Source organism: Streptomyces sp. NPDC002671, from assembly GCF_053592475.1.
The window spans coordinates 582,989-639,726 of the sequence record NZ_JBSFVU010000001.1; the positions used below are offsets into that span (position 1 = coordinate 582,989).

A 56,738-nucleotide genomic window follows, 5' to 3' on the forward strand; every position below is an offset into this window, starting at 1 on the left:
GCCGGAGCCGACGGAGGCGAGGGGCTCGGCCCAGGACGCGCGCGAAGGCGCGGCGGCGGAGCCGGAAGCCGCCGCCGACGCGGCCGAGGGTGCCGGGATTCCCAGGCAGCAGTCCGCCGAGGAGGCCGCCGACCGCGAGACCGGCGAGAGCGCCCGCACGTAACTGTCCCGCGAGGGAAGGTGGACCATGGGTCTGTTGGAGAATGTGAAGGCCAAGCTCGCCCCTGCCAAGGACAAGGTGTCGGACCTCGCACGGCAGCACGGGGACAAGGTCCAGCACGGCATCGACAAGGCCGCGCATGCCGTCGACGAGCGGACCAAGCACAGGTACAGCGACAAGATCCAGGCGGGCACGGGCAAGGCCAAGGAGGCCATGGACCGCCTGGCACACAAGGAGGGCGAGGGCCCCGAGGGCGGCGACCCGGCGACCCCGATGCACCCGGAAGGCCCGCCGCCTCCGGCTTCCTGATCATCCTGGGCTGCTGAAGAAAGACACCGGTGCCATCGGCGACACCGGCGACTTCGTTGACCGGCGGACGGCCGCGGAGCGGTTGGGCTCCCGGCCGTCCGCCGACGCCGTCCCGCCTGCCCAGGAGCTACCGGGCGGCTACGACCACGTGGCGACGAGATAGCCCACGCCGTACGGGGCGTCGTCGTACAGGAGGGCACCGCCGAGGCCGGCGCCCTCGGCCGCGCCCGCGAGGATCTGCCAGGGGGCCCGGCCCGCGGCCTTCAGTTCGTACGCCAGCTCGGCGTCCAGCGCCTGGACGGCCGCCACGTCCGCCGCGCCCAGGGCACGCGCCACCTCCGCGTCGAAGGGGGCGGCCCGCTCGTCCAGGTAGCCCGGCGCCTTGAGCGTGCGGCGCGCGCTGGCGTCGCCCATCACCAGCAACGCCACCCGGTCCGCCTGGGCGGCGATGTCCCGCCCTGCTTCGGCGCACCGCTCGGGGGCCAGCGTTTCCCCGACGCCGAGTCCCTCGACCGGGGCGTCCGCCCAGCCGGTCCGCTGCAGCAGCCAGGCGGCGACGGCCAGCGACGTCGGCAGCTCGCGCTCGGGGACGGTGTCCGTGGCGGGTCCCAGCGTGACGTCCAGGTCGACGCCGAAGCCCCGGAAGTGTCCCTGGGCGCCCTGCGGGTACGGTCCGCGCCGGCTCTGCTCGGCGGTCCCGACGACCACGAGCTTGTCGGGGCGGGCGGCGGCGAGCACGCCGAGGGTGTCCACGCACGCCGCGCGCGCGGCGTCCATCTCGGGTGCGGCACCCGCGGCGACCTCGGGAACGAGTAGCGGCGGGCAGGGGCAGACAGCGGCGGCGACAAGCATGATCGGCAGGGTAACGCCGTACGACGACCTGGCGTCACCCCACGCCGAGTGCCACGCGACTCCGAGCGCCACGGCAGGCCGGGCGGACGGCGCCGCAGGCAGCGGCTAGTCGCAGCCGCAGGCGCTCGCGGCGGCCGGCAGCGGCTCCGGGACGCCGATCTTCGGCAGCCCGAGCATGACCCCCGCCGGCTTGGCCGCCGCGGCGGCCTGACGCTTCTCCCAGGCGTCCCCCGCGCGCGTGCGGCGCACGTCGAGGACGGCGCCCTCGGCAAGGAGGTGGTGCGGGGCGGCGTACGTCACCTCGACGGTGACCACGTCACCGGGGCGGACCTCCTGCTCCGGCTTGGTGAAGTGGACGAGCCGGTTGTCGGCGGCGCGCCCGGACAGCCGGTGCGTGGCGCCGTCCTTGCGGCCCTCGCCCTCGGCGACCATCAGCTCCAGCGTGCGGCCGACCTGCTTCTTGTTCTCCTCCCAGGAGATCTCCTCCTGGAGGGCGACGAGCCGCTCGTAGCGCGCCTGGACGACCTCCTTGGGGATCTGGTTCTCCATGGTGGCGGCGGGCGTGCCGGGCCGCTTGGAGTACTGGAAGGTGAACGCCTGTGTGAACCGCGCCTCGCGAACCACGTGCAGCGTCTGCTCGAAGTCCTCCTCGGTCTCGCCCGGGAAGCCCACGATGATGTCGGTGGTGATCGCGGCGTGCGGGATGGCGGCGCGCACCTTCTCGATGATCCCGAGGTAACGCTCCTGCCGGTACGAGCGGCGCATCGCCTTCAGGACGGTGTCCGAGCCGGACTGGAGCGGCATGTGCAGCTGCGGCATGACGTTCGGCGTCTCGGCCATGGCGGCGATGACGTCGTCGGTGAAGTCGCGCGGGTGCGGGGAGGTGAACCTGACCCGCTCCAGGCCCTCGATGTGCCCGCAGGCGCGCAGCAGCTTGCTGAAGGCCTCGCGGTCGCCGATGTCGGAGCCGTAGGCGTTGACGTTCTGCCCGAGCAGCGTGATCTCGCTGACGCCTTCCGCGACGAGCGCCTCCACCTCGGCGAGGATGTCCCCGGGGCGGCGGTCCTTCTCCTTGCCGCGCAGCGCCGGGACGATGCAGAAGGTGCAGGTGTTGTTGCAGCCGACGGAGATCGACACCCACGCCGCGTACGCGCTTTCGCGCCGCGTCGGCAGCGTGGAGGGGAACGCCTCCAGCGACTCGGCGATCTCGACCTGAGCCTCTTCCTGCACCCGCGCGCGCTCAAGCAGGACCGGCAGCTTGCCGATGTTGTGCGTACCGAAGACTACGTCCACCCAGGGCGCCTTCTTCACGATGGTGTCGCGGTCCTTCTGCGCGAGACAGCCGCCGACCGCGATCTGCATCCCGGGCCGCGAGGCCTTCTTCGGCGCGAGCCGGCCGAGGTTGCCGTACAGCCGGTTGTCGGCGTTCTCCCGCACGGCGCAGGTGTTGAAGACGACGACGTCCGCGTCCCCGTCCGACCCCTCGGGCGCCCGCACGTAACCGGCCTCTTCCAGCAGCCCGGCCAATCGCTCGGAATCGTGAACGTTCATCTGGCACCCGTAGGTGCGGATCTCGTAACTCTTGGATCCCTGAACGTCCACGGTGGAGCTCCGGTCGAGGCTGCTAGTCATGGCTCAAGGGTAGACCGTCCGGGGGACGCTCCCGCCGCACCGACCGGTCAGCCCGCCTTGCCCGGGTGCCGCTCCGCCCACGCTCCCGCTTCGCCCCGGAGGTAGGAGGGGACGCACCAGCGGGGCCGGTTGAACCACGCCACCGAGAGCTGAAGCGCGACACCGGCCAGGAAGACGGGCGATCAGCAACACCGCCACGACGAGCGCCGTGGAGGGACCTTCGTTCCACAACCGCCGGGCACGCCACAACAGGCGCTGCCGCCCCAGAAGACCAGAAGAAAGATCCCCACGACTGTCCCCCGCACTCCTCCGCGCCGCGGACCCGGACGCCGATCGGCTCGTCCCCTTTCGCAAGGGTCACAGGGCGCACACTGTAAACAGAAGGCCATGCGGCATCAGCTGCACGTGGAGGTGAGTTTCATGAGCACCCTCGAAGTACACGTCGACGTCGGCGTTCCGATCGATACGGCCTGGGAGACCCTTCACCGGGTGGAGAACTATCCGCGCTTCGTGGACGGCGTGCGGGGCGCGCGTACGGAGACAGGGGGCCGAGCACATCTGGAGGTCGAGGCACTTGGCGGAGCCCGGGAGGTCGAGGCCGAGGTCTCCGACCGCCGCGGCGAGCGCGTGATGGAGTGGCTCACCACGAGCGCCCCCGAGCTGACGGGCTCCTTCTCGGTACAGCCGATCGACCGGGATCACACCCGGATCCAGGCACGGCTGGAGTACGACCCCGACACCGTCCGGGAGACTTTCGGCGGGCCCAAGGGGTTCGCCCAGACGAACGCGATCGAACGGCTCGTCCGCAGCGATCTGGAGCACTTCAAGGAGTACGTGGAACGAGGCTGACCGGGTCAGGCTTCGATCACGGCATCGCAGTCCGGGCACACCACGGATGCGTGTTCCGCGGGGTACCAGAGCGCTCCAGGCTGTTCGGAGGGCTGCCAGCGGGCCGTCTCCATGGCGAAGGTGTCCTTGCCGCAGAGGGTCCGCGGTCCGGCAGCGGTGCGCGACCCCGGGGCCGCGGGTGCCGCGTGCACCTTGCGGACGCGCCGTTCCCGTCCGCCTGGTGTCCCCGGGGAGGTGCGCGTCGCCACCGGCTTGTCGAGTTCGTAGACGACGATCTCGCTCATGTCTCCACCGTAGGCGGTCGCGAGGCGCTCCCGGTGTGGTGAGGTGACCTGCTCGTGAACTCCGTGGCCAGGGCGCCCGAGGATCTCCTGCGAGCCCTCGCAGCCGCCGGGATCCGGGACGAGCGGCTGCTCGAAGCCGTGCGCGCGACTCCCCGGGCCGCCTTCGTCCCGGCCGGTCAGGAGGCTGCCGCCTACCGGGACGTACCCGTGGCGATCGGGCAGGGACAGGTCACCACGCAGCCCTCGCTGTCCGTCCTGATGATTGAGAGCCTCGGTCTGGGCGGGGGCGAGCACGTCCTGGAGATCGGTACGGGGCTCGGCTTCCAGACCGCCCTGCTCGCCCGGCTGGCCGCCGACGTGGTCAGCATCGAGCTGCGGCCGGGCATCGCCCGCCAGGCGCGGGTGAACCTCGCGCGTCAGGGCGTACGGAACGTGGAGCTGCGGGTCGGCGACGGCAGCGGTGGCGTGCCGGACCGCGCTCCGTACGACGCGGTCCTCGTGTCGGCCGCCTTCCTGGAGGTGCCCGCGCCGCTGGTCGCGCAGGTACGGCTACGGGGCCGCCTCGTGCAGCCGATCGGGCCGGGCGGGCGCGAGCAGGTGGTGCTCTTCGAGCGCACCGCGGCGGGGCTGGAGCGCTTGCGGGTGGTGACGGGAGCCTGTTTCGTGCGGCTCCAGGGGCGGTACGGCTTCCCGCCGGATGACGTGGATGACCTTTGACCGGCGGCTCGCTTACGCGTCCGCGACGCTTACGACGGCCAGCGTGATGTTGTCCGGGCCGCCCGCGGCGATGGCGGCCTTCCACAGTTCGAAGGCCGCCCGGCGGTCGTCCTGCTCCCGCATCACGTCGTCGAGCACGTCCGTCGGCAGCGGATCGGTCAGACCGTCGGTGCAGATGAGGTAGCGGTCGCCGGGAGACAGGGACTCGACCGTCACATGGGGCTGGACGGCCCGGTACGCGCGGCTGCCGCCCAGGCACTGGGTGACGAGGGACGTGGTGCGCCGCCCGGGTTCGAGCGGGGGGCTGTCGTCGACGCTCATCTGGCGCAGCCCGTCACGGGGGGCGGCGAAGACCCGGCTGTCGCCCACGTTGAACACCAGTAGCGAGTCGAGCCGCACGACCACGCCGGCGACGGTCGTCCCCATGCCGGCAAGCCCGCTTTCCTCGCCTCCGACGGCCGCGTACACGGCGTGGTTGCACGCGTTCAACGCGCCTCGTACGGCGTCCTCGCCGCCCAGGGCAGGACCGAGCGCCGCCATCCGCCGTACGACCAGGGCGCTGGCCACATCGCCCCCGGGCTGCCCGCCGAGCCCGTCGGCGACGGCGACGACGAGGGGCGTCCCGAGCGGGAAGACCAGGGTCTGCGGGCTCTCGGTCACCGTGGCGCACAGGGTCCACGGCCCGACCACGAGGCTGTCCTCGTTCCGTTCACGGAGCAGCCCAGGATGACTCAGCGCGCTCACCGCCACGTACCGCATGGAACGCCACCGCCTGTGTGAGAGCCCTTCAGCTCCTGCCGGCCCCGGGTTCAAGGGTAGGCAGTCGGCCCACGGAGGGCCTCGTGAGCTCCCCAGTGCGGTACGGCTTCACCTGTCTCTGCCGCCATTCGCCCGGTCCGGACGCGACCCGCTCGCTGTCCACGCCTCCGCCTTGTGCTGCGGCCCCGGGGCGGCACCGGCCGTCTGTCTCCCTCCCAGCCAGGCGAGGAAGGCGAGGACGAACAGTCCCTCGGCGATCAGGGAAAGAGGGCCGTAGGGCGGCTCCCAGCCGGGTTCGTAGTAGCCGTCCGGCAGGCCGACGGTGCGCGACAGCAGAAAACCGATGATCATGCCGAGGCTGACGAAAGCTCCGGTCGTCCATGCGAGCGTGGGACGTCTCCGGATCACCAGTGCCACCGCCACGGCGAGCATGACGGCGCTGCCGAGGGTGAACAGGACGCCGATGTAGAGCTTCTCCTTGAGGTGATCAGGGACGAGGAGTCCGTGCACCACCACGTTGGCGAGGGCACAGCACGCCCCCAGTCCTCTCAGGGCGACTTCGCTGGTGGAGACGGAGTTCATGGTGACTCCAGTCGTTCATGTGGCTCGTGCGCGCAGGAGGCGTGTGGAACGAGTGAGCTGCCGAGGCTGCCGGGGGCCGGAGGTGTTGCCTTCTGTGAAGTCATACGGAAACGGCGCCCGACGGGATTGCCCTTGCTCGAAGAGACGGTGGGTACTGCTCTGCCGGGCGGGGCGTGCGGGGCCCGTGATGCAATAAGGCGCGACGGAGCAGATCTCGGGGTGGAGTACGCGTGTTGAGCAACGGTGGGCCGGATGCGGGGAGTTTCCAGCCGCTGGAGGACGGCGATCCGAAGGTCGTCGGTGCTTACGTGCTGGTGGCGCGGCTCGGGTCCGGCGGCATGGGGCGGGTATATCTCTCGCACACGCCCGGCGGCCGGGCCGTCGCGGTCAAGGTGATCCGGCCGGAGCTGGCCGAGAACGCCGAGTTCCGCAGGCGGTTCCGGGCCGAGGTGGCCGCGGCCGGCCGGGTGCACGGGCTGTACACGGCACCGGTCGTGGACAGTGACACCGAGGGGTCCGTGCCGTGGTGTGCGACTGCTTATGTTCCGGGGCCGTCCCTCGCCGAAGCCGTGGCCGATCACGGGGCACTGCCCGTCGACACCGTGCTGCGGCTGATCGCCGGTGTCGCCGAGGCCCTGCAGGCGGTGCACCGCGCGGGCATCGTGCACCGGGACCTCAAGCCGTCGAACGTACTGCTCGCCGCCGACGGCCCGCGCGTCATCGACTTCGGTGTCGCGCGGGCCGCGGACGCCACGGCGGTGACACAGAGCGGCATGGCCGTCGGCACGGTCGCCTACATGGCGCCGGAGCAGGTGCTCGGCGGGGAGGCCGCTCCCTCGGCCGACGTGTTCGCGCTGGGGCAGACCGCCGTCTTCGCGGCGACGGGCCGTGCCGCCTTCGGGGACGGGGATCCGCACGCGGTGCTCTACCGAGTGGTGCACTCGGAGCCCGACCTCGGCCATGTGCCGGAGGAGGTACGGGAGTTGGTGGCGCGCTGTTTGCGCAAGAGCGCCGCCGAGCGGCCTTCCGTCGAGGAGGTCATCCGCTCCGTCCAGACGATCCAGGCACAGCGCGGTGCCGAGGCGCTGGTCACCTCCGGCGCGTGGCTGCCGGGCGAGCTGGCCGCGGGGATAGCGGCCCGGACCCAGGGCGCCGATCAGGCCCGGGCCCGCGCGGCCCTGGGCACGGATGCCTCCGGCGGCACGGGCGGTCACGGCAACGGCGGCACGGGCGGTAGGGGCGGTACGGGCGGTACGGCCAGTTACGGCGATGGGGGTGCAGACGGTTACGCGGCTGCCGGTTCCGGCGGGTACGGCGGGTACGGCGGGCACACGCCTGCCGGTTCAGGCGGCCACACCCCTGCCGATCCCGGCGCCTTCGGGCCCCCTGCCCCCTACTCCCCCGCCTCGCCCTACTCCCCCGCCTCGCCGCCCCACACCCCGCAGTCCCATGCCGCGCTCCCCGGCCCCTTCGTCATCGGGCAGGGGGCCGCACCAGGCCCGTACGCGCCGCCCGGCTGGCCTCAGCAGCAGGAGCCGGCCGCCGCGCAGACCTCCCCCATGACCACCGGCGGCAAGCGCGGCGCCAGGGTCTGGATGCTGTCGGGGGCCGCCGTCGTGCTCGTCGCCTGCGGGGCCGTCACCGCGCTGCTGCTCGCTCCGGGGAACGACGACAAGGGCGGCGACCGGGCACAGGCCGTGGCCGCATCGCGGTCGGCCACAGCCGCCACGGCATCGACGTCGGCGTCGCCGTCCGGCTCGCCGTCGGCTCGGACCTCGAAGAGCCCGAAATCCGCCAAGTCCTCCGTACCGCCGAGTACTTCCGGGCCAGCGACGCCCACGCGGGCCGCGACCTCGGCTCCTCCGACCGCCGCGTCCAGCAAGCCCGCGGCTCCGAAGGCCCCGGCCCCGGTGACGTACGCCGGGATCCGGATGACCAAGAGCCATGACCTGTACCTGGCGGACACCCCGGTGCGGTCCAAGGCGGACACCGGGACCTCCGACGAGGATCTGACCTACGCCGTCTACTCCGCGGGCGCGGTCCTCGCCCCCGGCACCACCTCCGGCAGTTCCCTCGCCGTGCTGCCGACGGGCCGGCAGGGAAGCCTGGACGTGTGCAAGTCGACGACCGGCTACAGGAGTTACGTCTGGGTCAAGGACCTCGCCGTCGGCCAGCAGATGTGCGTCATCAGCGGGACGGGGCACGTGGGGCTGGTGACGTACCGGGGCTCGTCCGGGACGACGTACGCCACCTTGGACGTGAAGGTGTGGCGCGACGCGGCCTAGGCGAGGCTAGGCGAGGCCGCCGGCCGCCGAGGCGGGGCGCGCGGGGGTACACGTCTGCCCAGGACTGGGTACGCGGGTGACGATGACTCCGAGGGCTCTTTCGAAGAAGTTGATCGCGATGACGTCCGAGACCGTTCTCGTGCCCGCCGACGGCGCCGACCTCCCCGGTGATCTCGTGCTGCCGGAGCGGGCGCGGGCCGTGGTGCTGTTCGCGCACGGCAGTGGAAGCTCCCGGCACAGCCCGCGCAACCGGGCGGTCGCCGCCGAGCTGCGCCGGGCCGGGCTGGGCACCCTGCTGATCGACCTGCTCACCGAGGCGGAGGAGCGCCGGGACATGCTGACCGCCGAGCTCCGCTTCGACATTCCGCTGCTGGGGCGCCGGCTCGTGGCCGCTCTGGACTGGCTCGGCGCCCGGCCCGGCACCCGTGCCCTGCCCGTCGTGCTCTTCGGCGCCAGCACCGGCGCCGCCGCTGCGCTGGTCGCCGCCGCCGCGCACCCGGACCGCGTCCTGACCGTCGTCTCCCGTGGCGGACGGCCCGATCTGGCGGGCGACGCGCTCCCCGCCGTACGCGCACCGGTCCTGCTGATCGTCGGCGGCCGGGACGAACACGTGCTCCGGCTCAACGAGGAGGCCGCCCGGCGGATGCGGGCCCCGAGCACCCTGCGGGTGATCCCGGGAGCCACGCATCTGTTCGAGGAACCCGGCGCGCTGGAGCGGGTCGCCGAGACGGCCCGGGAGTGGTGCGAGGAGCATCTGCGCCCGGTGACGGCGTGACAGCGGCCCACACACGCCCCCACCCGGCCCCGCTGCCGACCCCGCCCCCGCTGCCTACCCTGAGGGTGTGGCTCGTTCCAACGACGAGGTCGCCGCGCTCTTCGCCGAGTACGCGGACCTGATCTCGATCACCGGAGGGGACGCGTTCCGGGCGCGCGTCTACGAGAAGGCCGCGCGGGCGGTGGGCGGCTATCACGCCGACGTGTCCACGCTCGATGCCAAGGGTCTCCAGGAGATCCCCAATGTCGGCAAGTCGATCGCCGAGAAGATCGTCGAGTACTTCCGCACCGGCAGCGTGTCCGCGGTCGAGGAACTGCGGGCCAGGATCCCCGCGGGCGTCCGGCGGCTGACGGCCATCCCCACCCTCGGCCCGAAGAAGGCCTGCCTCCTGTACGAGGAGCTGGGCATCTCCTCGGTCGAGGAGCTGGCCGAGGCCATCCACGAGGAGCGGCTGCGCGACCTGAAGGGCTTCGGCCCCAAGACCGAGGAGAACATCCTCCACGGCATCGAACTCCTGCGGTCCTCCGGCGACCGCGTACTGATCGACGTCGCCATGGACCTCGCCGCCGACATCGTCGCCGAGCTGTCCGGCGTCACCGGCTGCCGGAAGTGCACGTACGCCGGCTCGCTGCGCCGGGGCCGCGAGACCATCGGCGACATCGACGTCCTCGTGGCCGCGGCGAAGTCGGCGCCGCTCATGCAGGCCTTCACCGAGCTGCCGTACGCCGCGGAGGTCATCGCGCACGGCGAGAAGAAGACCTCGGTCCGCACCGACAAGGGTCTCAACGTCGACCTGCGCGTCGTGCCACCGGACTCCTGGGGCGCGGCGCTGCAGTACTTCACCGGCTCCAAGGCGCACAACATCCGCACCCGGGAACTGGCCGTGCACCAGAAGCTCAAGCTGTCCGAGTACGGGCTCTTCGACACCGAGACCGGCGAGAAGATCGTCTCCGCGACGGAGGAGGAGGTCTACGCCCGGCTCGGCCTGCCCTGGATCCCGCCGGCGCTGCGCGAGGACCGCGGGGAGATCGAGGCGGGGCTGAACGACGAGCTGCCCGTCCTGGTCGAGGAGAGCGACATCCGGGGTGACCTGCACACCCACACCGACCTCACCGACGGGCTCGCCCCGCTGGAGGAGATGGTCGCCGCGGCGGCCGAGCGCGGCTACGCCTACTACGCGGTGACCGACCACGGCCCGAACCTGTACATGCAGCGGATGACCGACGAACGGATGCTGGCCCAGCGCGAGGAGGTGCACGCGCTCGACGGCGCCTACGGCAAGCGCGGCCGGCGCAGCCGGGGCGGCGGCATGCGGCTGCTGCACGGCGCGGAGCTGAACATCGACCCCGACGGGGAGGTGGACTGGCCGGAGGAGTTCCTGGCCGGCTTCGACCTGTGCGTCGCCTCGGTGCACTCGCACTTCAACCAGGGGCGCGAGGCGCTGACCCGGCGGCTCGTGCGGGCCTGCGAGAACCCGTACGTCAACATCATCGGCCACCCCACCGCCCGGCTCATCGGCAAGCGGCCGGGCATCGACGCCGACCTCGACGAGGTCTTCGCCGCGTGCGCGCGCACCGGCACCGCCCTGGAGATCAACGCCGCTCCGGAACGGCTCGACCTGCGCGACGAGGACATCCTGCGGGCCCGGCGGCACGGCGTGAAGTTCGCGATCGACAGCGACGCGCACGCCACCCCCCATCTGGCGAACATGCGCTACGGCGTGGGTACGGCCCAGCGCGGCTGGCTCACCAAGGACGACGTGATCAACACCTGGCCGGAGGCACGGCTGCGCCGGTTCCTGCACAAGCGCCGGTGAACCGGCCTCACGTATGCCCGGGCACACGAGGGGTACTCCGGGACCATGGCCGGCATCGAACTCAGAAGCGCAGCATTCCGTGACCAGAACATGATCCCGCGCCGCCACGCCAGGGACGCGGGCAACGTCTCTCCGCCGCTGACCTGGTCCGGGGTACCGGACGACACGGCGGAACTGGTCCTGTTGTGCGAGGACCCCGACGCCCCGTCGGGAACCTTCGTGCACTGGCTGGTCACCGGCATCGACCCGCACACCGAGCACCTGGACGCGGGCAAGGCACCCTCGGGCAGCCAGCCCCATCGCAACGGCTTTGGTGAGCGGGGCTATGGCGGCCCGCAGCCGCCCGTCGGCGACAACGCGCACCACTACGTCTTCCGCCTGTACGCCCTCCCCTCACCCGTCTCCCTCCCGGACCGGGCCACCGCCGCCGAGGCGCACGCCGTGCTCGACGGGGAGCAACTGGCCAGCGGCACGATCGTCGGGCTCTACGAGCGCTGACCGGGCGCCGGCCCACGGCTGACCGGGGCGGAAAACTGGATGGAAGCCCGCGGCCGGGTGTGCGTAGGGTCGCGGGATGAGTACACGTACCTTCCGCATCACCGTCCGCGGCGCCTTCGACGGGCTCAGCGACGCCCAGCGGGCCGAACTGCTGGCCGACGCCGCCGAGCACGACGTGCTCCGCGCCGCCTACACGCCCGAGGGGCACCTCAGCTACGACATCGCCGCCCGACCGGCCTTCGTCTTCCGTTTCTCGGACACCGGGGAGGAAGAGGAGGACATCCTCGAGGCGACCGAGCGGGCCGAGGAGGCGGCGACGGCGTGGCTGACCGGGCGCGGCTACGGCTTCAAGAACCTCCGGTCCACCGCGGAGGACCTCTCCCAGGCTCCTCTGGGGAAGCGCCAGCGGCGTGCCGCTCGTTCCACCGGGGCATAAACTTGAGTAGTCAAGGAGCTGGCAATTGAGTGGCGCTCGAGAGAGGGCGAGGAGGGGGCTATGAGTGAGGCTCTGGACGCGGCCATGCGGCTCGTCCGCGCCCAGGCGGCGCTCGTCCGGCGCTTCGACGCGCGGCTGAGCGGCCTGCACGGGGTGAGCCTGGCCGACTTCACGATGCTGCTGAGGCTTGGGCAGGCCCCCGGCGGGCGGATGCGCCGGGTGGACCTGGCCGAGGCGCTGGGGCTGACGGCGTCGGGGGTCACCCGCGGACTCGCCCCGCTGGAGCGCATCGGGCTGGTGACGCGCGAGTCGGACGCCCGGGACGCGCGCGTGGCCTACGCCTCGCTGACCGGGACCGGCCGACGGCTCCTGACGGAGATGCTGGCCACGGCCGAGGAGACAGCCGCCGAGCTCTTCGCCGCCCCGCACTGGGCCGAGGAGGACATCAGCCGACTCGCCGGTCTACTGACCCGGCTGGGCGGCACCGGCCTCTAGAGCCGGAGCGTGGCCGCTAGCCGCGCGGTCCGGAAGCGTCCGGCTGCGCCGCCGGTATCCAGCCCTGGCGGCGCAGCACGGCCGACACGTCCGGCGCCCGGTAGTGCTCGCCCTTGAGGACCTTGCCGTCGGCGCGCCGGGCGACCTGCCCGTCCGGACCGAGCTTGCTCATGTTGGCGCGGTGGATCTCGCCGATCACCTGGTCTAGGTCGATCCCGTGCACCAGAGCCGTGCCGTACGCCACGTAGACCACGTCCGCCAGTTCGTGCGCCAGCCGGTCCAGCGGTCCCTCGACCGCGACCTCGGCCACCTCCGCGGCCTCCTCGGCGAGCAGCTCCCCGCGGTGCGCGGCCAGTTCGGGGGACACCTCGGTCGGCGTGCTGCGGGCGTCGAGGCCGAAGGCGAGGTGGAATTCGTGGACGAGGTCGGCGGGAGAGTGGCTCATACGGCGACTCTAGCGGCCGGCACCGACAGCGCCCGGAGTTGTCCACAGGGCCCGGACCGCAGGGTCCCGAAGTAGCCCCAGAGTGGTCCCGAAGCGGCCCCGGAGTGGCCCCGGAGTGGCCCCGGCCCTGGTCAGGCCCGCGCACGGCCTGGCAGGATCGCCCGCATGCCCAAAGCGTTCCCCCGTATCAGCAGGCGCCAGGCGCTCCAGAGCGCGACCGTCGGCGTCGTGGCCCTCGGGCTGCTGCTGTGGTGGCTGCTGCCGCTGGGCGAGAAACCGCCGAGCGGGACGATCGTCTTCAGCACCGGCACGCCCCGCGGCGTCTACCAGGAGTACGGGGAGCGGCTGCGCACCGAGCTGGGCAAGGACATGCCCGGTCTGCGGGTGAAGCTGCTCAACAGCGCGGGTTCGCAGGAGAACGTGGAGCGGGTGGCGACCGGGAAGGCCGACTTCACGGTCGCGGCGGCCGACGCCGTGGAGACGTACCAGCTGCGGCACGGCAGCGGTGCCGGCCGGCTGCGCGGTGTGGCCCGGCTCTACGACGACTACGTGCAGCTCGTCGTACCGCGCGACTCGGACGTCCAGAACGTCGCCGACCTGCGGCACAAGCGGGTGGCCATCGGGCTGCCCGACTCCGGGGTGCGGCTGATCGCCAACCGGGTGCTGAAGTCCGCGGGCATCGATCCGCACAAGGACATCACCCCGCTGGCGGAGGGCATCGACACCGGGCCGGCCAAGCTGCGGCAGCGGAAGATCGACGCCTTCTTCTGGTCGGGCGGCCTGCCCACGAAGGGGCTGGTCGAGCTGGCGCGGACGTCCGCCATCAGGTTCGTACCGATCGACGGGGACCTCGTCACCAGGCTGCACGCCGAGGGGGAGGCCGCGCGCTACTACCGGGCCACCAACATGCCCGAGTCGGCCTATCCGTCCGTACAGCAGGGCACTGCCGTGCCGACGATCGCCGTGGCCAACCTGCTGATGACCCGCAAGGACATGGATCCGCGGCTGACCGAATGGCTGACCCGCACGGTGATCAAGAGCCGTGACGGGATCGGCGCGCACGTCCACTCCGCCCAGCTGGTCGACCTGCGCACCGCGATCTACACCGACCCCCTGGTCCTGCACGAGGGCGCCCGGCGCTACTACCGCTCGGTGAAGCCCTGAGTGCTGCTGCCCTAGTCCGTCTCCGCGTACCGGGGCACCGTGACGGTCACCCGGAGCCCGCGGGGCTCGTGGTGGGCGTAGCCGATCGAGCCGCCGCCCGCGGCGAGCAGGGTGTGGGTGATGGACAGGCCCAGGCCCGAGCCCTTGACGTTCTGGTGGCGTCCGCTGCGCCAGAAACGGTCGCCCACCCGCGCGAGTTCCTCGTCGGTGAGGCCGGGGCCGGTGTCGGTGACCACGACCGTGGAGGTGTCGCCGTCGGAGGAGACGGCGACCTCGACGGTGCCGCCCTCCGGGGTGAACTTCACGGCGTTGTCGATGACGGCGTCCAGCGCGCTGGACAGGGTGATCGGGTCGGCCCAGGCGGTGGTGGGCGGGCAGTCGCCGGTGAGCCGGACTCCCTTGGCCTCGGCGGCCGGTGACCAGGCGGCCACCCGCTCGTCGGCGAGGGCTCCGACGTCGGTCAGGCCGAGGTCCGCCTCGGCGTGCTCGGCGAGCGCCAGGTCGAGCAGGTCGTCCAGGACCTGCGCGAGGCGCTTGCCCTCGGTGCGGACCGAGGCGATCTCCTCGTTGCCCTCGGGGAGTTCGAGGGCGAGCAGTTCGATGCGCAGCAGCAGCGCCGAGAGCGGGTTGCGCAGCTGGTGCGAGGCGTCGGCGACGAAGGCGCGCTGCTGCTCCAGCACGTCCTCGACGTTGTCCGCCATCTCGTTGAACGACCGGGCCAGGCGTCTGAGTTCCGGCGGCCCGCTGCCGACCGCGACCCGGGACTTCAGGCGTCCGGTGGCGATGTCGTGGGTGGTGGCGTCCAGGATCCGTACGGGCTTGAGCACCCAGCCGGTCAGCCGCAGCGCGGCGCCGACGGCGAGCAGCATGGCGGCGATCTCGCCGGCGCCGATCAGCAGCCAGCCGCGCAGGATCTGCGAACGCATCTGCCCGGTGGGCGAGTCGGTGACCACGACGGCCACGACGTCCCCGTCCCGGATCACCGGCGAGGCCACGATGAGCCGGCTGCGCTGCCAGGGCCACACCTGCCGGGGGTCGTGGCTGCGCCGGCTCAGCAGGGCCTCGCCGAAGGCTTCCCGCACCTCCCCGGTCGGCGGTACGAACCAGTCGACGGGTGCGTTGGCCATCGCCGAACCGTTGCGGTAGAAGACGCCCGCGCGGATGCCGTAGACGCCGTAGTAGCTGTCCAGTTCGCGGCGAAGCGTCTCCTGGCGCTCGTCCGGGGAGGTACGGCGGGAGCCGCTGGGTCCGTCGGTGACGAACTGGGCGAGCGCGGCGAACCGCGCGGTGTCGTCGATCCGGTCGACGACGACCTTCTGCTGCTGGGCGGCGGCCACGCTGACGGCGAGCGGGACGCCGAGGGCGAGGAGTACGGCCGCCATCAGGATGATGAGCAGCGGCAGGAGCCGTGTGCGCACCCGTCCCCGCTAGGCGGCCGGGGCGACGAGCCGGTAGCCCACGCCGCGTACGGTCTCGATCAGCGCGGGCATGCGCAGCTTGGCGCGCAGGGAGGCGACGTGCACCTCCAGGGTGCGTCCGGTGCCCTCCCAACTGGTGCGCCACACCTCGCTGATGATCTGCTCGCGGCGGAAGACCACTCCCGGGCGCTGGGCGAGCAGCGCGAGCAGGTCGAACTCCTTACGGGTCAGTTGGATGACCGAACCCTCTACGGTGACCTGCCGGGTGGGCAGTTCGATGTGTACGGGGCCGAGGTGCAGGGCGCTCTCGCCGGGCGCCCCGGAGTCCTCGGGGGCGGTGCGCCGGCTGACCGCGTGGATCCGGGCGAGCAGTTCCCCGGTGTCGTACGGCTTCACCACGTAGTCGTCGGCGCCCAGGTTGAGCCCATGGATGCGGGAGCGGACGTCGGAGCGGGCGGTGACCATGATCACCGGGGTGCTGGTGCGCTTGCGGATCTTGCCGCAGACCTCGTAGCCGTCCTGGTCGGGCAGGCCGAGGTCGAGCAGGACCACGCCGAAGCCGGGCCCCTCGGGGACGAGCGCCCGCAGGGCCTCCTCGCCGCTGCGCGCGTGCGTCACCTCGAATCCGTGCCGCGCGAGCACCGCGGACAGGGCGGCGGCGACATGGTTGTCATCCTCGACGAGCAGCAGCCTCATCGCGTCTCCCTCCAGTTCAGTGGTCGTACGGTCTCGGTTTCCGCTCGCCTTGTAGATCGCGTGCACGCGCGCGTGCACCATGGCAGTGACGCCGATGGACAAGGACGGCGTCAAGAGGCTTCCGGTTGCCCGTGGCTTCCGTTACCCGGCCGATACGCACACAGGTCACACTGCTACGTCACGTGTCCGATTGCTATCGGATCGTGATGCTCAGATCTCCCTCAGATGTGATGACGCAGGTCATCGGGGGTCACTACTGTCCACCGAAACCGAGGAGGACGGAGCCGAGAGCGATGACCGAAGTATCGGTGGCCAAGGTGGATATGGCCGCGACCGACGAACTGGTCGTCCTGAAGAGCGTCAACAAGCACTACGGCGCGTTGCACGTACTCCAGGACATCGACCTGACGATCGCCCGCGGCGAGGTCGTCGTGGTCATCGGGCCCTCCGGGTCCGGAAAGTCGACCCTGTGCCGCACCATCAACCGCCTGGAGACCATCGACTCGGGCACCATCACGATCGACGGCAAGCCCCTGCCCCAGGAGGGCAAGGAGCTGGCGCGGCTGCGCGCCGACGTCGGGATGGTCTTCCAGTCCTTCAATCTCTTCGCGCACAAGACCGTGCTCGACAACGTGATCCTGGGCCAGGTCAAGGTCCGCAAGGCGGACAAGAAGCAGGCCGAGGCTAAGGCCCGCGCCCTGCTCGACCGCGTCGGCGTGGGCAGCCAGGCCGACAAGTACCCCGCGCAGCTGTCCGGCGGCCAGCAGCAGCGCGTCGCCATCGCCCGGGCGCTGGCGATGGGCCCGAAGGTCATGCTCTTCGACGAGCCGACCTCCGCCCTCGACCCCGAGATGATCAACGAGGTCCTCGAGGTCATGCAGCAGCTCGCCCGTGAGGGCATGACGATGATCGTCGTCACCCACGAGATGGGTTTCGCACGATCGGCTGCAAACCGTGTGGTCTTCATGGCGGACGGCCGCATCGTCGAACAGGCTGCGCCCGACCAGTTCTTCAGCAACCCGCGCAGCGACCGGGCCAAGGACTTCCTGTCCAAGATCCTGCACCACTGACGGCGCAGGGCACCGGCGCCCGCACACAACTTGGGTCAGCCGTCCGTCACGGACCGCCGTTCTCACCACTCGAAGGATGTTCACCATGAAGCTCCGCAAGGTCACCGCCGCCTCGGCCGTCGTCGTCGCCCTCACGGTGGGCGCCACCGCGTGTGGCGGCGGCAAGTCCGACAACGACTCGGGCGGCGGCAAGAAGATCAAGGTCGGTATCAAGTACGACCAGCCGGGTCTCGGCCTGAAGACGCCCGACGGTTCCTACTCGGGCTTCGACGTGGACGTCGCCACCTATGTCGCGGGCAAGCTCGGCTACAAGCCGGACCAGATCCAGTTCGTGGAGACCAAGAGCGCCGACCGCGAGAACGCGCTGCAGCGCGGTGACGTGAAGTTCATCGCGGCCACGTACTCGATCACCCCGGAGCGGCAGCAGAAGGTCGACTTCGCCGGCCCCTACCTGCTGGCCCACCAGGACCTGCTGGTCAAGAAGGACTCGAAGATCAGCAAGGGCACGGACCTCAACGGCCAGAAGCTGTGTTCCGTGGTCGGCTCCACCTCGGCGCAGAACCTCCACAAGACGATCGCCCCGAAGGCCAACCTGCGCGAGTACAGCACCTACTCGGAGTGCATCGCCGGCCTGCAGAGCGGCGCGGTGGCAGCGGTGACCACCGACGACTCGATCCTCGCGGGCTTCGCCGCGCAGGACAAGTACAAGGGCCAGTTCAAGCTCGCCGGTCTGAAGCTGAGCAACGAGAACTACGGCGTCGGCGTCAAGAAGGGCGACACCGCCACCGTCAACAAGATCAACAAGGCGCTGGAGCAGATGGTGAGCGACGGCTCCTGGCAGAAGGCCGTCGAGAAGAACTTCGGCCCCGCCAACTACAAGAACGAGCCCGCGCCGAAGATCGGCCAGATCGTCAAGTAACGCGGAACTCCGCCGGCGCTCACTCCGGCGGGTGACGCAGGGTTCCCCAAGGCGCGCCGCCACCGCTTTCCCGGCGGCGCGCCCGGCCCTTCTCGTACGCCACACACCCGGAAGCGCGGGAAATCGTGTTCGACTTTCTTCAAGGTTATGACGTCCTAGGGGCGTTCTGGATGACGGTGAAACTCACCGCCCTCTCCGCCGTCGGCTCCCTGGTCTGGGGCACCCTGCTGGCCGCGATGCGGGTCAGCCCGGTCCCGCTCATGCGCGGGTTCGGCACCGTCTATGTGAACATCGTCCGCAACATCCCGCTGACGATCATCATCCTGTTCTCCTCGCTCGGCCTCGCCGACGTCTTCGGCGTGACGATGGGCACCTCCGACTTCAAGGCCCAGGGCTTCCGCCTGGCGGTCCTCGGTCTCATCGCCTACACGGCCGCCTTCGTCTGCGAGGCGATTCGTTCCGGCATCAACACCGTGCCGCTCGGGCAGGCCGAGGCCGCCCGCGCGATCGGGCTGAACTTCAGTCAGACGTTGCGCCTGATCGTGCTGCCCCAGGCCTTCCGCGCGGTCATCGGCCCGCTGGCCAACGTCCTGATCGCGCTGACCAAGAACACCACGGTCGCCGCCGCCATCGGCGTCGCCGAGGCCGCGGCCCTGATGAAGACGATGATCGAGAACGAGGCCCAGACGCTGGCCATCGGCGCGGTCTTCGCCCTCGGCTTCGTGGTCCTGACCCTGCCCACCGGCCTGCTCCTGGGCTGGCTCGCCAAGCGACTGGCGGTGAAGCGATGACTTCCGTCCTCTACGACACCCCGGGCCCGCGCGCCAAACGGCGCAACGTCCTCATCTCCGTCGTCTTCTTCGCCGCTCTCGGCGCGCTGGCCTGGTGGCTCTGGCGCACCCTGGATCACAAGCAGCAGCTGCGGTGGGCCTTGTGGCAGCCGTTCACCACGTCCCAGGCCTGGACGACCTACCTTCTCCCGGGACTTGCCAACACCCTGAAGGCCGCGGCGCTGTCCATGGTCATCGCCCTGCCGCTCGGTGCCGTCTTCGGCATCGCGCGCCTGTCCGACCACCGCTGGGTGCGGATCGTGGCCGGTGTGGTCGTCGAGTTCTTCCGGGCGATCCCGGTGCTGCTGCTGATGCTGTTCGCCAACGAGTACTACAGCCGCTACACCCAGGTCACCAGCGACGACCGGCCGCTCTACGCGGTGGTCACCGGCCTGGTGCTCTACAACGCCTCGGTGCTCGCCGAGGTCGTCCGGGCCGGCATCCTGGCCCTGCCCAGGGGCCAGACGGAGGCGGCGTACGCGATCGGCCTGCGCAAGGGTCAGACGATGACGAGCATCCTGCTGCCCCAGGCGGTCACCGCCATGCTGCCGGCGATCGTCAGCCAGCTGGTGGTCATCGTGAAGGACACCGCCCTGGGCGGCGTGATGATCGGCTTCACCGAGCTGCTCAACCAGCGTGGAACGTTCGCGGCCAACTACGCCAACGTCTTCGCCAGTTTCGTCGGCGTGGCCGCCATCTACATCGTGCTCAACTTCATCCTGACTTCCTTCGCGAGCTGGCTGGAGGGCCGGCTGCGGCGCAGCAAGCGCAGCACGGGTGCGGTGCTCGGCGCCGAGGACATGGAGGAGCTCAACCCCGCGGCGGTGGGCGGCACCTTCGGGACCGGAGCCGGCGGCGGCATGATCTGACAAGCAGTCAAGTCACCTGTGAGGCAACTGGGGCAGTGGCATGATCGCCACTGCCCCTGGTCACTTGACGCAAACTCCGCCAATGGGTTGCATACGTTCTGTGATCGTGCACCCCGCTCCACCTTCCTGTTCACCCAAGCCCGTCAGGGCACCGCTGCGGGCAGGGGGCGCCGCGCCGTGGACCCGGTGATCATCGTCGGTGCGGGGCCCGTCGGGCTCACGCTCGCCCTGGCGCTGGCCCGCCAGGAGGTGCCGTCCGTCGTCCTCGACGAGGGCCCCGGCAAGGACGAGCCACGCCCGGCGCGCACTGTCGTGCTGCGCGAGGACATGGCGGATCTGCTGACGCGGCTGACCGGGGTGGACCTCGGCGAGCAGGGCGTCCGTTGGGCCGGATGGCGGTCGCTGCGGCGCAGGCAGGTGATGAGCGAGATCGCCTTCGAGGAGGCCGAGCCCGCCCCTCTGCACTTCGCCCAACACGTCGTCACGGGCGCCCTGCGTACGGCCATCGTGGGCGAGCCGCTGGTCAAGGTCGCCGTGGAGAGCCGTCTCGACTCGATCGAGCAGGAGCGTTCCGGCGTCACCGCGCGCACGCGCGGCCCCAAGGGAACCTGGTGGCGCGGCAGCTACCTGGTCGGCTGCGACGGCCCCCGCTCGACCGTGCGCAAGCTCCAGGACATCCGCTTCCCGGGCCGCACGGCGGTGGAGCGACACGCCGTCGCCACGCTGCGCGTGGAACTTCCGTGGGAAGGCCAGGCGTTGCTCCATCGGATGCCGCCGTGGCGGTCGTCCGGGCCCTCGGCCGGGGAGGTGACCGCCCGCCCCCTCCCGGACGGCGTGTGGCGCCTGGACTGGCTGCTGCCGCCGGGCAAGGACCTGGTCACGCCCGACAGCCTGGTGGCCCGGATCCGCGAGACCCTCGCGGGCTGGACGGACAGCGTGTCTCCGGCGTACGACCTGCTCGACACCGGAGTCCACACGGTGCACCACCGGCTGGCCCGCCGGTGGCGCGTGGGCCGGGTCTTCCTCGCCGGGGACGCGGCCCACCTGCTCGGCGCGCTCGGCACCCAAGGGCTCGACGAGGGCCTCAGGGATGCCGACAACCTCGCCTGGAAGCTGGCCCCGGCCTGGCACCATGGCCCGCACGAGGCGCTGCTGGACAGCTATCAGACCGAGCGGCGCGCCGTCGTCGCCGCCCGGCTGCGCGCCGCCGACCAGGCGCTGCCGGTGCTGCGCGGTGGCGGCGGGCTGCGCCACTACGTCCCGGGCGCGGCCCGGGGCCATGACACGCTCCTCGTGGACGGCCACCTGGGGCGCGGCCCGCTGGGCGCGCCGGGGACGTACGCCGACTCGCCGCTCGCACCCCGGCATCTGGAGGGGGAGATCCCGGTCGACACCCCGCCGGGCTCGGTCGTCACCGATGTGCGGGTCACGGCGGAGGACGGCTCCTTCGTCCGGCTGCGCGACCGGCTCGGCCGCGGTGCGCTGCTGGTCGTGCTGATCGCGCCGGGTACGGGCGTGTGGGACCGCAAGCACTGGGTGTCCGCCGGGGTGATGCCTCGGCTCGCGGCGGCGGTGACGGCGCTGCCGCACCCCGCCGAGCTGCTGGTCGCCGAGGAGTACCCGGGTGCGCCGGCGCACAGCGTGCTGCTCGTACGCCCTGACGGTCACCTGGTCACGGCGCTCAGCGGCGTCCGCCCGGCAGACCTGTACGCGGCGGCCGAGGCCACGCTGGGCGGCACGGCGAACGAGGAGACGGCGGCGGAGACCGCGGAGGCGGGCTCCAGCGCCCGTTGACCGTGGCTCCGGCCACCCTCCGTCCACAGGGTGACGGTGAGTTGACCGCTGTGCACCGGCGTGTTGTACTCCGGACCATGACCGACACCTGCGTGCGCCTGTGGCGACGGGTCCACATGGACCTCGTCCGCTACGCGGGCTGCGTGTGTCGTCCGTCCTGCTGAATTCGCATCCCTTCCTTCTCCGGGCGCCGTCGCGCGCCCGTTCGGCGAACCCTCTTCAGGACGGTGCACGTGTCTGTCTCCCCCGCTGCGTCCCCTTCTCCTCCTACGTCCCGTGCCTCCGGCTCGGCGCCCACGCAGGCGGACCTCCTCGACTTCGTCCGGCGTACGGCCGCCGACACCGAGCTGATCGCCTCGCTGCCGCTCGACCCGGAGGGCCGCACCTGGGTGCGGCTGAACGGGCCCGGCGGCAGCGAGGCCTGGCTGATCGGCTGGCCGCCCGGCACCGGCACCGGCTGGCACGACCACGCCGACTCGGTCGGCGCGTTCCTCACGGCTACGGGCGAACTCAAGGAGAACTCGCTCGCCGCCCGGCTGCCCACCGACGGCTGGAAGACCCTGGAACTCACCGAGGACGTGGACCGCGAACGCCGGCTGCCCGCCGGGCAGGGCCGCTCCTTCGGCCGTCACCATGTGCACGAGGTGCTCAACGAGTCCCCCGACCGGCACGCGGTCTCCGTCCATGCCTACTACCCACCCCTGCCGCGGATCCGCCGCTACAGCCGTACGGGCCAGGTACTGCGCCTGGAGCACGTCGAGCACGCGGAGGACTGGCAGTGAGCGGCACGGCGGGCGAGCAGCCGCTCGGCATCGACGCGTTGCTGGAGCGAGTGCGCGCGGGCTACCGGCGCGTCGAAGCACGGGAGGCGCACGAGGCGGCGCGCACCGGTGCGGCCCTGCTGGTCGACATCCGGTACGCGGCCCTGCGCGAGCGGGACGGGCTGATCCCGGGCGCCCTCGTCATCGAGCGGAACGAACTGGAGTGGCGCCTGGACCCGCAGGGCAGCCACCGCGTCCCCGAGGCCACCGGTCACGATCTGCGCATCGTGGTGATCTGCGACGAGGGGTACGCCTCCAGCCTGGCCGCCGCCTCCCTCCACCAACTCGGCTTGCACCGGGCGACGGATCTGGTGGGCGGCTTCCAGGCCTGGCAGGCGGCGGGACTGCCGGTGGAGCCGGTGTCCTGAGCGGACCTGCGGGCCGGGGTGGCCTGACGGGGGCTACTCCTTCGCGGTGGCCACCGTCACGGCCCGCACGCGCAGCGCCGCACGTCCCGGTACGGCGCTGGCCACGAGCGCGAGGAGGGCGGCGACCGCGACGACGGTGACGTACAGCAGCGGCGTGATCGTGGGGGCCGCCCGGCCGGTCATGCCGAGACTGAAGGCGCTGAGCACGGCGAGGGCGATGCCGCTGCCCAGTGCGGTGGCGAGGAGCAGGACGGACAGCGCCTCGCTGCGCAGCATGCGCAGCACCTGACGGCGCGTCGCACCGGCGAGGCGGAGCAGGGCGAACTCCCGGACACGTTCCGCCACCGACATGGCGAGCGTGTTGACGACGGCGATGGCTGTGAAGGCCAGGACGAGCCCCATGGCCAGGTAGTTGACCTCGGCGTTCGTCTGCTCCCTCTCGGCCTGGAGGGAATCCGCGGCGGCCGGCGAAAGAATCCGCAGCCCCGGGAACTCACGGAGTGTAGTCGCGAGTTGTGTCTGTGTACGGGGCGTGCTGACGAGGACGGAGGAGGCGAGCGGGTTGTCGACGTGGCGGGCTACGAGATCGTGGGCGAACGTGAGGTCGCCGAAGCCGAGACCCCGGGCATAGACGGCGGCGACGGTGAGCGTGGCGGGCGTGCCGTCGCCGAGCGTGAGTTTCAGGGGGCTCCCGGGCCTCAAGTGATGCTGGTCCGCGGCCAGTTCACTGACAGCGACCGTGCCGGGGGCGAGCCGGTCGAGGGAGCCGGCGGTGACCTTCGGGTCCCAGGTGCGGGTCAGACCCGCGGGCGTGACGCCCTGGGCGGGGTACTTGTCGAGGCCGATCCGGACGGTCGTGCGGACCACTTCGGTGACGGTGTCATGCCGGGCGCGGAGTTGCTGTGCCGCCTGGCCGGGGACGCCCGGTCCCTGGGCGGCGACGACCCAGTCTGCGGTGACGCCCGCGCGGGCCTGGCTCCGGGCGGCGTCACCGAGGGTGGACTGGACGAACAGGACGGTGCAGGTCATGCCGACGAGCAGGGTGAGGGGGGTGACGACGGAAGCCATCCGGGCGGCGTTGCCGCGCAGGTTGGCGGTGGCGAGCCGGCCGCCGTGACCGGTGAGCCGGAGCGGGCCGGCGAGCAGCAGCGCGGCGGCCTTGACCAGCAGAGGGCCGAGCAGGGCGACGGAGGTGGACAGGACGATGACGGCGAGGAAGGTCACGGGCGTCGAGGCGGGCTCGGTGCGCAGGGAGGTGAGGACGACGACGAGGACGATTCCGCCGGCCAGGAGCAGCAGACCGGCGGCGAGCCGCCCCCAGGCAGGGCGGGTGCGCTCGGTCCTGGCCTCGGCCAGGGCCTCGGTCGGCCGGATCCGGGAAATTCTGCGCGAGGCGATCCGGGCCGCCGCCCAGGCCCCGAGCAGGGTCGCCGCGAGAGCCACGAGGGCCGGGAAGACGCCGGCGGTGCGCTGGAGCGTGTCGGGTACGGCGCCCAGGGCGACGAACCTGGAGTACAGCCAGCCGCCCAGCGACAGTCCGAGCAGCGCGCCGACCGTGCCCGCCGCCGCGCCGACGATCAGTGCCTCGCGGCCGAGCAGCTTGCGGATCTGTCCGGAGGTGGCGGCGAGGGCGCGGAGCAGGGCGAGTTCGCGGTGGCGCTGCTGCACGGTGAGCGCGAACGTGCCGACGACCACGAGCACCGCCACCAGCAGCGAGGTGCCGCCCATCGCGGCGCCCATGCTGATCAGCCGGGTGCGGGCGGTGGCCGCGTCCAGGAACTCGACGGGCCCGCGGGCCGCGCCGGTGCTGACTTGCGCCGTGGTGCCGTGCAGTGCCCGCTCCACGGCCTGCCACAGCCGCTCGGGGTCCGTCCCCTCGGCGGGGAGCACACCGAACGCGGTGACCTGTCCGGGGTGCGCGGCCAGCCGGCGGGCCTCGGCGGCGGAGAAGAAGAGGGACGTCTGGTGCCCGGGCGACGCCGGGAGTGCGGGCGAGGGTCGCCCCCAGATCCGCGGAGAGCCAGGCGCGTTCGGCGATGGGCTTCGCCTTGTGCTTGACCTTGGTCTTGCCGTGCTTGTGCTTGACGGTGGTGCGGCGGACGTACTGGTCGGCCGAGACCACGACGGGGCTCGCGGCGTAGCGCTCGGTGCGGATGGTGCCGCGCAGGCCGGTGTCGAGGAGGGTGCCGCAGGCGGTGATCAGAGCGGCGGCGCACACCAGGGCGAGGAAGGCGCCGAGAAAGCCCGTCTTGCGGGCTCTGATGGTCTTCAGGGCGTAACGCAGCATCATCGGGGCGGGCTCGCTTCCCTCGTACGACTCGGTCGTACGCCCCGGCTGCCCGTACCGGGACCGGCCTCGCCGTGCGGGGCCGTGTTCCGGAGCGTGGCTCCACACTCGCCGATGGGGGGCACGGCAGCACTGCGGTGCCCCGGCGTCTTCAGCGGGGGTTAACCCCACCGGGTGCCGGGCCGGACCGTCAGAAGTCCCCGGTCCCGTCCCCGAGGAAGTCCGTGTCCTCGCCCTCCTCCTCCAGCGCCTGTCGGACGACGCGGAGGGCCATGCCTTCGGGGTAGCCCTTGCGGGCCAGCATTCCGGCGAGGCGGCGGATGCGCTTGTCGCGGTCGAGGCCACGGGTGGCACGCAGCTTGCGGGCCACGAGGTCGCGGGCGGTCGCCTCCTCCTGCTCGGAGTCGAGCTGTCCGACGGCCTCGTCGATCAGCGCGGAGTCGACGCCCTTGGTGCGCAGTTCCCGGGCGAGGGCGCGCCGGGCGAGTCCTCGCCCGTGGTGCCGGGACTCCACCCAGGCGTCCGCGAAGGCGCTGTCGTCGATCAGTCCGACCTCTTCGAACCTCGACAGCACCTCCTCGGCCACGTCCTCGGGGATGTCCCGCTTGCGCAGGGCGTCCGCGAGCTGCTTGCGGGTGCGTGGGGTCCCGGTGAGCAGGCGCAGACAGATCGCCCGCGCCCGCTCAGCCGGGTCCCCCGAAGACTCCCCCTGCTCGGCCCTCGACGAGGAAGGGGCGCCTTCGTCCTCACCGCGCGGCTCCCCGAAGCCGCGCCGCCGGTGGCCCCGCCCCCGGCCCCCCGGCCCAGCGGCGGCCCGTGAGCCACGGCCGGACGAGCCGCCCCCGTGGGGCTCGTCCGGCTCGCCACCGCCCGGGTGGCTGCCGCGGTCCTCGTACCGGCCCAGGCCGCCGGACCCGTCCTGTCCGCCGTACCCGTCGTCCGCGTACTCCGGCCCGTATCCCTCGTCACCGGCCGGGGCGAAGCCCGTGTCGCCCCCGGTGCCCCTCCCCCGTGGGGCACCGGGGGTGGCGTACTCGTACTCGGCCCAGTCGGTTCGTCGTGTCACGGGTCAGCTCTTGGCTGTGGCGGCCTTGGGCTTGGTGGCCTTGGCGGCGGCCGGAGCGGGCGCCGTCTTGGCGTCGTCGCCGGCGGTGGTGACCGCCGCGTCCGCGCCCGGCTGGGCGGCGGGCTCCTCCGGGCGGACACCCACGCCCAGCTTCTCCTTGATCTTCTTCTCGATCTCGTTGGCCAGGTCGGGGTTGTCCTTGAGGAAGTTGCGCGCGTTCTCCTTGCCCTGGCCGAGCTGGTCGCCCTCGTACGTGTACCAGGCGCCGGCCTTGCGGACGAAGCCGTGCTCCACACCCATGTCGATCAGGCCGCCCTCGCGGCTGATGCCCTGGCCGTAGAGGATGTCGAACTCGGCCTGCTTGAAGGGCGGGGCGACCTTGTTCTTGACGACCTTGCAGCGGGTGCGGTTGCCGACCGCCTCCGTGCCGTCCTTCAGGGTCTCGATGCGGCGGATGTCGATGCGCACCGAGGCGTAGAACTTCAGTGCCCGGCCACCGGTCGTGGTCTCCGGGGAGCCGAACATCACGCCGATCTTCTCGCGGAGCTGGTTGATGAAGATGGCGGTGGTCTTGGACTGGTTGAGCGCGCTGGTGATCTTCCGCAGCGCCTGGCTCATCAGGCGGGCCTGCAGACCGACGTGGCTGTCGCCCATCTCGCCCTCGATCTCCGCGCGCGGGACGAGCGCGGCGACGGAGTCGATGACGATGAGGTCGAGGGCACCGGAGCGGACCAGCATGTCCACGATCTCCAGGGCCTGCTCGCCGTTGTCCGGCTGGGAGAGGATCAGGTTGTCGATGTCGACGCCGAGCTTGCGCGCGTACTCGGGGTCGAGGGCGTGCTCCGCGTCCACGAAGGCGACCTGGCCGCCGGCCTTCTGGGCGTTGGCCACGGCGTGCAGGGTCAGCGTGGTCTTACCGGAGGACTCCGGTCCGTAGATCTCCACGACACGGCCGCGCGGCAGGCCACCGACGCCGAGGGCGACGTCGAGTGCGGTCGACCCGGTCGGGATGACCTCGATGGGCTCCCTCGACCGCTCGCCCATGCGCATGACCGCGCCCTTGCCGAACTGCCGTTCAATCTGTGCGAGCGCGGCGTCGAGCGCCTTCTCGCGGTCGGTTCCTGCCATGGGTTCCACCCGGTTTGCTTGAGTCGATCGCTTCACGTCAAAGACGCTAACGCCTGCCACTGACAATGCGCCCTGACGGAGGCCCGGCCTGTGGATAACCAGGGCACTTATCGCACCAAACCGGTGTAAAATCCCCGCCGAAGGCCTCGCCTGAGCCTTCATAAGAATGGATGTTCGATTTTGGTGTCAAGTGCACCACACGGTGCCCACCGGGGCTTCGCACCCGCATCGACGGGCCGTGGCGCACCCACTACTCCTGGCGGCGTACCACCGGTGTCTCCGGCCGGACGACGACCGCGCGAGCCGGTCCCGGGAGCCTTGGCGCCATGAAGAACCCGCGCACCGCCGACCGGCTCTGCCATGCCGTCGGGCTGTTCCTCGTCCTGAGCGGACTCGTGCACCTGGTGGTGTTCGCGGTCGACGGCGGCCCCTGGGACGGTCCCGTCTCCTGGCGCAAGCCCGTGACGTTCGGGCTCTCCTTCGGGGCGACCCTGATCGCGGTCACCTGGGTCACGTCGTATCTGCGCGTCGAGGCGCGGCTGCGCACCGTCCTGCTCGCCGTCTTCGCCGCCGACTGCGTGGTGGAGGTCGGCGGCATCACCCTGCAGACGTGGCGCCGGGTGCCCTCGCACCTGAACATGGAGACCCCCTTCGACACGGCGGTGTCCATGACGCTCGCGGTGGGCGGCGGGGTCCTCGTGGCGCTGCTCACCGTCTTCGCCGTCGCGTCCTTCCGGCAGCGGCCGGCCGGTCCCGCGGGCATGGCGCTCGCGGTGCGCTCCGGCTTCGCGATCCTGCTCGTGGCGCTGGCCTCGGGCGCGGCGATGATCGCGCGCGGAGTCGTGCTCACCCGGACCGGCCACCAGGAGGCCGCCTACCACTCGACGGCCCCGCTCAAGCCGCTGCACGGGGTGAGCCTGCACGCCGTCCTGGTCCTGCCGCTGCTGACCTGGCTGCTGTCCCGCACCGCGTGGAGCGAGCGGACACGGTCGCGGATCGTGGCCGCGGCGGTGGGCTGTTACGCGGCGACCATCGCCGGGGCCGGGTTGTGGGCAGTCCTGACGTACTGAAGACGTACTGAAGCGGGCCCTAGGAGGACTCCTCCATGCCGGGCTGCCGGTCCAGCCGCTGTCGCAGGCGGGTGAGCGCCCGGGGGCCGCCCGGCCCCCTGCTGCGGTGGCCATGCACCCGTGGGTCGTCCGTGACGGCGTACCGCTTCACGTACGCCCCCAGGAAGGCCTGGAGCGTGGCCACGGCCGGGATGGCGATCAGCGCGCCGACGGCTCCGAGCAGCGCGGTCCCCGCGATGACCGAGCCGAAGGCGACGGCGGGGTGGATGTCGACGGTCTTCGAGGTCAGCTTGGGCTGCAGCATGTAGTTCTCGAACTGCTGGTAGACCACGACGAAGACCAGCACCCAGACCGCGTACCAGGGGGCGACGGTGAACGCGATCAGCATCGGCAGCGCGCCCGCCAGATACGTGCCGATGGGATGAACTGCGAGACCAGACCCACCCACACACCGAGCACGGGCGCGTACGGCACACCCAGGGCCAGGAGCAGGATGTAGTGCGCGATCCCGGAGACGAGTGCCATCAGCCCGCGCGAGTACATGTAGCCGCCCGTCTTGTCGACGGCGATCTCCCAGGCGCGCAGCACCTCGGCCTGACGCGCGGGTGGCAGGACGGAGCACAGGGCGCGGCGCAGCCGGGGGCCGTCGGCGGCGAAGTAGAACGAGAACAGCACGACCGTCAGCAGCCGGAACAGCCCCCCGAGCACCTGCGTGGACACGTCGAGCACGCCGGCCGCGCTGTTCTGTGCGTACTTGCGCAGCCAGTCGGAGTGGAGCAGGCCCTCCTGAATGTCCACCCTTCTCAGGTCCGTGTGGAACGTCTGGTTGACCCAGTTGATGAGCGAGTCCAGATAGGCCGGGAAGCCCTCGATCATCTTGATGATCTGGCCGGCCAGCATCGAGCCGAGCAGGGTCACGAACCCTGCGGTGACGACCGTCAGACCGAGGAAGACCAGGAAGGTGGCGAGCCCCCGGCGCATGCCGCGCGCGGCCATCCGGCTCACCGCGGGCTCGATCGCGAGGGCCAGGAAGAACGCGATCAATATGTTGATCAGCAGCCCGGTCAGCTGATGGAAGGCCCAGCTGCCCAGTTGGAAGGCGGCGATGAGCGCGAGCGCAAGCGCCATGGCGCGCGGCAGCCAGCGCGGCATGCGGCTATCCAGGGCGCCCGCGGCCGAGGGCGTGGCGGGCGTCGTCGTAGCGGTCGGTGCCGAGTGCGGGGCGAACGGCTCGTTGTCGTCGTCAGCGGGTGTCACGGTCAGCGCTTCTCCCCCGGCACGTTCATGACCGTGCAGACCACGCGCCACACGTCCTTGGCCGCCCAGCCGGCGTCCAGGGCCTCGTGGACCGTGTGCCCGTCCAGCTCCGTCATGACATGGTCGCGCGCGAAGGTGTCGGCGTACCCCGGACCGAAGTGTTCCGCCATCCGCTGCCAGAAAACCGTCAACCGCATGACCCCAGTATCCCGCCCCTGAGAGTGGGCCCCGCCGGGGACCGCATGCCGAGACCGCTTTCCGTCCTACGGTCTGACCCATGGCCGAAACAGGAGTGTCCCCACTCCCCTCCCCGCCCCCGGCGCGCTCCCCGCTCTTCCGCGCCGAACAGTTCATCTGGCTCACCGCACGCGTACTGGAGCAGCGCCGCTTCGCGTACCACTTCCTGAACGGCGCGCCGGACGCGGTGGAGGCCGCGCTGGACGCCTACCGCAACGAGGACGGCGGGTACGGCCACGCGCTGGAGCCCGATCTGCGCGGCCCCGTGAGTCAGCCCCTGCACACCGGTCACGCGCTGCGCGTGCTGGACTCCATCGGACGCTGCGCCGGGCAGCGCGTGGAGCGCGTGTGCCGCTATCTGACCTCCGTCTCCACCCCGGACGGTGCCCTGCCCGCGGTCCATCCCAGCCAGCGCGGATATCCGGCGGCACCCTTCGTCCCGGTTGTGGACGACCCTCCCCATGGCTCACTGCTCGCCACCGGGCCGGTGGTGGGGCTGCTGCACCGCAACGAGGTGTGGCACGCGTGGCTGTTCCGGGCCACGGACTTCTGCTGGCAGGCCGTGGAGTCCCTGGAGAAGTCCCACCCCTACGAGGCGGAGGCCGCCGTGGCCTTCCTGGACTCCGCTCCCGACCGCCCGCGCGCGGAGGCCGCCGCCGACCGGCTCGGCAGGCTGGTGCGTGAGCAGCGGCTCGCGGCCCTGGACCCGGAGCGCCTCGACGCCTGCCCGGTCGCGCCCGGCTACGCCCCGGGCGAGCACCACTTCCCGCACGACTTCGCCAAGAGCCCGCGCTCGCTCGCGCGCGGGTGGTTCACGGACGACGAGATGGCACGCTCCCTGGACTTCCTCGCCGCCGAACAGCGGGAGGACGGCGGCTGGCCCGTCCGCTGGCGCCAGTGGGCACCGGCGCCCGCCCTGGAGGCCCGCCCCATCGTGACGATCGAGGCGCTGCGCACCCTCCGGGAGTACGGCCGCTTCGTGGGCTGACCCGGGCCGGCCCGGCACGCCGCGTGCAGCGGCTCCGGCTCCGGCCCGTTTCCCCAGGTCAGAGTGATTGTCAGTGGCCGGGTGCAGGATGGACGCATGGTCAGCTCCGCCCACCGGGCCCTCGACGGCTTCTCACCCGCGACCCGCGGCTGGTTCACGGGGGCGTTCTCCGCGCCCACCGCGGCCCAGGCGGGCGCGTGGCAGGCCATCCGGGAAGGCTCGGACGTGCTGGTGGTGGCCCCGACCGGCTCGGGCAAGACGCTGGCCGCGTTCCTCGCCGCCCTGGACCAGCTGGCCTCGGCCCCGCCCCCGGCCGACCCGAAGAAGCGCTGCAGGGTGCTGTACGTGTCCCCGCTGAAGGCTCTCGCGGTCGACGTCGAGCGCAACCTGCGCAGCCCGCTGACCGGCATCCGCCAGGAGTCCGTGCGCCTGGGCCTGCCCGAGCCCGAGGTCAAGGTCGGCATCCGCTCCGGCGACACCCCGCCCGCCGAGCGTCGTGCCCTGTCCACGCGCCCGCCGGACATCCTGATCACCACCCCCGAGTCGCTCTTCCTGATGCTCACGTCGTCCACGCGCGACGCGCTGACGGGCGTGGAGACGGTGATCCTGGACGAGGTGCACGCGGTCGCGGGCACCAAGCGCGGGGCCCACCTCGCGCTCTCCCTGGAGCGGCTGGACGAGCTGCTGCCCAAGCCGGCCCGGCGCATCGGTCTGTCGGCGACCGTGCGCCCGGTGGACGAGGTCGCCCGCTATCTGTCCCCGCACCGCAAGGTGGAGATCGTCCAGCCGCGGTCCGGCAAGGAGTTCGACCTGTCCGTCGTCGTCCCCGTCGAGGACATGGGCGAGCTGGGCGGCTCCCCGGCGGCCGACGGCAACGAGGGGGCGGAGAAGCCGTCGATCTGGCCGCACGTGGAGGAGCGGATCGCCGACCTGGTGCAGGCCCACCGCTCCACGATCGTGTTCGCCAACTCCCGGCGCCTCGCGGAGCGGCTGTGCAACCGGCTCAACGAGATCGCGTACGAACGCGCGACCGGCGAGCCCCTGGAGGAGCACCACGCCCCCGCCCAGCTGATGGGCGGCTCGGGCGCGGCCCAGGGCGCGCCCCCGGTGATCGCCCGCGCGCACCACGGCTCGGTCTCCAAGGAGCAGCGCGCCCTCGTGGAAGAGGACCTGAAGGCAGGGCGGCTGCCCGCCGTGGTCGCCACGTCCAGCCTCGAACTGGGCATCGACATGGGCGCCGTCGACCTCGTCGTCCAGGTCGAGTCACCGCCCTCGGTCGCCTCCGGACTCCAGCGCGTCGGCCGCGCGGGACACCAGGTGGGCGCCGTCTCCACCGGCGTGGTCTTCCCCAAGTACCGGGGCGACCTGGTCCAGGCGGCCGTGGTCACCGAGCGGATGCGCTCGGGCTCCATCGAGTCCCTGAGGGTGCCGGCGAACCCGCTGGACGTGCTCGCGCAGCAGCTCGTCGCCATGACGGCGCTGGACACCTGGCAGTTCGACGACCTGCTCACCACCGTCCGGCGCGCGGCCCCCTTCGCCGCGCTCCCCGAGTCCGCGTTCACTGCGGTGCTGGACATGCTCGCGGGCCGCTACCCGTCCGACGCGTTCGCGGAGCTGCGCCCGCGCGTGGTGTGGGACCGGGTGGCCGGCACCGTCACCGGCCGGCCGGGCGCCCAGCGCCTCGCCGTCACCTCCGGCGGCACGATCCCCGACCGCGGCCTCTTCGGGGTCTTCCTCGCCGGTTCCGACCCCAAGAAGGGCGGCGGCCGGGTCGGCGAGCTGGACGAGGAGATGGTGTACGAGTCCCGCGTGGGGGACGTCTTCACGCTCGGCACCAGCTCCTGGCGCATCGAGGACATCACGCGCGACCGCGTCCTGGTCTCCCCCGCGCCCGGCGTGCCGGGCCGGCTGCCGTTCTGGAAGGGCGACCAGCTGGGCCGCCCGCTCGAACTGGGCCGCGCGGTGGGCGGGTTCCTGCGCGAGGTCGGCGCGCTGCCCAAGGACGACGCCCGGCTGCGCCTGCTCGCGGCGGGCCTGGACGCGTGGGCGGCGGACAACGTCCTGTCGTACCTGGACGAGCAGCGCGAGGCCTGCGGTCATGTCCCGGACGACCGCACGATCGTGGTCGAGCGCTTCCGTGACGAGCTGGGCGACTGGCGGGTCGTCGTCCACTCCCCGTTCGGTGCGCAGGTCCACGCCCCCTGGGCCCTCGCCCTAGGTGCCCGCCTCGCCGAGCGCTACGGCATGGACGCGCAGGTCATGCACGCCGACGACGGCATCGTGCTGCGCCTGCCCGACGCCGACCTGATGGGCCTGGACCTGCTCGACCAGGAACCCATGAAGGCCGACACCCCTCTCGACACGGCGTTCGACAGCGAGCAGGCGCCGGTGGGTGCGGCCGACGTCTCCTTCGACAAGGGCGAGGTCGACCAGGTCGTCACCGACCAGGTCGGCAGCTCGGCGCTGTTCGCCTCCCGGTTCCGCGAGTGCGCCGCCCGCGCGCTGCTGCTCCCGCGGCGCAACCCCGGCAAGCGCACCCCACTGTGGCAGCAGCGCCAGCGGGCCGCCCAGTTGCTCCAGGTGGCGAGCGAGTTCGGCTCGTTCCCGATCGTCCTGGAAGCGGTCCGCGAGTGCCTCCAGGACGTCTTCGACGTGCCCGGTCTCGTGGAGCTGATGGGCGACATCGAGTCCCGCAAGGTGCGCCTGGTCGAGGTCACCACGCCGGAACCGTCGCCGTTCGCCCGCTCCCTTCTCTTCGGTTACGTCGCCCAGTTCCTGTACGAGGGCGACTCCCCGCTCGCCGAGCGCCGCGCCGCCGCGCTCTCCCTGGACTCCCGGCTGCTGGCCGAGCTGCTGGGCCAGGCGGAGCTGCGGGAGCTGCTGGACGCCGACGTCCTGGCCGAGCTGGAGCGCGAGCTGCAGTGGCTGACGGAGGACCGCCGGGTCAAGGACGTCGAGGGCGTCGCCGACGTCCTGCGGGTGCTCGGCCCCCTGACCGACGCCGAGCTGGCCGAGCGGGGCGCCGAGCCGCAGTGGGCGCGGGAGCTGGCCGCCGCCCGCCGGGCCATCCGAGTCCGTATCGCCGGCGCCGACCACTGGGCGGCCGTCGAGGACGCGGGCCGACTGCGCGACGCCCTCGGCACGGCGCTGCCGGTCGGCGTCCCCGAGGCCTTCACCGAACCGGTGAAGGACCCCCTCGGAGACCTCCTCGCGCGCTACGCCCGCACCCACGGCCCCTTCACGTCGGCCACGGCGGCGTCCCGCTTCGGCCTCGGCGTGGCGGTCACCGAGGGCGCCCTGCAGCGGCTCGCCGCGGGCGGCCGTGTCGTCCAGGGCGAGTTCCACCCCGCGGGCATCGGCCAGGAGTGGTGCGACGCGGCCGTACTGCGCCGCCTGCGCCGCCGCTCCCTGGCGGCCCTGCGGCACGAGCTGGAGCCCGTACCCCCGCCCGCTCTCGCCCAGTTCCTGCCGCAGTGGCAGCACATCGGCAAGGGCCACGGTCTGCGCGGCATCGACGGACTGGTGCGCGCGATCGAGCAGTTGCAGGGGGCGTCCGTGCCCGCCTCGGCACTGGAGAAGCTGGTCCTGCCCTCGCGCGTGGCGAACTACACGCCGTCCATGCTCGACGAACTGACCGCCGCGGGCGAGGTGGTGTGGGCCGGCGCGGGCGCGCTGCCCGGCAAGGACGGCTGGGTCTCGCTGTATCTGGCGGACGCCGCCCCGCTGTTGCTGCCGCCCCCGCACCCGCTGGAGCCGACCGCGCTCCACCAGTCCGTCCTGGACGCTCTGTCCGGCGGCTACGGCCTGTTCTTCCGTCAGATCGCCGACCAGGTACGCGTCACCACGCACCCCGATGCGACCGACCCCCAACTGGCCGACGCGCTCTGGGACCTGGCCTGGTCGGGTCGGCTCACCAACGACACCCTCGCGCCGATGCGCTCGCTGCTGGGTTCGGGCCGTACGGCGGGTTCGACCGCCCATCGCGCCAAGCGCTCCGTCCCGCGCGGGCGGTACGGCTCCCTGACGGCCGCCGCGCGCACCGCCTCCCGCACCGGCCCGCCGACCGTGGCCGGCCGCTGGTCCCTGCTGCCGTCGGCCGAGCCGGACCCCACCGTGCGCGCGCACGCGCTGGCCCGCACCCTGCTCGACCGGCACGGCGTGGTCACCCGGGGTGCGGTGGCGGCGGAGGGCGTCGAGGGCGGCTTCTCGGCGGTGTACCGCGTGCTGTCCGCCTTCGAGGACAGCGGCCAGGCCCGGCGCGGTTACGTGGTCGAGGGGCTGGGCGCAGCCCAGTTCGCGATGGACGGCGCCGTGGACCGCCTCCGCGCGATCTCCAACGCCCGCGACCGCGGCGAGGGCCTGCCGGCCCCGGGCTTCCCCGGCGACGGAGGCCCTGGCAACGGCTTCGCACCGGCCGTCGGCGGCCTGCACGGCCGGACGGCACCCGGCGTCTTCGACGGCGCCGGAGGTTTCGCCCACCCCGGCCTCGACGGCGACTTCACCTGGCCGCCGGAGGAGCAGCCCACGTCCCCGGGCGACTACGTCTCTCCGCGCGACCTCGCCGACCCCTTCGCCTCCCCCGGCTACGGCGGCCCCAGAGGCAGCCGCTCCGACTCCGCCCACGGCTCGGGCGCGCACCGGGGCTTCGGCGACCGTCGTACCCACGGCGCGGCCCCCGACCCGCGCGCCGTCGTCCTCGCGGCGGCCGACCCCGCCAACGCCTACGGCGCGGCCCTGCCGTGGCCCGAGCCGCCGACCGGGGCCGGGCACAAGCCGGGCCGCAAGGCGGGCTCGCTCATCGTCCTGGTGGAAGGCGAGCTGACGCTGTACATGGAGCGCGGCGGCAAGACGCTGCTGGCCTGGCCGTCCGCCCCGGACACCGCCCCCGAAGACGACCTCCGCCTCCGTACGGCCGCGGAGGCCCTGGCAGCCGCCGCCCGCGCGGGCTCCCTCGGCACGGTCACCGTGGAGCGGATCAACGGAGCCCAGGCGCTGACCTCCCCCATAGGTGCGCTCCTGGAAGGCGCGGGCTTCGTCGCGACCCCGCGCGGCCTGCGGCTCAGAGCGTGACCGACCCGCGCGCCCCCGGGGCGGTACACGGTGACACCGCCCGCCGTCACCCCACCGTGGCACCCTTGACGCATGCCCGAGGGTGACACGGTCTGGCAGGCCGCGCGGCGGCTGCACGAGGCCCTCGCGGGCAAGGCGCTGACCCGCAGCGACTTCCGGGTACCGAAGTACGCGACGGTCGACCTCACCGGCCGTACCGTCCTGAACACCATCCCACGCGGCAAACACCTGCTCACCCGCTTCGAGGGCGGCCTCACCCTGCACACGCACCTGCGGATGGAGGGGGCGTGGAAGGTGTACGGCATGGGCGAGCGCTGGCGCGGCGGACCCGCGCACCAGATCCGCGCGGTGCTCGGCACCGCCGACCGCACGGCCGTCGGTTACCGCCTCCCGGTCCTGGAGCTGCTGCGCACCACGGACGAGGAGCGCGTCGTCGGCCACCTCGGCCCCGACCTGCTCGGCCCCGACTGGGACCCCGAGCGCGCCCTGGCCAACCTCCTCGCGGACCCTGCCCGCCCGCTCGGCGAGGCCCTGCTCGACCAGCGCAATCTGGCCGGTATCGGCAATGTCTACAAGAGCGAGCTGTGCTTCCTGCTCGGCGTGACACCCTGGCTGCCCGTCGGCGCGCTGCCCGCGGACCGCGCCGCGAAACTGCCCGCCCTCGCCCAGAAGCTGCTGGAGACCAACCGCGACCGCCCGGTCCGGCAGACGACGGGCCTGCGCGGCCAGGACCTGTTCGTCTACGGCCGCGCGCCCCGCCCGTGCCTGCGCTGCCGTACCCCCGTCCGGGTCGCCGACCAGGGAGACGGCTCGCAGGACCGCCCCACCTACTGGTGCCCGGCGTGCCAGGCGGGCCCCACTCCCGCGCCGGGAGCACCGCAGAGATGGCGGGAGCGCCATCCCCGCCGCACCAGTTGACGGTCCACTAATTGACGGACCGTCAGAAACCCTCGTACGGTCCCTGCATGGCCCTCACGGCGTACGACCTCACCGGCCGCACCGCGTTCGTCACCGGAGCCGCCGGCGGCATCGGCCGGACCTCCGCCGTCCTGCTCGCCGAGGCGGGCGCGACGGTGCACTGCGCCGACCGGGACGTGGACGGCCTGCACGGCACGGCCGAGCTGATCAAGAACCGCGGCGGCACGGCACACCTCCATGTCCTCGACGTCACCGACCGGGCGCGACTCGCCGAGGCCGTACGGTCCTGCGGGCGCCTGGACGTGCTGGCGGCCATCGCCGGGATCATGCACAGCAGCCCCGTCCTGGAAACGCGGGACGAGGATCTCGACCGGGTGCTGAACGTCAACTTCAAGGGTGTGCTGTACGCATGCCAGGAGGCGGCCCGGCTGATGCTCGCCCACGGCACCCGGGGCAGCATCGTCACGATGGCCTCCGGCGCGGTCGACACCGGCGGTGCCGGGCTGCTCTGCTACGGCGCGGCGAAGGCCGCCGTGGTGCAGCTGACGAAGACGCTTGCCACCGAGGTCGGCCGGCACGGCATCCGGGTCAACGCGATCGCGCCGGGCTGGGTCCGCACCCCCATGACCGACCGCCACGACCGCGAGGCGCAGGCGCACACCGAGGCCGTGATGGCCCGGATGTCGCCGCTGGGCCGGGTCGGCGAGCCCGACGACGTGGCGCACGCGGTGCTGTATCTGGCGTCGGACGCGTCGGCGTTCACGACGGGCCAGATACTTCGCCCGAACGGGGGTGTGGCGATGCCCTGGTGACGTCCCCTGCCCGCCAGGCGGCCGTCCACCGCCCCGTCGGCACGGCCCCCGCCGCCCGCTCCTTGGACGCACAGTGCACGGGCAGCAGGCTCAGCCCCCACCCGCCGGCCGCAACGGCCCCCTCGACGACTCCCGCGCCCTCCCCCAGAGCGAGCCGCAGCACGGCCCACCACCACACCGCGCCCAGCGTCAGCGCGGCGCCCCAGCGCGTCATCCGCCCCACCATGCCGCCACCTCCAGCCGGACGCTAGAACGCCGCCCCATCCACGCGGGAGGCGCAACAAGGGCTCACCGATGCAACACCGGGCAACCGGCCCCGGCCGAACCGCTACGCATGCTCCGCCTGGAACATCCAGTGATGCTTCTCCAGGTCCGCCGTGACGCCGATGAAGATGTCCTGGGAGACCGGGTCCGCCTCACCGGTCGCCGCAACCCGCTCCCGCATCCGGACGATCACCGCGCCGAGCGCGTCCACCATCGTCCCGACCGCGTCCGTGTCCTTGATCCAGCCGGCCGGGGTGTTCCCGATGCCGCTGCCGGAGGCCACGGTGGCCGCGCGCCCGTCCGGTGGGACGCCCAGCGCCGACGCCCGCTCGGCCACCGTGTCGGAGTGGGCGCGCGCGGAGTCGACCACCTCGTCGAGCTGGAGGTGGATGGAGCGGAAACGGGGCCCGACGACGTTCCAGTGGATCTGCTTGGCAACCAGCCCCAGGTCCACCAGGTCCACGAGTGCGCCCTGCAGCGCCTCGGACACGGTCTTCAGGTCCGCATCGGCCAGCCGGCTCTTCACGACGTACATCCGCTTCCTCCGTGCTTCGGTGCCGTCACGTCAACCCCTTCACCATGACCGCCTCACGGAATACCGGCAAATGGACGCAGAAAGCTTGAACGGCACAGACGTCGGCAGCGACGCAAAAGCCCTGGCCGGCTCCCCAGGTCTCCCTGGAGAAGCCCGGCCAGGGCTTCACACGTATCGGGTGGTCAGGCCGCGCAGGCGAACCTCACGCGGCGACGACGTCCACCGCTTCGGCGGGCGCCTTGATGGTCACTCGTTCCGGTGGCACGCCCTTCACCGAGACAGAGCCCAGCATCGGGCGGACCGGCGTGGGCACGCGCTCGGTGGCCGCAGCGGACTGCGCCAGTTCGGCGAGCGCCAGCTCGTCGCTCACTTCTCGCATGAGTTCCGACATCCGTACGTCCAGCGCGTCGCAGATGGCGGCGAGCAGTTCGGAGGAAGCCTCCTTCTGCCCCCGCTCCACCTCGGAGAGATAGCCGAGTGAGACTCGGGCGGACGAGGAGACTTCGCGCAGAGTACGGCCCTGGCGTTGGCGCTGCCGACGCAGCACGTCACCCAGCAGGCGACGGAGCAGAATCATCGGTGGCTCCCTCCTCGGACCGCGTAGCCGCATCCTTCTCGCCCCACCGTACCGCCTCGCGCCGCGGCCGTGCGGGGAGCGATGTCGTGTTCACTCAGGGCTGCAAACATCAAAACCCCCCGTTCTGTTCCGTATCCTGTGCCCGCTCATTTCCGGTCTGTTCGCCCGCAAGCTCCTTCAGAAGCAGTGCGAGTACGCTCCGTACACTCTCCATACGGATTTCCGCGCGGCGGCCGTTCAACCGCAGGGCCTCGACTTTTCCGCCACCGGCAGAACCAGTGCCGTCGGTGAGGGGGCCGTCGACGGCCACGAACACCGTCCCGACGGGCTGGCCGTCCTGCGGATCGGGACCGGCCACGCCGGTCGTCGCGATGCCCCAGTCGGCCCCCAGCGCCTTGCGCACGCCGACCGCCATCTGGGCCGCGACCTGCGGATCCACCGCTCCGCGCTCGGCCAGCAGGGTGGCGTCGACGCCCAGCAGCTCGTGCTTGAGCCTGGTGGCGTAGGCGGTGACCGAACCCTGGAGGACCTTCGACGCTCCGGGGACCGCCGTGATCTCGGCCGCGACCAGGCCACCGGTGAGCGACTCCGCGACGGCGAGAGTCTCGCCCCTCACGGTCAGTAGTCGCACTAGCTCGGTGGCCGTGGAACTCACGCTTCCTCATCCCCCAACGCTGCCGCGCGCTCGGCGATTCCCCGTCGGCGCAGGACAATGGCCTGTCTTACGTAGTCGAGGCCGGTCACGACGGTCAGGACGACGGCCGCGGCCATCACCCAGAACCTCAGCGTGGCCAGCCATCCCGTCAGTGCCAGGACGTACATCCCGACGGCGACGCCCTGGGTGAGCGTCTTGAGCTTGCCGCCCCGGCTGGCCGGGATCACGCCGTAGCGGATGACCAGGAAACGCAGCAGGGTGATCCCGAGTTCCCGGCCGAGGATCACGCCCGTCACCCACCACGGCAGATCGCCCAGGTAGGACAGACAGATGAGCGCCGCCCCCATGATCGCCTTGTCGGCGATGGGGTCAGCGATCTTCCCGAAGTCGGTGACCAGGTTGTAGGTGCGCGCCAGGTGCCCGTCGAACAGGTCCGTGATCATGGCGATGGCGAAGGCCGCCCAGGCCAGCGCGCGCCAGGCCGGGTCGTAGCCGCCGTTCGCCAGCATCAGCGCCACGAAGCCCGGCACGAGGACCAGCCGGAGCATGGTCAGCAGGTTGGCGACGTTCCACACGCTGGCCTGGTTGACGGCCGCCGCGGCCAGCTTCGCGCCGCGTGGCGGCCGGCCGCCGGCCTGCGGGTCAGGAGCCGGACCGGCGGGACCGGAGGCGGAACCGGAGACCTGGGGAGCGCCGTCGGCAGCCGCGGCGGAACCCCGGGCGCGCTGCCCGCCGGAGGAGCCGCCCGCGGCGGATGCCGGGACTCCGGTCATCTGCCCGCCTCCTCACTACACGCGAGCGAGCCGGTGAGCGGCTCGGCCACCAGGTCGACACCTTCCGTACCGACCACCTTTGCCTCGACCATACGTCCGACGCTCAGGCCTTCGCCGCTCGTGAGCAGTACCTGGCCGTCGGTCTCCGGGGCCTGGTGCGCGGCACGGCCGTACACGCCGTCCTCGCCCTCCTCGTCCACGGACTCCACGAGGACCCGCACGGTCTCCCCGACGCGCTCCTCGGCACGCTGCGAGACCAGTTCCTCGGCGAGCCGGGAGATGTGGGCGAGGCGCTCGGCGACGACGTCCTCGTCGAGTTTGTTGTCGTACGTCGCCGCCTCGGTGCCTTCCTCGTCCGAGTACCCGAAGACGCCGATGGCGTCCAGGCGGGCGCCGGTCAGGAAGCGCTCCAGTTCGGCGAGGTCGGACTCGCTCTCGCCGGGGAAGCCGACGATGAAGTTGGAGCGCACACCGGCCTCGGGGGCCTTGCTCCGGATCGTGTCGAGCAGTTCCAGGAAGCGGTCGGTGTCGCCGAAGCGGCGCATGGCGCGCAGCACGCCGGGCGCGGAGTGCTGGAAGGACAGGTCGAAGTACGGGGCGATCTTCGGGGTGGAGGTCAGTACGTCGATGAGGCCGGGGCGCATCTCGGCCGGCTGGAGGTAGCTGACGCGCACGCGCTCGATGCCGTCGACCTCGGCCAGCTCGGGCAGCAGGGACTCCAGCAGCCGAATGTCGCCCAGGTCCTTGCCGTAGGAGGTGTTGTTCTCGGAGACCAGCATGATCTCCTTCACGCCCTGTTCGGCCAGCCACCGCGTCTCGTTCAGGACGTCGCTCGGGCGGCGTGAGATGAAGGAGCCGCGGAAGGAGGGGATGGCGCAGAACGAGCAGCGGCGGTCGCAGCCGGAGGCGAGCTTCACCGAGGCGACCGGGGCGCCGTCCAGACGGCGGCGCAGGGGCGCGCGGGGGCCGGAGGCGGGTGCCAGGCCCTCGGGGAGGTCGGTGGGGCCGTGGCCGGGCAGGGCGACGGCGGCGGCCGACTCCTGCCGCTCGGCCGGGCTGATCGGCAGCAGCTTGCGGCGGTCGCGCGGGGTGTGCGCGGCGTGGATGCCGCCGGAGAGGATGGTCTGCAGGCGGTCGGAGATGTTCGCGTAGTCGTCGAAACCGAGCACGCCGTCGGCCTCGGGCAGCGCCTCGGCGAGTTCCTTGCCGTACCGCTCGGCCATGCAGCCCACCGCCACGACGGCCTGGGTTCTCCCGTGCCCCTTCAGGTCGTTGGCCTCCAGCAGGGCGTCTACGGAGTCCTTCTTTGCGGCCTCCACGAAGCCACAGGTGTTGACCACGGCGACATCGGCGTCCCCGGCGTCCTCGACGAGCTGCCAGCCGTCCGCCTCCAAACGGCCTGCGAGCTCCTCCGAGTCCACCTCGTTACGGGCGCAGCCGAGAGTGACAAGTGCGACGGTACGGCGTTCAGGCATGGGCTCAAGACTACTTTGTCTGTCTGACACCCGATGTCGACGGGGTTGGCGATCTTGGCCAACCCCGTCGTGGCCTCGGGGCTATCCGACCTCGGGGTCGCCCTTCGTGTAGGTGAGGCGCTCCACCGCGCCCGGCTGGAAGTCGTCCTCGATCTTCTTGCCGTTGACGTAGAGCTGGATGGCGCCGGCGTCACCCAGGATGAGATTGATCTTCGAGCTGTCCTGGAACGTCTTGGACTCGCCCTGCTTCAGCAGCCCGTCGAAAAGCATCCGGCCGTTGTGGTCCTTGGCGGAGATCCAGCTGCGTCCGTTCGCCGCGCTGACCTGGACGGTCACCTTGTCCTGCGGGGCGGCGGCGATGGCGCTGTCGGACGGCTCGGCGGTCGGCGAGGCGGGCTTGTCCTTCTTGGGCGTGGGCGAGGCGGACTTGGTCTTCGTGGGCGTGCTGCCCTCGGCGACCTGCGACTTCGAGTCGCCTCCGCCGTCGCCGCCCTTGACCGCGGTGAACCCCACGAAGCCGATCACGACGACGATCGCGGCCACCATCGCCGCGGTCCAGTTGGGCCCCCGCCGCTCGGGACGGATCCGTTCCGCCTCGAACAGGGGCGCGGCCGGGGTGGGGGCGGGACGCCCGCCGTGCTCGGCGTCGAACCGCGCGATCAGCGGTGCGGGATCCAGGTGCACGGCCCTGGCCAGCGTGCGGATGTGTCCACGGGCGTACACGTCGCCGCCGCAGGGCGCGAAGTCGTCCGCCTCGATGGCGTGCACGATCCCGATACGGACACGAGTGGCACTGCTCACGTCCTCTACCGTGAGCCCGGCCGCGACGCGCGCCTCCTGCAGGGCGCGGCCCACGGAGGGAAGGGCTTCCTGGGACTCGTCTGGGAACGGACGCTCGTCTTCAGGGGAGTTGCCGATGGACACGGGGGCGCCTTTCGAGCGTGTAGCCACCTGTGCTGGAAGCTCAGTCTAGGGGGGGTGCGAAAGGATGGGGCAACCGGGCGCTGAACTTTGTACGCCATCGGAACGGCCGGTCATCCCGGTGGCGGAGCGGGCACGGATCCCCGCAAAGGATCCACAGTTCCCCTCTCGCTCAACTTGACGTACGACAAAGGGAAACGGTTGCCCGCCGATCTCTAACGGGTGGATCACGGCGATGCCGCCGCCCGGCGTAACCCACGTCCGCCGGACGGCCCGCAACGTGTTGCGCCTACCCCTAGGACTCCCCGCGAATCACCGCGAGCACGCCGTCCAGCTCATCGGGCTTCACGAGAACGTCACGCGCCTTGGAACCCTCGCTGGGCCCGACGATGTTCCGGGACTCCATGAGGTCCATCAGCCGCCCGGCCTTGGCGAAACCGACGCGCAGTTTGCGCTGCAGCATCGACGTCGACCCGAACTGGGTGGAGACGACCAGCTCGGCCGCCTGGCACAGCAGGTCGAGGTCGTCGCCGATGTCCTCGTCGATCTCCTTCTTCTGCTTGGTGCCCACGGTGACGTCGTCGCGGAAGACCGGCGCCATCTGGTCCTTGCAGTGCTGTACGACGGCCGCGACCTCGGCCTCGGTGACGAACGCGCCCTGCATACGGGTCGGCTTGTTCGCGCCCATCGGCAGGAACAGGCCGTCGCCCTTGCCGATCAGCTTCTCGGCGCCGGGCTGGTCGAGGATGACCCGGGAGTCGGCGAGCGAGGAGGTGGCGAAGGCCAGCCGCGAGGGCACGTTGGCCTTGATCAGACCGGTGACGACGTCCACGGAGGGGCGCTGGGTGGCGAGCACCAGGTGGATGCCGGCCGCGCGCGCGAGCTGCGTGATGCGCACGATCGAGTCCTCGACGTCCCGCGGGGCGACCATCATCAGGTCGGCCAGCTCGTCGACGATCACCAGCAGGTACGGGTACGGCTGCAGCTCCCGCTCGCTGCCCTCGGGCGGCTTGACCTTGCCCTCGCGGACCGCGCGGTTGAAGTCGTCGATGTGCCGGTAGCCGTAGGCAGCCAGGTCGTCGTACCTGAGGTCCATCTCGCGGACGACCCACTGCAGCGCCTCGGCGGCCCGCTTGGGGTTGGTGATGATCGGCGTGATCAGGTGCGGGATGCCTTCGTAGGCGGTCAGTTCGACGCGCTTGGGGTCGATCAGGATCAACCGGACGTCCTCCGGGGTCGCCCGCATCATGACCGAGGTGATCAGGCAGTTGATGCAGGACGACTTGCCGGAGCCGGTGGCGCCGGCGACCAGCATGTGCGGCATCTTCGCCAGCGAGTGCATCACATACCCGCCCTCGACGTCCTTGCCGAACGCGACCAGCATCGGGTCGTCGTCCTCGGCGGACTCCGCGAGGCGCAGCACGTCCCCGAGGTTGACCATCTCCCGGTCGGTGTTCGGGATCTCGATGCCCACCGCGGACTTGCCGGGGATGGGGCTGATGATCCGCACGTCGGGGCTGGCGACCGCGTAGGCGATGTTCTTGGTCAGCGCGGTGATCCGCTCGACCTTCACGGCGGGGCCGAGTTCGACCTCGTAGCGCGTGACCGTCGGACCGCGCGTGAAGCCGGTGACGGCCGCGTCGACCTTGAACTCGGAGAAGACCTGGGTGAGCGAGGCGACGACCGCGTCGTTGGCCGCGCTGCGCGCCTTGCCGGGGCCGCCGCGCGTGAGCAGGTCCAGGGAGGGCAGCCCGTAGGTGATGTCCCCGGCCAGCTGGAGCTGTTCCGCGCGCGGGGGCAGGTCGCGCGGTTCCTCGGGGGCCTTCTTGGTGAGGTCGGGAACGGACTTGGTGAGGTCAGGGACACTCTCGGCCTCGGGCTTCTCCGCCTTGAGCTTGTCCTGCCTGAGCTTCTCCTGCTCGGGGCGGGCGGCCGGGACCGGGGTCGGCGTGGGCGTGGGCACCGGTGTGGTGTCCTCGCGCTCGCCCACGCTGACGCCCTGGGTGAGGTCCGCGACGAGCGGGGACGGCGGCATGCCGTGCAGCACGGCGCCGTCCAGCGCGGCTGCCGCGGCGGCGGCGACGTCCACGGCGTCCATCTGCCGCTTCGGGTCGGGCTGCGGCACCGCGGAGCGCCTGGGGCGGCCACGGCGCCGCGCGAGGGCCTCCTCCTCGACGTCTGCGGGGTCGTACGCCTCAGGGGCGCTCCGGCGCCTGCGGGGGCGCGCGGGCAATGCCTCGCGCCACTGCTCCTCGTAGCGCTCGTCGTCCTCGGCGTAGTCCTCGTACTCCTCGGCCTCGTGGTCGTGCAGGACGCCCAGGCGCACGCCGAGCGCGCGCAGCCGCTGCGGGACGGCATTGACCGGGGTGGCGGTGACCACGAGCAGCCCGAAGATCGTCAGCAGCACCAGCAGGGGTACGGCCAGCACCTCGGTCATGGTGTACGTCAGCGGGGTCGCCGCTGCCCAGCCGATGAGGCCGCCGGCATCCCTTATGCCCTGCATGCCGTCGCTGCGGGCGGGCGAGCCGCAGGCGATGTGGACCTGGCCGAGCACGCCGATGACGAGCGCGGACAGGCCGATCACGATCCGGCCGTTGGCCTCCGGCTTCTCCGGGTGCCGGATGAACCGTACGGCGATCACCGCGAGCAGTATCGGCACCAGCAGGTCGAGCCGGCCGAAGGCACCGGTCACCAGGATCTCCACCAGATCGCCGACCGGGCCCCTCAGGTCGGCCCAGGTGCCGGCGGCGACGATCAGCGCGACACCGAACAGCAGCAGCGCGACGCCGTCCTTGCGGTGTGCCGGGTCGAGGTTCTTCGCGCCGCGCCCTATGCCGCGGAAGACGGCGCCGACGGCGTGCGCGACGCCGAGCCACAGGGCGCGCACGAGCCGGTAGATGCCCCCGGTGGGACTGGGGGCCGGCTTCGGCGGCGCGGCCTTCTTGGCGGGCGCTTTCTTCGCGGGCGCCTTCTTGGCCGGGGCCTTCTTCGCGGCGGCTTTCTTCGCCGGACCCTTCGCGGGAGAGGCCGCCTTCTTCGCGGGCTGCTTCTTGGCTGCGGAGGGACGTGAGGCCATGGGTGTGAGGTTACCGGGGGAGACGACAGCGGACACGTGTGCCCAGGGCTTCACCCGTTCGTGTCGCCCTTGCCAGGGCACGGAACTGACGCACGCTCATGGGCAACTACCCCGCCGCGTACGTCAGTTCTGGGTCGGCACCGACGCTCTGCCGCCGCCCGTACCCGGCTCCAGGGCGTCGAGCGCACGGCGCAGCCCGGTGAGCTTGCGTTCCAGATGGGCCGCCGTGGCGACCGCCGCCGCGTCCGCGGACTCGTCATCCAGTTGCTTGGACAGCGCCTCGGCCTGCTCCTCGACGGCCGCGAGCCGCGCGGACAGCTCGGCGAGAAGCCCGGCCGACTCCTTGCCTGCGACCGCGCCCTTGCCGCCGCCCTCCAACTGCAACCGCAGCAGCGCCGCCTGCTCCCGCAGCTGGCAGTTCTTCATGTACAGCTCGACGAAGACCGAGACCTTCGCGCGCAGCACCCACGGGTCGAACGGCTTGGAGATGTAGTCGACCGCGCCCGCCGCATAACCCCGGAAGGTGTGGTGCGGGCCGTGGTTGATCGCGGTGAGGAAGATGATCGGGATGTCCCGGGTCCGCTCACGCCGCTTGATGTGCGCGGCGGTCTCGAACCCGTCCATGCCCGGCATCTGGACGTCCAGCAGAATGACCGCAAAATCGTCCGTGAGCAGTGCTTTGAGCGCTTCCTCCCCGGACGATGCCCGCACCAGCGTCTGATCGAGCGCAGAGAGGATGGCCTCCAGCGCCAGCAGATTCTCCGGCCGGTCATCGACCAGGAGGATCTTGGCCTTCTGCACCATGGCCCGCCCTCCTCGCCCCGGCGCTACACCGGGCGCCGCCCCAGGGGACGACTCCCTGTCGCCGCCCGTCCTTGTGCCGGTCATCGTAGCCGCACCCCGCCTGTCGCCACACCCTGTCACCGCGATGTCACTGTGCACATAGCGGAAACGCGGAGAGAGCCCCGAAGGTTCCAGGAATCCCAGATTCCATCACGTCTCCGGGGAGTGCGGGCCGACGGCTCCGCACACACACCCGACGTTCCCGCAACGTTCACGCACGGTCGGAAAGTTCCCTCACTCCGCCCCCATCCACTGCTGCATCACCGTCAGCAGATGATCCGGGTCGACCGGCTTGGTCACGTAGTCGGAGGCGCCCGACTCGATCGCCTTCTCCCGGTCGCCCTTCATCGCCTTCGCCGTCAGCGCGATGATCGGCAGCCCCGCGAACTGCGGCATCCTGCGGATCGCCGTGGTCGTCGCGTACCCGTCCATCTCGGGCATCATGATGTCCATCAGCACGACCGCCACGTCGTCGTGCTGCTCCAGCACCTCGATGCCCTCACGGCCGTTCTCGGCGTACAGCACCGAGAGCCCGTGCTGTTCCAGGACGCTGGTGAGCGCGAAGACGTTGCGGATGTCGTCGTCGACGATCAGCACCTTCTCGCCGCCGAATCGCACCGCGCGGGCCTGCTGCGGCGCGCTCTCCTGCTCGGGCAGCGCCGACCACGGCTCGGGCCGGGGCTCGACCTGCGGCAGGCCCCGGCGACGGCGCCGGAAGAGCGCCGCGGGACCGTTCTGCGTCTCCCGGTACGACTTCACCTCCGCCGGCATCTCGATCTCCACGGCGGACAGCTCCGAGGACAGCTGTGTCTCGGAGGCGAGCAGTTCGCCGGCCTCCAGCGGGGCCACCGACTGCTGGTAGCCCTGCGGCGGCAGTTCGCTCAGGTGCAGCGGCAGGTACAGCGTGAACGTCGAGCCGCGGCCCGGCTCGCTCTGCGCGTGGATCTCACCGCCGAGCAGCTGCGCGATCTCCCGGGAGATAGACAGTCCGAGGCCGGTGCCGCCGTACTTGCGGCTGGTCGTGCCGTCCGCCTGCTTGAACGCCTCGAAGATCACCCGCATCTTGCTGGCCGCGATGCCGATGCCCGTGTCGGTCACCGAGAACGCGATCAGCGGCGCGTCCGGGTCGGTGAGCGAACCGGCCTCCAGCAGCTGCTCCCGGATGGACTGCGGCACGCCCGCGCCGGCCGGCCGGATCACCAGCTCCACCGACCCGGAATCGGTGAACTTCACCGCGTTGGACAGCAGGTTGCGCAGCACCTGCAGCAGCCGCTGCTCGTCGGTGTGCAGGGTGGCGGGCAGCTCCGGGGAGACGCGTACGGACAGGTCCAGGCCCTTCTCCGCGGTCAGCGGCCGGAAGGTGGCCTCCACGTAGTCCACGAGCTGGACGAGCGCGATGCGCGTCGGGGAGACGTCCATCTTGCCCGCCTCGACCTTCGACAGGTCCAGGATGTCGTTGATCAGCTGGAGCAGGTCGGAACCGGCGCCGTGGATGGTCTCGGCGAACTCCACCTGCTTCGGCGAGAGGTTGCCCTCCGCGTTGTCGGCGAGCAGTTTGGCCAAAATCAGCAGCGAGTTGAGCGGCGTGCGCAGCTCGTGCGACATGTTGGCGAGGAACTCGCTCTTGTAGCGCATCGACACCGCGAGCTGCTCGGCGCGCTCCTCCAGGACCTGCCGGGCCTCCTCGATCTCGGTGTTCTTCACCTCGATGTCCCGGTTCTGCCGGGCCAGCAGCTCGGCCTTCTCCTCCAGTTCGGCGTTGGAGGCCTGAAGGGCCTTCTGCCGGTTCTCCAACTCGGCGGACCGCTCCTGCAGCTGCTCGGTCAGCCCCTGCGACTGCTTCAGCAGCTGCTCGGTCTTGGTGTTGACCGAAATGGTGTTGACGCTGGTCGCGATCATCTCGGCGATCTGGTTGAGGAAGTCCTTCTGGATCTGCGTGAACGGCGTGAAGGAGGCCAGCTCGATCACGCCGAGCACCTTGCCCTCGAAGAGGACCGGCAGCACGATCACCTGCGCGGGCGGGGCCTCGCCCAGCCCGGACGAGATCTTCAGGTAGCCGCTGGGCGCCTTGTCCACCAGGATCGTGCGCTTCTCCTGGGCAGCCGTGCCGATCAGCGCCTCACCGGGGCGGAACGACGTCGGCATGGAGCCCATCGAGTAGCCGTACGAGCCCAGCATCCGCAGCTCGTAGGCCTCCTTACCGTCGGCCACGTCCTTGCCGTCGACGAGCGGCAGGGCCAGGAAGAACGCGCCGTGCTGAGCGGAGACCACCGGCGTCAGCTCGCTCATGATCAGGGAGGCGACGTCGTCCAGGTCACGTCGGCCCTGCATCAGCGCGGAGATACGGGCGAGGTTGCCCTTGAGCCAGTCCTGCTCCTTGTTGGCGATCGTGGTGTCGCGCAGGTTGGCGATCATCTTGTTGATGTAGTCCTGGAGTTCCTGGATCTCGCCGGACGCATCGACGTCGATCTTCAGGTTCAGGTCTCCACGGGTCACCGCGGTCGCCACACGCGCGATCGCACGCACCTGCCGGGTCAGGTTCCCGGCCATCTCGTTCACCGACTCGGTGAGGTCGCGCCAGGTGCCGTCGACGTCACGCACGCGTGCCTGGCCGCCGAGCTGTCCCTCCGTACCCACCTCGCGGGCCACACGCGTGACCTCCTCGGCGAAACTGGACAGCTGATCAACCATCGTGTTGATCGTCGTCTTCAGCTCAAGGATCTCGCCGCGTGCGTCAATGTCGATCTTCTTCGTCAAGTCACCCTTGGCGATGGCCGTGGTGACCATGGCGATGTTGCGCACCTGACCGGTCAGGTTGGACGCCATCTGGTTCACGGACTCGGTGAGGTCCTTCCAGGTGCCGGCCACACCCGGTACGTGCGCCTGGCCGCCCAGGATGCCGTCCGTGCCCACCTCACGGGCCACCTTGGTGACCTGGTCCGCGAACGAACTCAGCGTCTTGACCATCGTGTTGATGGTGTCGGCGAGCTGGGCGACCTCGCCGCGGGCCTCGATCGTCACCTGCCGGGTCAGGTCGCCGTTGGCGACCGCCGCCGCGACCTGGGAGATGTTCCGCACCTGCATGGTCAGGTTGTTGGCCATCAGGTTTACGTTGTTGCTGAGGTCCTTCCAGATGCCGGTGACGCCCGGCACGTGCGCCTGGCCGCCCAGGATGCCCTCGGTGCCCACCTCGCGGGCCACCCGAGTCACCTGCTCGGCGAAACTGGACAGCTGGTCAACCATGGTGTTGACCGTCGTGACGAGCTCAAGGATCTCGCCCTTCGCGTCAACGGTGATCTTCTTGGACAGGTCGCCCTTGGCGACCGCGGTCGTGACCTCGGCGATGTTGCGCACCTGGATCGTCAGGTTGTTCGCCATGAAGTTCACGGACTGCGTGAGGTCCTTCCAGGTGCCGGAGACACCCTGCACCTCGGCCTGACCGCCGAGGATGCCCTCCGTGCCCACCTCACGGGCCACGCGCGTGACCTCCTGGGCGAACGACGACAGCTGGTCGACCATCGTGTTCAGGGTGTTCTTCAGCTCCAGGATCTCCCCGCGCGCGTCCACGGTGATCTTCTGGGAGAGGTCACCGCGCGCCACGGCGGTGGCGACCTGGGCGATGTTGCGCACCTGGGCCGTGAGGTTGCCGGCCATGCCGTTCACGGAGTCGGTCAGGTCCCGCCACACACCGGCCACGCCCGGCACCTGCGCCTGTCCGCCGAGCCGCCCCTCGGTACCCACATCTCGCGCGACGCGGGTCACCTGGTCCGCGAAGGCGGACAGCTGATCAACCATCGTGTTGATCGTGTTCTTCAGCTCAAGAATCTCGCCGCGCGCGTCAACATCGATCTTCTGCGACAGGTCGCCGCGCGCCACGGCCGTCGTCACCTGCGCGATCTGCCGCACCTGGGAAGTGAGGTTGCCGGCCATGAAGTTGACGGAGTCCGTCAACTCCTTCCAGGTGCCCGACACTCCGTCCACCCGGGCCTGACCGCCCAGGCGGCCCTCCGTGCCCACGTCCCTGGCCATCCGGGTCACCTGGTCGGCGAAGCTCGACAGCTGGTCCACCATCGTGTTCACGGTGTTCTTCAGCTGGAGCATCTCGCCGGAGACGTCCACGGTGACCTTCTGGGACAGGTCGCCGTTCGCCACCGCCGTCGTCACCTGGGCGATGTTGCGCACCTGCCCGGTGAGGTTGCGGAATGCAGTGTTGACGGAGTCCGTCAAGTCCTTCCACGTACCGGCCGCGCCCGACACCTGCGCCTGGCCGCCCAGCTCACCCTCGACACCGATCTCCCGCGCGACCCGGGTCACCTCGGCACCGAACGCCGACAGCTGGTCCACCATGCCGTTGACGGTGTTCTTCAGCTCCAGCATCTCGCCGGCCACGTCCACGGTGACCTTCTGCGAGAGGTCACCGCTCGCCACGGCGGTCGTCACGGCCGCGATGTCCCGCACCTGAGTGGTCAGGTTCCGGAACACCGTGTTGACGGAATCCGTCAGGTCCTTCCACGTACCCGCCGCGCCCGGCACGTTCGCCTGCCCGCCGAGCCGCCCCTCCGCGCCGACCTCGTTCGCCACGCGCGTGACCTCGTCCGCGAAGATCCGCAGCGTCTCGGTCATCTGGTTGATCGTCTCGGCGAGCTGCGCGACCTCACCGCGCGCCGGCACCGTCACCTTCTGCGACAGGTCGCCGTTGGCGACGGCCGTGGTCACCTGGGAGATCCCGCGCACCTGAGCGGTGAGGTTGCCGGCCATCGTGTTGACGGAGTCGGTCAGCTCCTTCCACACGCCGGCCACCCCGGGCACCTGCGCCTGGCCGCCCAGAATGCCCTCGGTGCCCACCTCACGGGCCACCCGGGTCACCTCGGAGGAGAACGAGGACAGCTGCTCCACCATCGTGTTGACGGTGTTCTTCAGCTCCAGCATCTCACCGGCGACATGCACGGTCACCTTGCGTGACAGGTCACCGCGGGCCACGGCCGTCGTCACCAGGGCGATGTCCCGTACCTGCGCCGTCAGCCGGTTCGCCATCGTGTTGACGGACTCGGTCAGGTCCTTCCACGAACCCGACATACCGCGCACCCGGGCCTGACCGCCGAGCTTGCCCTCGGTGCCGACCTCGCTGGCCACGCGCGTGACCTCGTCCGTGAACGTCGAGAGCTGGTCGACGAGATTGTTGACCGTACGGCCGACCTTCAGGAACTCGCCGCGCAGCGGATGCCCGGTGCCGTCCGGGGCCTGCGTCCGCAGGTCCATCCGCGGCGACAGATCACCCTCGGCCACCGCCGTCAGCACCCGGCTGACCTCGGAGACCGGCCATACGAGATCGTCGACCAGCGCGTTGGAGGCGTCGATGGCAGCCGCCCAGGAGCCCTCGCTGGCGCCCGTCTCCAGCCGCTCCGTGAGTTTTCCCTCACGCCCCACCATGCGCCGCACCCGCGACAGCTCACCCGTCAGATGCATGTTGCGGTCGGCGACCTCGTTGAAGACCGCCGCGATCTCCGACATCACGCCGTCGCCGGACACCGTCAGCCGCTTGCGGAAGTTGCCGTCACGCATCGCCACCAGGGCCGCCAACAGGCGGTTCAGGGCAGCCGCGTCCACGGCGGTGGTGCCCCCGTTCTTGCCCAGGGACGGTCCGCCCTTCGCGCGCGTCTTCGCGCCCCGCGTCGCTGCGCCAGACTCCACTGTGTCCCTCCCGCAGGGGTCGACCATTACTGCTCTGCTCGGCCTCTCGGCCCGGCATGCCGCTCACCCGACATACCGGTTACTTCCGCGTACCAGTTACTGCTGCATATTTCTGCCAGACGAGATCCGGCCACACCAAGACCTGCTGCCCGCCGTACACGGAACACACGCAAGCCGACCCGACCTTCATCAGAAGCTTGCCCAGTGTTTCACCCCGGCCGAACCAGGCCATAACAGTTCGGCAGCTTCGCACATCGTCCGCACACCCTGGGGGGTAAACACCCGCAACCGGCATCCGCTCGGACGGTGAAGGTAAGTAACCTTGCATGCGGCTGTCCAGCCGTACCGGTCCGACCGGCCTGGGCGCTGGCACGAGCACGAGCGGGCATCGGAGGGGCGGCCCAGACCATGACCACCGGACTGATCCCTGGGGGACAGCCCCCGGAGCCACGGCCGACGGGCGAGCGGATGCCGCAGCAGCGGCGCGAGCCGGACGGCCATTCAGCCCTGCACGCCGACAACCGGCCGAGGAGTTCTGTGATCACCGCGCGCGCGGCTGCCAGCTTCGAGCCCGTCGGGCGATCGGTCGCGACCGCCCGGTCGTTCGTCCGGGACACCCTCCAGGGCTGGGGCTTCGCCGACATCGTCGACGACGCCGTCGTCCTCACCAGCGAGCTGGTGACCAACGCGGTCGTCCACGCGGGCACGCACGCGGAGGTGCTGTGCCTGCGCACCGAGGACGGCGTGCGCATCGAGGTCTCCGACCGCTACCCGGAGCGCGAGGTCCCGCTCCAGACCTCCGCCGCCACGATGGGCAACCCCGACCGCGAGGGTGGCCGCGGCCTCCAGCTCTGCGCGGCGCTCGCCGCCCGCTGGGGCGTGGACTACACGCCCACGCACAAGAACGTCTGGTTCCATCTGGCGCTGCCCGAACGCCCCGTGGGCACCCGCGCCGCCGGCCCCTGCCTCCCCGCCGACCTGCTCCCGCTGGCCGACGGCCGGGTCCGCGTCGCCGTCCTCCAGGTCGACCGCAAGGGCTCCCTCACCTCCTGGAACGAGGACGCGGAGGAGCTCTTCGGCTACGCGACGTCCGAGATCATCGGCAAGCCCCTGACCGACCTCGCGGCCTGGCCGCACACCCCGGGCACCGGCACCGGCATCGCCGAGGCGCTCCGACTGTCGCGCTGGGAGGGCAGTTACGGGATCCGCGGCGCCGACGGCCGGGTCGCCCCGGTGTACGCCTCCCACCTGAGGGTCCGCGACACCGGCGGCGAACCCTCCACCGTCTGCCTGCTGGTCCGGGACCACGAACGCGCCGTCCTGCAGACGCCGTTGCGCGTCCCGGCCACTGACCCGGTCACCTCCCCGGACGGCCAGAGCACCGACCCCTTCGAGGTGTTCATCGGCTCCCCCGCCCCGGACGACCTCGACGGCCTCCTGCAACGCACGGTGGAGCGCGCCCGCGACATGCTCGACGGCGACTCCGCGTTCCTGCTGCTGGCCACCGACGACGAGACCGAACTGGAGGTCCGCGCCTCCACCGGCCTGCCCTCCGCCCGCCAGCGCTTCGCCCGCGTCCCGGTCGAGGCGGGCCCCGGCCGCTACGGCTCCGCGCGCATGCCCGCCGTCCACGACGATCTGACCGCCGTACCGGGCGCCGTATCGCTGCTGTCCGGCACCGGCATGCGCTCGGTCGTCACCGTCCCGCTGAAGGTCGAGGGCCGCCTCACCGGCTCCCTCGGCGTCGCGGCCGAAGCCCCGGGCCGGTACTCCAACGAGGAGGCACTGCGCCTCCAGTTCGCCGCCGACCGCATCGCCCTGGCCGTCGAGTCGGCCCGCCTGGGCGAGCTGGAGCGGCTGCGCCGCGGCTCCCTCAGCTTCCTGGTCGAGGCCTCCGACCTGCTGGCCGGCACCCTCGACCGCGACCAGACGCTCGCCCTGATGGCGCAGATGACGGTCCCGACCCTGGCCACCTGGTGTGCGGTCTACACGATCGCCGACCAGGCTTCGGAGCCGTACCTGTCGTACGTCCTGCACGAGGACGAGGAACTCATCGACGGCATCAAGTCGTTGCTCTCCAAGATCCCCGCGCCCGACCCCGTACCGACCCCCGGCGCCCGCATCTGGACGACCCCCGGCGAGGTGGCGCACCAGGCCGCCCTGCGCACCTCGATGCGCAGTCTCGGTCTGGCCGGCGGCCCCACGCAGCAGGTTGCCGCGGGCATCGGCCCGACCCTCGCCACGGCCTCCGCGGTCGGCGGCGAGACGGTCGTGCTGCCGCTGGTCGCCCGCAACCGCGTGATCGGCATGCTGACCCTCGGCAAGCCCACCGACGAACACTTCCGCCAGGAAATCCTGGAACTGGCCGAGGACCTGTCCCGCCGGGCCGCCCTGGCCCTGGACAACGCCCGCCTGTACTCGGAGCGCACGGCCATCAGCCAAGCCCTCCAGCGCAGCCTGCTCCCGCCCGGCCTGCCGCAGATCGACGGCGTCGAGGTCGAGGTCATCTACCGCGCGGCGGGCGAGGGCAACGAGGTCGGCGGCGACTTCTACGACGTCTTCCCCATCGGCAACGGGGCCTACGGCTTCGCCATCGGCGACGTCTGCGGTACGGGACCGAACGCGGCGGCGGTCACGGGCCTCGCCCGGCACGCCCTGCGCCTGCTGGCCCGCGAGGGCCTGAGCGGCCCAGCTGTCCTGGAGCGGCTGAACTCCGCCATCCTCGACGAGGGCGACCGCAGCCGCTTCCTGACCCTGCTCTACGGCGAGCTGCGGACACAGCAGGACGGCAGCGTCGAGCTGAAGGTGGTCTGCGCCGGCCACCCGCTCCCGCTGCGCCTGCGCCAGGACGGCACGGTGGTGGCGGCGGCCGAACCGCAGCCGCTGCTCGGCGTCATCGAGGACCTGGAGCTGTACGAGCAGACGGTCATGCTCGATCCGGGAGACGTCCTGCTGTGCGTCACCGACGGCGTCACCGAACGCCGGGAGGGCTCGCGCATGTTGGGCGACGACGGCCTGGCCGACGTCCTCACCACGTGCACGGGTCTCACGGCCGGCGCGGTCGCGGCCCGCATCAAGCGCGCGGTGGAACGCTTCGCGTCGGACGCCCCGTCGGACGACATGGCGATTCTGGCAATGCGCGTCCCGGGCCTCCACACGGACTGAGGCCCGGGGGCCCGCCCGCCGGGCGCACGAAAAAGGCCCACCCTTTCGGGTGGGCCTTTCTGCTGGAGCCCCCAAACGGAATCGAACCGTTGACCTTCTCCTTACCATGGAGACGCTCTACCGACTGAGCTATAGGGGCCTGTCGCTTTCGAGGTTTCCCTCGCGGCGACAAGAAAACCATACCCTGAACAGGCCCGATCTCCCAAACTCGTTCGGGCACCGATCAGAAGGCGGGCTGGAGCAGTCCCCCAAGAGCGTTGCAGGCGGACACGATCCGCTGCATCTCCCGCTTCGTCAGCGTGGCGTCCACGGGCAGCGCCAGCGTCTCGTCGGCGGCGCCCTCCGTCTCCGGCAGCGCCACGCAACGCCGGAACTCGGGCAGCCGGTGCACGGGCGTCTTCACGGGCACCCGGCACTCAACGCCCTTGGCCCGCAGGGCCCGAGCGAAGGCGTCCCGGTCCGGCCGGCCGTTGCCCGGCACACGCACGACGTACTGCTGATAGGTGTGCCCGTCACCGCCGTCGGGCGTCCGCACGCCCTTGAGCTTGCTGTCGAGGTACGCGGCCCGCTCCCTGCGCTGCGCGACCTCGTCGTACGGCGCCTCGGACTCGCCCTGCTCCAGCACCAGCAGCTCGTGGCGCTGCCCGAGCGCGTGCAACCGGCCGATGTCGGCACGCCGTCCGAAGCGGTGTACGACAACGACGGCTGCCGTGTGGGAGGTTATCGCCGCTTCGACAGCGGACGGGTCCAGGCAGTAGGTGACCGGATCTATGTCGGCGAACACCGGGGACGCGCCCGCCAGGGTCACGGCCTCGGCGACCTCGACGTTCCCGAAGGCCGGTACGACGACCTCGTCACCGATTCCGACGCCGGCGGCCCTGAGCATTGCAGCAGTACCCATGTGCTGGATGCTCGGCTCGCAACGTGAACGACACGTTAAGCAAAACGTAAAAAGGTCGGACCCTGAACCGAAGTTCAGGGTCCGACCTTATTAAAAGGAGTTCGGCGGCGTCCTACTCTCCCACAGGGTCCCCCCTGCAGTACCATCGGCGCTGTGAGGCTTAGCTTCCGGGTTCGGAATGTAACC

Annotated in this window: 46 protein-coding genes, 1 tRNA gene, 1 rRNA gene and 2 pseudogenes (1 of these 50 cut by a window edge); 25 read left to right on the forward strand and 25 right to left on the reverse strand. The window is 71.4% G+C overall.

All coding sequences use genetic code 11. The features are described 5' to 3' along the window. Positions 1 to 163, forward strand: partial view of a hypothetical protein gene (locus ACWD35_RS02455; RefSeq protein WP_451349255.1) — the 3' portion only. 146 nt of this gene lie to the left of the window's left edge; the window shows 163 of its 309 coding nt (coding positions 147-309); its start codon lies off the left edge, out of view; the stop codon is at positions 161 to 163. Between the two features lie 24 nt (positions 164 to 187). Continuing rightward, a complete protein-coding gene (locus ACWD35_RS02460; protein ID WP_451349256.1) occupies positions 188 to 469 on the forward strand; it encodes an antitoxin in 282 nt (93 codons plus the stop codon). 138 nt (positions 470 to 607) lie between these two features. On the opposite strand, the gene ACWD35_RS02465 is transcribed toward ACWD35_RS02460, so the two are convergent. Both ACWD35_RS02465 and miaB read right to left on the reverse strand, forming a co-directional pair. Beyond that, a complete protein-coding gene (locus ACWD35_RS02465; RefSeq protein ID WP_451349257.1) occupies positions 608 to 1,321 on the reverse strand; it encodes a class III extradiol dioxygenase subunit B-like domain-containing protein in 714 nt (237 codons plus the stop codon). A 105-nt stretch (positions 1,322 to 1,426) separates the two neighbouring features. After that, positions 1,427 to 2,953, reverse strand: a complete 1,527-nt coding sequence (gene miaB / locus ACWD35_RS02470) for a tRNA (N6-isopentenyl adenosine(37)-C2)-methylthiotransferase MiaB (RefSeq protein ID WP_451349258.1) — start codon at positions 2,951 to 2,953, stop codon at positions 1,427 to 1,429. A gap of 420 nt (positions 2,954 to 3,373) precedes the next feature. On the opposite strand from miaB, the gene ACWD35_RS02475 reads away from it, so the two are divergent. After that, positions 3,374 to 3,802: an SRPBCC family protein gene (locus tag ACWD35_RS02475; RefSeq protein WP_451349259.1), complete on the forward strand. Its 429-nt coding sequence runs from the start codon at positions 3,374 to 3,376 to the stop codon at positions 3,800 to 3,802. Between the two features lie 5 nt (positions 3,803 to 3,807). Here the strand turns inward: ACWD35_RS02475 and ACWD35_RS02480 are convergent, their stop codons facing one another. After that, a complete protein-coding gene (locus ACWD35_RS02480) occupies positions 3,808 to 4,086 on the reverse strand; it encodes a hypothetical protein (RefSeq protein WP_451349260.1) in 279 nt (92 codons plus the stop codon). 54 nt (positions 4,087 to 4,140) lie between these two features. On the opposite strand from ACWD35_RS02480, the gene ACWD35_RS02485 reads away from it, so the two are divergent. Then, on the forward strand, positions 4,141 to 4,803 hold the full coding sequence (locus ACWD35_RS02485; protein WP_451349261.1) for a protein-L-isoaspartate O-methyltransferase family protein: 663 nt from the start codon (positions 4,141 to 4,143) through the stop codon (positions 4,801 to 4,803). Between the two features lie 12 nt (positions 4,804 to 4,815). On the opposite strand, the gene ACWD35_RS02490 is transcribed toward ACWD35_RS02485, so the two are convergent. Continuing rightward, the gene (locus ACWD35_RS02490; RefSeq protein WP_451349262.1) at positions 4,816 to 5,562 is read right to left on the reverse strand and encodes a PP2C family protein-serine/threonine phosphatase; all 747 of its coding nucleotides are present in this window, start codon (positions 5,560 to 5,562) and stop codon (positions 4,816 to 4,818) included. A 108-nt stretch (positions 5,563 to 5,670) separates the two neighbouring features. Further along, positions 5,671 to 6,144, reverse strand: coding sequence for a hypothetical protein (locus ACWD35_RS02495; protein ID WP_451349263.1), 474 nt, complete (start codon positions 6,142 to 6,144; stop codon positions 5,671 to 5,673). A 230-nt stretch (positions 6,145 to 6,374) separates the two neighbouring features. On the opposite strand from ACWD35_RS02495, the gene ACWD35_RS02500 reads away from it, so the two are divergent. The 6 genes from ACWD35_RS02500 (at position 6,375) to ACWD35_RS02525 (ending at position 12,449) form a co-directional block, all read left to right on the forward strand. Next, a complete protein-coding gene (locus ACWD35_RS02500) occupies positions 6,375 to 8,429 on the forward strand; it encodes a serine/threonine-protein kinase (RefSeq protein WP_451349264.1) in 2,055 nt (684 codons plus the stop codon). Between the two features lie 118 nt (positions 8,430 to 8,547). Next, complete coding sequence (locus tag ACWD35_RS02505) at positions 8,548 to 9,204, forward strand: dienelactone hydrolase family protein (RefSeq protein ID WP_451349265.1); 657 nt, start codon at positions 8,548 to 8,550, stop codon at positions 9,202 to 9,204. A gap of 67 nt (positions 9,205 to 9,271) precedes the next feature. Next, complete coding sequence (gene polX, locus ACWD35_RS02510) at positions 9,272 to 11,020, forward strand: DNA polymerase/3'-5' exonuclease PolX (protein WP_451349266.1); 1,749 nt, start codon at positions 9,272 to 9,274, stop codon at positions 11,018 to 11,020. 45 nt (positions 11,021 to 11,065) lie between these two features. Further along, a complete protein-coding gene (locus tag ACWD35_RS02515) occupies positions 11,066 to 11,518 on the forward strand; it encodes a YbhB/YbcL family Raf kinase inhibitor-like protein (protein ID WP_451349267.1) in 453 nt (150 codons plus the stop codon). A 76-nt stretch (positions 11,519 to 11,594) separates the two neighbouring features. Continuing rightward, a complete protein-coding gene (locus ACWD35_RS02520) occupies positions 11,595 to 11,954 on the forward strand; it encodes a DUF6204 family protein (protein WP_451349268.1) in 360 nt (119 codons plus the stop codon). Between the two features lie 60 nt (positions 11,955 to 12,014). Continuing rightward, positions 12,015 to 12,449, forward strand: a complete 435-nt coding sequence (locus ACWD35_RS02525; protein ID WP_451349269.1) for a MarR family winged helix-turn-helix transcriptional regulator — start codon at positions 12,015 to 12,017, stop codon at positions 12,447 to 12,449. A gap of 16 nt (positions 12,450 to 12,465) precedes the next feature. On the opposite strand, the gene ACWD35_RS02530 is transcribed toward ACWD35_RS02525, so the two are convergent. Continuing rightward, positions 12,466 to 12,894: a pyrophosphohydrolase domain-containing protein gene (locus ACWD35_RS02530; RefSeq protein ID WP_451349270.1), complete on the reverse strand. Its 429-nt coding sequence runs from the start codon at positions 12,892 to 12,894 to the stop codon at positions 12,466 to 12,468. A gap of 165 nt (positions 12,895 to 13,059) precedes the next feature. On the opposite strand from ACWD35_RS02530, the gene ACWD35_RS02535 reads away from it, so the two are divergent. Then, on the forward strand, positions 13,060 to 14,058 hold the full coding sequence (locus tag ACWD35_RS02535) for a TAXI family TRAP transporter solute-binding subunit (protein WP_451349271.1): 999 nt from the start codon (positions 13,060 to 13,062) through the stop codon (positions 14,056 to 14,058). A gap of 11 nt (positions 14,059 to 14,069) precedes the next feature. Here the strand turns inward: ACWD35_RS02535 and ACWD35_RS02540 are convergent, their stop codons facing one another. Beyond that, positions 14,070 to 15,476 (reverse strand): ATP-binding protein, encoded by a 1,407-nt coding sequence (locus ACWD35_RS02540; protein WP_451349272.1) that lies wholly within the window; start codon positions 15,474 to 15,476, stop codon positions 14,070 to 14,072. A gap of 9 nt (positions 15,477 to 15,485) precedes the next feature. Next, positions 15,486 to 16,172 (reverse strand): response regulator transcription factor, encoded by a 687-nt coding sequence (locus ACWD35_RS02545; protein WP_451349324.1) that lies wholly within the window; start codon positions 16,170 to 16,172, stop codon positions 15,486 to 15,488. Between the two features lie 293 nt (positions 16,173 to 16,465). Here ACWD35_RS02545 and ACWD35_RS02550 point away from each other — a divergent pair, with 293 nt between their 5' ends. The 8 genes from ACWD35_RS02550 to ACWD35_RS02585 all read left to right on the forward strand — a co-directional run bounded on the left by ACWD35_RS02550 (position 16,466) and on the right by ACWD35_RS02585 (position 22,843). Beyond that, positions 16,466 to 17,242, forward strand: coding sequence for an amino acid ABC transporter ATP-binding protein (locus ACWD35_RS02550; RefSeq protein WP_451349273.1), 777 nt, complete (start codon positions 16,466 to 16,468; stop codon positions 17,240 to 17,242). Between the two features lie 85 nt (positions 17,243 to 17,327). After that, a complete protein-coding gene (locus tag ACWD35_RS02555) occupies positions 17,328 to 18,161 on the forward strand; it encodes a glutamate ABC transporter substrate-binding protein (protein ID WP_451349274.1) in 834 nt (277 codons plus the stop codon). Between the two features lie 125 nt (positions 18,162 to 18,286). Next, positions 18,287 to 18,952, forward strand: a complete 666-nt coding sequence (locus ACWD35_RS02560; protein ID WP_451349275.1) for an amino acid ABC transporter permease — start codon at positions 18,287 to 18,289, stop codon at positions 18,950 to 18,952. After that, complete coding sequence (locus tag ACWD35_RS02565) at positions 18,949 to 19,860, forward strand: amino acid ABC transporter permease (RefSeq protein ID WP_451349276.1); 912 nt, start codon at positions 18,949 to 18,951, stop codon at positions 19,858 to 19,860. The genes ACWD35_RS02560 and ACWD35_RS02565 overlap by 4 nt, the downstream gene beginning before the upstream one ends. 177 nt (positions 19,861 to 20,037) lie before the next feature. Continuing rightward, complete coding sequence (locus tag ACWD35_RS02570) at positions 20,038 to 21,654, forward strand: FAD-dependent monooxygenase (RefSeq protein WP_451349277.1); 1,617 nt, start codon at positions 20,038 to 20,040, stop codon at positions 21,652 to 21,654. A 116-nt stretch (positions 21,655 to 21,770) separates the two neighbouring features. After that, positions 21,771 to 21,818, forward strand: a complete 48-nt coding sequence (locus tag ACWD35_RS02575; protein WP_309506048.1) for a hypothetical protein — start codon at positions 21,771 to 21,773, stop codon at positions 21,816 to 21,818. A 69-nt stretch (positions 21,819 to 21,887) separates the two neighbouring features. Then, positions 21,888 to 22,436, forward strand: a complete 549-nt coding sequence (locus tag ACWD35_RS02580) for a cysteine dioxygenase (protein WP_451349278.1) — start codon at positions 21,888 to 21,890, stop codon at positions 22,434 to 22,436. After that, positions 22,433 to 22,843 carry a rhodanese-like domain-containing protein gene (locus ACWD35_RS02585; protein ID WP_451349279.1) on the forward strand — a complete coding sequence of 137 codons (411 nt, stop codon included), beginning with the start codon at positions 22,433 to 22,435 and terminating at the stop codon, positions 22,841 to 22,843. Before ACWD35_RS02580 ends, ACWD35_RS02585 begins: the two co-directional genes overlap by 4 nt. Before the next feature lie 33 nt (positions 22,844 to 22,876). Here ACWD35_RS02585 and ACWD35_RS02590 read toward each other — a convergent pair. The 3 genes and pseudogenes from ACWD35_RS02590 to recA form a co-directional block, all read right to left on the reverse strand. Continuing rightward, positions 22,877 to 25,133 (reverse strand): annotated as a pseudogene (locus ACWD35_RS02590) (ABC transporter permease). A gap of 187 nt (positions 25,134 to 25,320) precedes the next feature. Beyond that, on the reverse strand, positions 25,321 to 26,196 hold the full coding sequence (gene recX, locus ACWD35_RS02595) for a recombination regulator RecX (RefSeq protein ID WP_451349280.1): 876 nt from the start codon (positions 26,194 to 26,196) through the stop codon (positions 25,321 to 25,323). 3 nt (positions 26,197 to 26,199) lie between these two features. Next, on the reverse strand, positions 26,200 to 27,324 hold the full coding sequence (recA, locus tag ACWD35_RS02600; RefSeq protein ID WP_451349281.1) for a recombinase RecA: 1,125 nt from the start codon (positions 27,322 to 27,324) through the stop codon (positions 26,200 to 26,202). A gap of 326 nt (positions 27,325 to 27,650) precedes the next feature. Between recA and ACWD35_RS02605 the strand changes: the two genes are divergently transcribed. Next, on the forward strand, positions 27,651 to 28,394 hold the full coding sequence (locus ACWD35_RS02605) for a hypothetical protein (protein WP_451349282.1): 744 nt from the start codon (positions 27,651 to 27,653) through the stop codon (positions 28,392 to 28,394). Positions 28,395 to 28,413: 19 nt separating this feature from the next. Here the strand turns inward: ACWD35_RS02605 and ACWD35_RS02610 are convergent. Together ACWD35_RS02610 and ACWD35_RS02615 are read right to left on the reverse strand one after the other, a co-directional pair. After that, positions 28,414 to 29,546 (reverse strand): annotated as a pseudogene (locus ACWD35_RS02610) (AI-2E family transporter). A gap of 107 nt (positions 29,547 to 29,653) precedes the next feature. Beyond that, positions 29,654 to 29,848 (reverse strand): DUF3046 domain-containing protein, encoded by a 195-nt coding sequence (locus ACWD35_RS02615; RefSeq protein WP_451349283.1) that lies wholly within the window; start codon positions 29,846 to 29,848, stop codon positions 29,654 to 29,656. Positions 29,849 to 29,928: 80 nt separating this feature from the next. Between ACWD35_RS02615 and ACWD35_RS02620 the strand changes: the two genes are divergently transcribed. From ACWD35_RS02620 to ACWD35_RS02635, 4 genes are all read left to right on the forward strand, one after another. Continuing rightward, a complete protein-coding gene (locus ACWD35_RS02620; protein ID WP_451349284.1) occupies positions 29,929 to 30,876 on the forward strand; it encodes a hypothetical protein in 948 nt (315 codons plus the stop codon). Between the two features lie 96 nt (positions 30,877 to 30,972). Further along, positions 30,973 to 35,946, forward strand: coding sequence for an ATP-dependent helicase (locus ACWD35_RS02625; protein ID WP_451349285.1), 4,974 nt, complete (start codon positions 30,973 to 30,975; stop codon positions 35,944 to 35,946). Between the two features lie 72 nt (positions 35,947 to 36,018). Further along, entirely contained in the window at positions 36,019 to 36,864 is an 846-nt protein-coding gene (locus ACWD35_RS02630) for an Fpg/Nei family DNA glycosylase (RefSeq protein ID WP_451349286.1), read from the forward strand. A 47-nt stretch (positions 36,865 to 36,911) separates the two neighbouring features. Beyond that, positions 36,912 to 37,676: an SDR family NAD(P)-dependent oxidoreductase gene (locus ACWD35_RS02635; RefSeq protein ID WP_451349287.1), complete on the forward strand. Its 765-nt coding sequence runs from the start codon at positions 36,912 to 36,914 to the stop codon at positions 37,674 to 37,676. A gap of 328 nt (positions 37,677 to 38,004) precedes the next feature. Here ACWD35_RS02635 and ACWD35_RS02640 read toward each other — a convergent pair whose 3' ends face one another. From ACWD35_RS02640 to ACWD35_RS02680, 9 genes are all read right to left on the reverse strand, one after another. After that, the gene (locus tag ACWD35_RS02640) at positions 38,005 to 38,475 is read right to left on the reverse strand and encodes a Dps family protein (protein ID WP_451349288.1); all 471 of its coding nucleotides are present in this window, start codon (positions 38,473 to 38,475) and stop codon (positions 38,005 to 38,007) included. Between the two features lie 202 nt (positions 38,476 to 38,677). Further along, entirely contained in the window at positions 38,678 to 39,052 is a 375-nt protein-coding gene (locus ACWD35_RS02645) for a helix-turn-helix domain-containing protein (protein WP_451349289.1), read from the reverse strand. Between the two features lie 109 nt (positions 39,053 to 39,161). Next, complete coding sequence (locus ACWD35_RS02650) at positions 39,162 to 39,707, reverse strand: CinA family protein (protein ID WP_451349290.1); 546 nt, start codon at positions 39,705 to 39,707, stop codon at positions 39,162 to 39,164. After that, a complete protein-coding gene (gene pgsA / locus ACWD35_RS02655) occupies positions 39,704 to 40,480 on the reverse strand; it encodes a CDP-diacylglycerol--glycerol-3-phosphate 3-phosphatidyltransferase (RefSeq protein WP_451349291.1) in 777 nt (258 codons plus the stop codon). Before pgsA ends, ACWD35_RS02650 begins: the two co-directional genes overlap by 4 nt. After that, the gene (gene rimO / locus ACWD35_RS02660) at positions 40,477 to 41,955 is read right to left on the reverse strand and encodes a 30S ribosomal protein S12 methylthiotransferase RimO (protein WP_451349292.1); all 1,479 of its coding nucleotides are present in this window, start codon (positions 41,953 to 41,955) and stop codon (positions 40,477 to 40,479) included. Before rimO ends, pgsA begins: the two co-directional genes overlap by 4 nt. 81 nt (positions 41,956 to 42,036) lie before the next feature. Beyond that, positions 42,037 to 42,879, reverse strand: a complete 843-nt coding sequence (locus ACWD35_RS02665) for a helix-turn-helix domain-containing protein (protein WP_451349293.1) — start codon at positions 42,877 to 42,879, stop codon at positions 42,037 to 42,039. Positions 42,880 to 43,171: 292 nt separating this feature from the next. Next, positions 43,172 to 45,952 carry a DNA translocase FtsK gene (locus ACWD35_RS02670; RefSeq protein ID WP_451349294.1) on the reverse strand — a complete coding sequence of 927 codons (2,781 nt, stop codon included), beginning with the start codon at positions 45,950 to 45,952 and terminating at the stop codon, positions 43,172 to 43,174. A gap of 123 nt (positions 45,953 to 46,075) precedes the next feature. Continuing rightward, on the reverse strand, positions 46,076 to 46,756 hold the full coding sequence (locus ACWD35_RS02675; RefSeq protein ID WP_451349295.1) for a response regulator: 681 nt from the start codon (positions 46,754 to 46,756) through the stop codon (positions 46,076 to 46,078). 273 nt (positions 46,757 to 47,029) lie between these two features. Beyond that, positions 47,030 to 52,486 (reverse strand): HAMP domain-containing protein, encoded by a 5,457-nt coding sequence (locus ACWD35_RS02680; protein ID WP_451349296.1) that lies wholly within the window; start codon positions 52,484 to 52,486, stop codon positions 47,030 to 47,032. 408 nt (positions 52,487 to 52,894) lie between these two features. On the opposite strand from ACWD35_RS02680, the gene ACWD35_RS02685 reads away from it, so the two are divergent. Further along, positions 52,895 to 55,651: a SpoIIE family protein phosphatase gene (locus ACWD35_RS02685; RefSeq protein ID WP_451349297.1), complete on the forward strand. Its 2,757-nt coding sequence runs from the start codon at positions 52,895 to 52,897 to the stop codon at positions 55,649 to 55,651. A 63-nt stretch (positions 55,652 to 55,714) separates the two neighbouring features. On the opposite strand, the gene ACWD35_RS02690 is transcribed toward ACWD35_RS02685, so the two are convergent. The 3 genes from ACWD35_RS02690 to rrf all read right to left on the reverse strand — a co-directional run. After that, positions 55,715 to 55,790: transfer RNA gene (locus ACWD35_RS02690), tRNA-Thr, on the reverse strand. Between the two features lie 84 nt (positions 55,791 to 55,874). Further along, complete coding sequence (locus ACWD35_RS02695) at positions 55,875 to 56,537, reverse strand: DegT/DnrJ/EryC1/StrS family aminotransferase (protein WP_451349325.1); 663 nt, start codon at positions 56,535 to 56,537, stop codon at positions 55,875 to 55,877. A 114-nt stretch (positions 56,538 to 56,651) separates the two neighbouring features. After that, positions 56,652 to 56,738 (reverse strand): 5S ribosomal RNA (gene rrf / locus ACWD35_RS02700); the annotation flags it as partial.

Coding starts and splice junctions, on each gene's coding strand:
- ACWD35_RS02460 (WP_451349256.1), top strand. CDS start 188: ATGGGTCTGTTGGAGAATGTGAAGGCCAAGCTCGCCCCTGCCAAGGAC.
- ACWD35_RS02465 (WP_451349257.1), bottom strand. CDS start 1,321: ATGCTTGTCGCCGCCGCTGTCTGCCCCTGCCCGCCGCTACTCGTTCCC.
- miaB (WP_451349258.1), bottom strand. CDS start 2,953: ATGACTAGCAGCCTCGACCGGAGCTCCACCGTGGACGTTCAGGGATCC.
- ACWD35_RS02475 (WP_451349259.1), top strand. CDS start 3,374: ATGAGCACCCTCGAAGTACACGTCGACGTCGGCGTTCCGATCGATACG.
- ACWD35_RS02480 (WP_451349260.1), bottom strand. CDS start 4,086: ATGAGCGAGATCGTCGTCTACGAACTCGACAAGCCGGTGGCGACGCGC.
- ACWD35_RS02490 (WP_451349262.1), bottom strand. CDS start 5,562: ATGCGGTACGTGGCGGTGAGCGCGCTGAGTCATCCTGGGCTGCTCCGT.
- ACWD35_RS02495 (WP_451349263.1), bottom strand. CDS start 6,144: ATGAACTCCGTCTCCACCAGCGAAGTCGCCCTGAGAGGACTGGGGGCG.
- ACWD35_RS02505 (WP_451349265.1), top strand. CDS start 8,548: ATGACGTCCGAGACCGTTCTCGTGCCCGCCGACGGCGCCGACCTCCCC.
- ACWD35_RS02515 (WP_451349267.1), top strand. CDS start 11,066: ATGGCCGGCATCGAACTCAGAAGCGCAGCATTCCGTGACCAGAACATG.
- ACWD35_RS02520 (WP_451349268.1), top strand. CDS start 11,595: ATGAGTACACGTACCTTCCGCATCACCGTCCGCGGCGCCTTCGACGGG.
- ACWD35_RS02525 (WP_451349269.1), top strand. CDS start 12,015: ATGAGTGAGGCTCTGGACGCGGCCATGCGGCTCGTCCGCGCCCAGGCG.
- ACWD35_RS02530 (WP_451349270.1), bottom strand. CDS start 12,894: ATGAGCCACTCTCCCGCCGACCTCGTCCACGAATTCCACCTCGCCTTC.
- ACWD35_RS02535 (WP_451349271.1), top strand. CDS start 13,060: ATGCCCAAAGCGTTCCCCCGTATCAGCAGGCGCCAGGCGCTCCAGAGC.
- ACWD35_RS02545 (WP_451349324.1), bottom strand. CDS start 16,172: ATGAGGCTGCTGCTCGTCGAGGATGACAACCATGTCGCCGCCGCCCTG.
- ACWD35_RS02550 (WP_451349273.1), top strand. CDS start 16,466: ATGACCGAAGTATCGGTGGCCAAGGTGGATATGGCCGCGACCGACGAA.
- ACWD35_RS02555 (WP_451349274.1), top strand. CDS start 17,328: ATGAAGCTCCGCAAGGTCACCGCCGCCTCGGCCGTCGTCGTCGCCCTC.
- ACWD35_RS02565 (WP_451349276.1), top strand. CDS start 18,949: ATGACTTCCGTCCTCTACGACACCCCGGGCCCGCGCGCCAAACGGCGC.
- recA (WP_451349281.1), bottom strand. CDS start 27,324: ATGGCAGGAACCGACCGCGAGAAGGCGCTCGACGCCGCGCTCGCACAG.
- ACWD35_RS02605 (WP_451349282.1), top strand. CDS start 27,651: ATGAAGAACCCGCGCACCGCCGACCGGCTCTGCCATGCCGTCGGGCTG.
- ACWD35_RS02615 (WP_451349283.1), bottom strand. CDS start 29,848: ATGCGGTTGACGGTTTTCTGGCAGCGGATGGCGGAACACTTCGGTCCG.
- ACWD35_RS02620 (WP_451349284.1), top strand. CDS start 29,929: ATGGCCGAAACAGGAGTGTCCCCACTCCCCTCCCCGCCCCCGGCGCGC.
- ACWD35_RS02625 (WP_451349285.1), top strand. CDS start 30,973: ATGGTCAGCTCCGCCCACCGGGCCCTCGACGGCTTCTCACCCGCGACC.
- ACWD35_RS02630 (WP_451349286.1), top strand. CDS start 36,019: ATGCCCGAGGGTGACACGGTCTGGCAGGCCGCGCGGCGGCTGCACGAG.
- ACWD35_RS02635 (WP_451349287.1), top strand. CDS start 36,912: ATGGCCCTCACGGCGTACGACCTCACCGGCCGCACCGCGTTCGTCACC.
- ACWD35_RS02640 (WP_451349288.1), bottom strand. CDS start 38,475: ATGTACGTCGTGAAGAGCCGGCTGGCCGATGCGGACCTGAAGACCGTG.
- ACWD35_RS02645 (WP_451349289.1), bottom strand. CDS start 39,052: ATGATTCTGCTCCGTCGCCTGCTGGGTGACGTGCTGCGTCGGCAGCGC.
- pgsA (WP_451349291.1), bottom strand. CDS start 40,480: ATGACCGGAGTCCCGGCATCCGCCGCGGGCGGCTCCTCCGGCGGGCAG.
- rimO (WP_451349292.1), bottom strand. CDS start 41,955: ATGCCTGAACGCCGTACCGTCGCACTTGTCACTCTCGGCTGCGCCCGT.
- ACWD35_RS02670 (WP_451349294.1), bottom strand. CDS start 45,952: ATGGCCTCACGTCCCTCCGCAGCCAAGAAGCAGCCCGCGAAGAAGGCG.
- ACWD35_RS02675 (WP_451349295.1), bottom strand. CDS start 46,756: ATGGTGCAGAAGGCCAAGATCCTCCTGGTCGATGACCGGCCGGAGAAT.
- ACWD35_RS02685 (WP_451349297.1), top strand. CDS start 52,895: ATGACCACCGGACTGATCCCTGGGGGACAGCCCCCGGAGCCACGGCCG.
- ACWD35_RS02695 (WP_451349325.1), bottom strand. CDS start 56,537: ATGCTCAGGGCCGCCGGCGTCGGAATCGGTGACGAGGTCGTCGTACCG.